At 71.4% G+C, this 57,671-nt stretch carries 49 protein-coding genes, 1 tRNA gene and 1 pseudogene (1 of these 51 only partly in view); 7 read left to right on the forward strand and 44 right to left on the reverse strand.

The features are described from left to right. The 17 genes and pseudogenes from FHS13_RS16425 to polA form a co-directional block, all read right to left on the reverse strand. Positions 1-611, reverse strand: a pseudogene (locus tag FHS13_RS16425) (pseudouridine synthase); the annotation flags it as partial. Then, complete coding sequence (scpB, locus tag FHS13_RS16430) at positions 598-1,182, reverse strand: SMC-Scp complex subunit ScpB (protein WP_184292814.1); 585 nt, start codon at positions 1,180-1,182, stop codon at positions 598-600. The gene scpB and the pseudogene FHS13_RS16425, both read right to left, overlap by 14 nt. Further along, the gene (locus FHS13_RS16435) at positions 1,179-2,027 is read right to left on the reverse strand and encodes a segregation and condensation protein A (protein WP_184292815.1); all 849 of its coding nucleotides are present in this window, start codon (positions 2,025-2,027) and stop codon (positions 1,179-1,181) included. The genes scpB and FHS13_RS16435 overlap by 4 nt, the downstream gene beginning before the upstream one ends. A gap of 86 nt (positions 2,028-2,113) precedes the next feature. Then, entirely contained in the window at positions 2,114-2,497 is a 384-nt protein-coding gene (locus tag FHS13_RS16440; protein ID WP_343065059.1) for a hypothetical protein, read from the reverse strand. Further along, a complete protein-coding gene (locus tag FHS13_RS16445; RefSeq protein WP_184292816.1) occupies positions 2,470-3,426 on the reverse strand; it encodes an AAA family ATPase in 957 nt (318 codons plus the stop codon). The genes FHS13_RS16440 and FHS13_RS16445 overlap by 28 nt, the downstream gene beginning before the upstream one ends. 244 nt (positions 3,427-3,670) lie before the next feature. After that, the gene (locus FHS13_RS16450; RefSeq protein WP_184292998.1) at positions 3,671-4,630 is read right to left on the reverse strand and encodes a site-specific tyrosine recombinase XerD; all 960 of its coding nucleotides are present in this window, start codon (positions 4,628-4,630) and stop codon (positions 3,671-3,673) included. A 48-nt stretch (positions 4,631-4,678) separates the two neighbouring features. Beyond that, positions 4,679-5,338 carry an NUDIX domain-containing protein gene (locus FHS13_RS16455; RefSeq protein ID WP_184292817.1) on the reverse strand — a complete coding sequence of 220 codons (660 nt, stop codon included), beginning with the start codon at positions 5,336-5,338 and terminating at the stop codon, positions 4,679-4,681. A 40-nt stretch (positions 5,339-5,378) separates the two neighbouring features. Then, the gene (gene pyrG, locus FHS13_RS16460) at positions 5,379-7,016 is read right to left on the reverse strand and encodes a CTP synthase (protein WP_184292818.1); all 1,638 of its coding nucleotides are present in this window, start codon (positions 7,014-7,016) and stop codon (positions 5,379-5,381) included. A gap of 211 nt (positions 7,017-7,227) precedes the next feature. Then, on the reverse strand, positions 7,228-8,151 hold the full coding sequence (locus tag FHS13_RS16465) for a hydroxymethylglutaryl-CoA lyase (RefSeq protein ID WP_184292819.1): 924 nt from the start codon (positions 8,149-8,151) through the stop codon (positions 7,228-7,230). A 213-nt stretch (positions 8,152-8,364) separates the two neighbouring features. Then, the gene (locus FHS13_RS16470) at positions 8,365-9,360 is read right to left on the reverse strand and encodes a GNAT family N-acetyltransferase (RefSeq protein ID WP_184292820.1); all 996 of its coding nucleotides are present in this window, start codon (positions 9,358-9,360) and stop codon (positions 8,365-8,367) included. 293 nt (positions 9,361-9,653) lie between these two features. Then, positions 9,654-10,088, reverse strand: a complete 435-nt coding sequence (locus tag FHS13_RS16475) for a DUF3060 domain-containing protein (protein WP_184292821.1) — start codon at positions 10,086-10,088, stop codon at positions 9,654-9,656. Positions 10,089-10,230: 142 nt separating this feature from the next. Continuing rightward, positions 10,231-12,321 carry an excinuclease ABC subunit UvrB gene (uvrB, locus tag FHS13_RS16480; protein WP_184292822.1) on the reverse strand — a complete coding sequence of 697 codons (2,091 nt, stop codon included), beginning with the start codon at positions 12,319-12,321 and terminating at the stop codon, positions 10,231-10,233. Between the two features lie 94 nt (positions 12,322-12,415). Beyond that, complete coding sequence (coaE, locus tag FHS13_RS16485) at positions 12,416-13,018, reverse strand: dephospho-CoA kinase (protein ID WP_184292823.1); 603 nt, start codon at positions 13,016-13,018, stop codon at positions 12,416-12,418. 87 nt (positions 13,019-13,105) lie between these two features. Next, positions 13,106-13,597, reverse strand: coding sequence for a GNAT family N-acetyltransferase (locus FHS13_RS16490; protein ID WP_184292824.1), 492 nt, complete (start codon positions 13,595-13,597; stop codon positions 13,106-13,108). Between the two features lie 159 nt (positions 13,598-13,756). Then, entirely contained in the window at positions 13,757-15,238 is a 1,482-nt protein-coding gene (gene rpsA / locus FHS13_RS16495; RefSeq protein WP_184292825.1) for a 30S ribosomal protein S1, read from the reverse strand. Between the two features lie 389 nt (positions 15,239-15,627). Beyond that, positions 15,628-16,065: an alternative ribosome rescue aminoacyl-tRNA hydrolase ArfB gene (arfB, locus tag FHS13_RS16500; protein WP_184292826.1), complete on the reverse strand. Its 438-nt coding sequence runs from the start codon at positions 16,063-16,065 to the stop codon at positions 15,628-15,630. Positions 16,066-16,109: 44 nt separating this feature from the next. Further along, the gene (polA, locus tag FHS13_RS16505) at positions 16,110-18,845 is read right to left on the reverse strand and encodes a DNA polymerase I (RefSeq protein WP_184292827.1); all 2,736 of its coding nucleotides are present in this window, start codon (positions 18,843-18,845) and stop codon (positions 16,110-16,112) included. A 52-nt stretch (positions 18,846-18,897) separates the two neighbouring features. Between polA and FHS13_RS16510 the strand changes: the two genes are divergently transcribed. Together FHS13_RS16510 and FHS13_RS16515 are read left to right on the forward strand one after the other, a co-directional pair. Further along, positions 18,898-19,311, forward strand: a complete 414-nt coding sequence (locus FHS13_RS16510; RefSeq protein ID WP_184292828.1) for a PaaI family thioesterase — start codon at positions 18,898-18,900, stop codon at positions 19,309-19,311. A gap of 331 nt (positions 19,312-19,642) precedes the next feature. Continuing rightward, complete coding sequence (locus FHS13_RS16515; RefSeq protein ID WP_184292829.1) at positions 19,643-20,890, forward strand: ABC transporter substrate-binding protein; 1,248 nt, start codon at positions 19,643-19,645, stop codon at positions 20,888-20,890. A gap of 295 nt (positions 20,891-21,185) precedes the next feature. On the opposite strand, the gene FHS13_RS16520 is transcribed toward FHS13_RS16515, so the two are convergent. From FHS13_RS16520 to FHS13_RS16540, 5 genes are all read right to left on the reverse strand, one after another. Continuing rightward, entirely contained in the window at positions 21,186-22,016 is an 831-nt protein-coding gene (locus FHS13_RS16520) for an ABC transporter ATP-binding protein (protein ID WP_184292830.1), read from the reverse strand. Beyond that, positions 22,009-22,851 carry an ABC transporter ATP-binding protein gene (locus FHS13_RS16525; protein WP_184292831.1) on the reverse strand — a complete coding sequence of 281 codons (843 nt, stop codon included), beginning with the start codon at positions 22,849-22,851 and terminating at the stop codon, positions 22,009-22,011. The genes FHS13_RS16520 and FHS13_RS16525 overlap by 8 nt, the downstream gene beginning before the upstream one ends. Next, the gene (locus tag FHS13_RS16530) at positions 22,841-23,827 is read right to left on the reverse strand and encodes a branched-chain amino acid ABC transporter permease (RefSeq protein ID WP_184292832.1); all 987 of its coding nucleotides are present in this window, start codon (positions 23,825-23,827) and stop codon (positions 22,841-22,843) included. Before FHS13_RS16530 ends, FHS13_RS16525 begins: the two co-directional genes overlap by 11 nt. Positions 23,828-23,839: 12 nt before the next feature. Continuing rightward, positions 23,840-25,408 carry an ABC transporter permease subunit gene (locus FHS13_RS16535; protein ID WP_184292833.1) on the reverse strand — a complete coding sequence of 523 codons (1,569 nt, stop codon included), beginning with the start codon at positions 25,406-25,408 and terminating at the stop codon, positions 23,840-23,842. A 427-nt stretch (positions 25,409-25,835) separates the two neighbouring features. Beyond that, positions 25,836-26,405, reverse strand: coding sequence for a response regulator (locus tag FHS13_RS16540; RefSeq protein WP_184292999.1), 570 nt, complete (start codon positions 26,403-26,405; stop codon positions 25,836-25,838). Positions 26,406-26,575: 170 nt separating this feature from the next. Between FHS13_RS16540 and FHS13_RS16545 the strand changes: the two genes are divergently transcribed. Beyond that, positions 26,576-26,648 (forward strand) — tRNA-Leu (locus FHS13_RS16545). Between the two features lie 543 nt (positions 26,649-27,191). Beyond that, positions 27,192-28,166, forward strand: a complete 975-nt coding sequence (locus FHS13_RS16550) for a DUF1266 domain-containing protein (protein ID WP_184293000.1) — start codon at positions 27,192-27,194, stop codon at positions 28,164-28,166. A gap of 172 nt (positions 28,167-28,338) precedes the next feature. Here FHS13_RS16550 and pyk read toward each other — a convergent pair whose 3' ends face one another. Next, positions 28,339-29,772 (reverse strand): pyruvate kinase, encoded by a 1,434-nt coding sequence (gene pyk, locus FHS13_RS16555; protein WP_184292834.1) that lies wholly within the window; start codon positions 29,770-29,772, stop codon positions 28,339-28,341. A 168-nt stretch (positions 29,773-29,940) separates the two neighbouring features. Between pyk and FHS13_RS16560 the strand changes: the two genes are divergently transcribed. Further along, complete coding sequence (locus FHS13_RS16560; protein ID WP_184293001.1) at positions 29,941-30,672, forward strand: maleylpyruvate isomerase N-terminal domain-containing protein; 732 nt, start codon at positions 29,941-29,943, stop codon at positions 30,670-30,672. Between the two features lie 79 nt (positions 30,673-30,751). On the opposite strand, the gene FHS13_RS16565 is transcribed toward FHS13_RS16560, so the two are convergent. From FHS13_RS16565 to gltB, 4 genes are all read right to left on the reverse strand, one after another. Continuing rightward, on the reverse strand, positions 30,752-31,660 hold the full coding sequence (locus FHS13_RS16565) for a prenyltransferase (protein ID WP_184292835.1): 909 nt from the start codon (positions 31,658-31,660) through the stop codon (positions 30,752-30,754). A gap of 42 nt (positions 31,661-31,702) precedes the next feature. Further along, entirely contained in the window at positions 31,703-32,092 is a 390-nt protein-coding gene (locus tag FHS13_RS16570) for a DUF2784 domain-containing protein (RefSeq protein ID WP_184292836.1), read from the reverse strand. 218 nt (positions 32,093-32,310) lie between these two features. Further along, entirely contained in the window at positions 32,311-33,765 is a 1,455-nt protein-coding gene (locus FHS13_RS16575) for a glutamate synthase subunit beta (protein ID WP_184292837.1), read from the reverse strand. Between the two features lie 29 nt (positions 33,766-33,794). Continuing rightward, the gene (gltB, locus tag FHS13_RS16580) at positions 33,795-38,399 is read right to left on the reverse strand and encodes a glutamate synthase large subunit (protein WP_184292838.1); all 4,605 of its coding nucleotides are present in this window, start codon (positions 38,397-38,399) and stop codon (positions 33,795-33,797) included. 545 nt (positions 38,400-38,944) lie between these two features. On the opposite strand from gltB, the gene FHS13_RS16585 reads away from it, so the two are divergent. Further along, positions 38,945-40,642, forward strand: a complete 1,698-nt coding sequence (locus FHS13_RS16585; RefSeq protein WP_184292839.1) for a bis-aminopropyl spermidine synthase family protein — start codon at positions 38,945-38,947, stop codon at positions 40,640-40,642. 51 nt (positions 40,643-40,693) lie between these two features. Here the strand turns inward: FHS13_RS16585 and FHS13_RS16590 are convergent, their stop codons facing one another. From FHS13_RS16590 to hisI, 14 genes are all read right to left on the reverse strand, one after another. Then, a complete protein-coding gene (locus FHS13_RS16590) occupies positions 40,694-41,659 on the reverse strand; it encodes a hypothetical protein (protein WP_343065061.1) in 966 nt (321 codons plus the stop codon). 270 nt (positions 41,660-41,929) lie between these two features. Continuing rightward, positions 41,930-43,021, reverse strand: coding sequence for a hypothetical protein (locus FHS13_RS16595; RefSeq protein ID WP_184292840.1), 1,092 nt, complete (start codon positions 43,019-43,021; stop codon positions 41,930-41,932). 128 nt (positions 43,022-43,149) lie between these two features. Beyond that, complete coding sequence (lgt, locus tag FHS13_RS16600; protein ID WP_184292841.1) at positions 43,150-44,274, reverse strand: prolipoprotein diacylglyceryl transferase; 1,125 nt, start codon at positions 44,272-44,274, stop codon at positions 43,150-43,152. 40 nt (positions 44,275-44,314) lie between these two features. Further along, positions 44,315-45,301, reverse strand: a complete 987-nt coding sequence (locus tag FHS13_RS16605) for a DsbA family protein (protein WP_184292842.1) — start codon at positions 45,299-45,301, stop codon at positions 44,315-44,317. Positions 45,302-45,363: 62 nt separating this feature from the next. After that, entirely contained in the window at positions 45,364-45,909 is a 546-nt protein-coding gene (locus FHS13_RS16610) for a MauE/DoxX family redox-associated membrane protein (RefSeq protein WP_184292843.1), read from the reverse strand. 322 nt (positions 45,910-46,231) lie between these two features. Beyond that, on the reverse strand, positions 46,232-47,044 hold the full coding sequence (gene trpA, locus FHS13_RS16615; RefSeq protein ID WP_184292844.1) for a tryptophan synthase subunit alpha: 813 nt from the start codon (positions 47,042-47,044) through the stop codon (positions 46,232-46,234). Beyond that, positions 47,041-48,258, reverse strand: a complete 1,218-nt coding sequence (gene trpB, locus FHS13_RS16620; protein ID WP_184292845.1) for a tryptophan synthase subunit beta — start codon at positions 48,256-48,258, stop codon at positions 47,041-47,043. Before trpB ends, trpA begins: the two co-directional genes overlap by 4 nt. 236 nt (positions 48,259-48,494) lie before the next feature. Next, entirely contained in the window at positions 48,495-49,301 is an 807-nt protein-coding gene (trpC, locus tag FHS13_RS16625; protein WP_184292846.1) for an indole-3-glycerol phosphate synthase TrpC, read from the reverse strand. Between the two features lie 163 nt (positions 49,302-49,464). Continuing rightward, entirely contained in the window at positions 49,465-49,815 is a 351-nt protein-coding gene (locus FHS13_RS16630; RefSeq protein ID WP_184292847.1) for a CD225/dispanin family protein, read from the reverse strand. Between the two features lie 33 nt (positions 49,816-49,848). Continuing rightward, the gene (locus FHS13_RS16635; protein ID WP_343065062.1) at positions 49,849-50,349 is read right to left on the reverse strand and encodes a DUF2752 domain-containing protein; all 501 of its coding nucleotides are present in this window, start codon (positions 50,347-50,349) and stop codon (positions 49,849-49,851) included. Positions 50,350-50,435: 86 nt separating this feature from the next. Beyond that, a complete protein-coding gene (locus FHS13_RS16640) occupies positions 50,436-50,795 on the reverse strand; it encodes a CD225/dispanin family protein (protein ID WP_184292848.1) in 360 nt (119 codons plus the stop codon). A gap of 294 nt (positions 50,796-51,089) precedes the next feature. Then, a complete protein-coding gene (locus FHS13_RS16645; protein ID WP_184292849.1) occupies positions 51,090-51,365 on the reverse strand; it encodes an HGxxPAAW family protein in 276 nt (91 codons plus the stop codon). After that, positions 51,365-52,060 carry a Trp biosynthesis-associated membrane protein gene (locus FHS13_RS16650; RefSeq protein ID WP_420221257.1) on the reverse strand — a complete coding sequence of 232 codons (696 nt, stop codon included), beginning with the start codon at positions 52,058-52,060 and terminating at the stop codon, positions 51,365-51,367. Before FHS13_RS16650 ends, FHS13_RS16645 begins: the two co-directional genes overlap by 1 nt. Continuing rightward, the gene (gene hisI / locus FHS13_RS16655; protein ID WP_184292850.1) at positions 52,057-52,401 is read right to left on the reverse strand and encodes a phosphoribosyl-AMP cyclohydrolase; all 345 of its coding nucleotides are present in this window, start codon (positions 52,399-52,401) and stop codon (positions 52,057-52,059) included. Before hisI ends, FHS13_RS16650 begins: the two co-directional genes overlap by 4 nt. A 127-nt stretch (positions 52,402-52,528) precedes the next feature. Here hisI and FHS13_RS16660 point away from each other — a divergent pair, with 127 nt between their 5' ends. Then, positions 52,529-53,530, forward strand: a complete 1,002-nt coding sequence (locus FHS13_RS16660) for a sugar isomerase (RefSeq protein WP_184292851.1) — start codon at positions 52,529-52,531, stop codon at positions 53,528-53,530. A gap of 22 nt (positions 53,531-53,552) precedes the next feature. Here FHS13_RS16660 and FHS13_RS16665 read toward each other — a convergent pair whose 3' ends face one another. The 3 genes from FHS13_RS16665 to hisF form a co-directional block, all read right to left on the reverse strand. After that, positions 53,553-55,385: an ABC transporter ATP-binding protein gene (locus tag FHS13_RS16665; RefSeq protein WP_184292852.1), complete on the reverse strand. Its 1,833-nt coding sequence runs from the start codon at positions 55,383-55,385 to the stop codon at positions 53,553-53,555. Further along, complete coding sequence (locus FHS13_RS16670) at positions 55,382-57,340, reverse strand: ABC transporter ATP-binding protein (RefSeq protein WP_184292853.1); 1,959 nt, start codon at positions 57,338-57,340, stop codon at positions 55,382-55,384. Before FHS13_RS16670 ends, FHS13_RS16665 begins: the two co-directional genes overlap by 4 nt. A gap of 328 nt (positions 57,341-57,668) precedes the next feature. Then, on the reverse strand, positions 57,669-57,671 hold the end of the coding sequence (hisF, locus tag FHS13_RS16675; RefSeq protein WP_184292854.1) for an imidazole glycerol phosphate synthase subunit HisF. 771 nt of this gene lie beyond the right edge of the window; only the last 3 of its 774 coding nucleotides appear in the window; the start codon falls outside the window, past its right edge; it ends in the stop codon at positions 57,669-57,671.

Genomic DNA, 57,671 nt, shown 5'->3' on the forward strand with positions numbered 1-57,671 from the left:
CCGCGACGGTCACCGCCGCGCTCGTCACGCCGGAAGGAACCGCGGTCCTCGCGGTATCCACCGCGACGGTCACCGCCCTCACGGAAGTCCCGACCGCCGCGGTCGTCGCGGGAACGGAAGTCCCGACCGCCACGGTCGTCACGGCCCCGCTCGTCACGGTCGCGGAACCCACCGCGACGGTCACCGCCGCGCTCGTCACGCCGGAAGGAACCGCGGTCCTCGCGGTATCCACCGCGACGGTCACCGCCCTCACGGAAGTCCCGACCACCGCGGTCGTCACGGGAACGGAAGTCCCGACCGCCGCGGTCGTCACGGGAACGGAAGTCCCGACCGCCGCGGTCGTCGCGGGAACGGAAGTCCCGACCGCCGCGGTCGTCGCGGGAACGGTCGTCACGGCCCCGCTCGTCGCGGTCACGGAAGCCGCCGCGGCGGTCACCGCCGCGCTCGTCGCGTCCACCGCGGAAGTCGCGGCCCGCCGGGCCGCGGTCGCCCCGCTGCCGGGGGGCCCGGTCGTCGCGGCGGCCTCTGCCGCCTCGGAAGTCGCTGTCGCCGCGCCCACCGCGCGGGGCGTCGTCCCGCGCACCGCGGGAACTGTCATTAGGTGTGCTCACCGGTGTCGTCTAGACCTTCGATGTCGTCGGGGAGGAACGGTGCCAGATCGGGCAACTCGTCAAGGCTGCGCAGGCCGAGCCGTTCCAGGAAATAGGAGGTGGTCCGATACAGCAGGGCGCCGGACTCCGGGTCGTGTCCGGCCTCCTCGATCAGCCCCCTCAGTACGAGGGTACGCATAACTCCGTCACAGTTGACACCGCGTACGGCGGAGACCCTGCCACGGGAGACCGGCTGCCGGTAGGCCACCACCGCCATCGTCTCCAGCGCGGCCTGCGTCAGCCGCACCTCGTGCCCCTCCTTGAGGAAGTGCTCAACGACGCCGGCGCACTCGGGCCGCGTGTACACACGCCACCCGTCGGCCACCGCCCGAAGGTCGAAACCACGGCCCTGCTCGGTGTATTCCCGCGACAGCGACTCCAGGGTGTCCTCGACCACGCCGACCGGCACGTCCAGCGCCCTGGCCAGGTCGTACTCCGACACCGGCTGGTCGACGACCATCAGCACCGCCTCCAGGTCGCGGCGCAGGGTCGGCGGTGCCTCCCCGCCCGCGCCGGCGCTCTCCACGGTCACTTCTGCTCCCCCGCGTCCTCGGGGCCGCCCCCGGCCCCGTCGTACTCGCTGTCCACCTCGACCTCTTCCGCGCCGCCGGTCCACGTGACCGTCAGCTCGCCCAGCGGCTCGGGCTGGTCGAAGCCCACGTTGGCCGCCCGGTACAGCTCCAGCAGGGCCAGGAACCGGGCGATGACCTCGAAGGTACCGGTGCAGCCGGCCGTGAGCTCGGCGAAGGTCAGGCGGCCGTGCTCGTGCAGCTTCCGCACCACGATCTCGCCCTGCTCCTTCACCGAGGTCTTCGCCTGGTGGATGTGGGTGACTGGGACGCTCGGCGGTTCCTTGGGGGTGAAGACCCTTCCGGCCAGTGCCGCGAACTCCTGGGGGCCCAGCGGGAACAGCACGTCCGGGCGCAGCGCCGCGAACCGCTCCTCCAGCGGGACCGCGCGCGCGTAGCGCCGCCCCTGCGAGGCCAGCCGCCCGCGCAGGAACTCGGCGGCCTGCTTGTAGGCGCGGTACTGCAGCAGCCGGGCGAACAGCAGGTCGCGGGCCTCCAGCAGTGCCAGGTCCGCCTCGTCCTCCACGTCGCCGCGCGGCAGCAGCCGGGCCGCCTTCAGGTCCAGCAGGGTCGCCGCCACCAGCAGGAAGTTGCTGGCCTGGTCGAGGTCCCACTCGTCCCCGTGCGCGCGGATGTGCGCGATGAACTCGTCGGTGACCTTGGACAGCGACACCTCGGTGATGTCCAGCTTGTGCTTGGAGATCAGCGCCAGCAGCAGGTCGAAGGGCCCCTCGAAGTTGTCCAGGCGCACCTGGAAGGAGCCCTCGCCGGCCTCTGTGTCCCCGTCCCGCACCTTCTCAGCCGCCATGGCAGTGGTTTCGCCTCGTCGTGCTCACGACACAAGGGTGTCACCGGCAGGGACCTGCCGGTGACACCCCTGTCCTCCGTCCGGACTCAGTCCTCGCCCAGCCTCCGCACCAGCGTGCTGGCGGGCCCGTGCTCCTCGAAGTCGGCGAGCAGCACCGCGACGGCCTCGCGCACCAGGCGTCCCCGGTCGGCCGTGATCCCGTACTCGGCGCGCAGCGTCAGCCGGGTCTGCTCCAGGGCCAGCAGTTCGGGGCCCGAGATGTAGACGGTGATCTTCTCGTCGTGCCGCTGCCGGCCGCTCGGCTTGGGCGCGCGCCGCGTCCCGGATCCGCCGAGGTCCCTCCTCTTCTGCTCGGGCGCCCTGGGCGAGGGCTCGGCCTTCGATGCCTGCTCGTCCTCGGTACCGCTGGGGCGGAAGAACAGCTCGTCCGCTCCGGGCAGGGTCACGCGCCGCGACCGCTGAGAGGCCACCTCGCCAGCACCTCCTTGGCCAGCTCCCGATAGGCGCTCGCGCCCGCAGAGGAGGAATCGAACCTGGTGATGGGCTCCCCCGCCACGGTGGCGTCGGGGAAGCGCACGGTGCGGTTGATCACCGTGTTGTAGACCTTGTCGCCGAACCCGTCGATGATCGTGGACAGCACCTCGCGCGCGTGGAGCGTACGGGGGTCGTACATGGTGCCCAGGAAGCCGTCGATGACCAGGCGCTCGTTGAGGCGCTCCTGCACCTTCTGGATGGTGTCCATCAGCAGGGCCACACCGCGCAGCGCGAAGAACTCGCACTCCAGCGGGACGATGACGCCGTCGGCGGCGGTGAGCGCGTTGACGGTGAGCAGGCCCAGCGAGGGCTGGCAGTCGATGAGGACGACGTCGTAGTCGTCGATGACCGGGCGCAGGGCGCGGGCGAGCATCTGCTCGCGCGCCACCTCGCCGACCAGCTGCACCTCGGCGGCCGACAGGTCGATGTTGCTCGGAATGAGGTCGAGGCCCTCGATGTCGGTCTTGAGCAGTACGTCCTCGACCGTCACGTCGCGCTGCATGAGCAGGTTGTAGACGGTCAGGTCCAGCTCGCGCGGGTCGAGCCTGCCCAGACCGACGGAGAGCGCCCCTTGGGGGTCGAAGTCGACCAGGAGCACCCGTCTGCCGCACTCCGCGATGGCGGCTCCGAGGTTGATGGTGGTGGTGGTCTTGCCGACCCCGCCCTTCTGATTACACAGTGCTACAATCCGTGCCGGACCGTGTTCGTCCACGGGCTCGGGTACCGGATAGGTCCGCTCGGGTCTCGTGGTGTGCAGATCGGCCCCCGTGTTGCGTGTCTTGCCCCAGGGATTGGCCGCCGGGCCGGCGATCTCCTCGCCGACGGGTGCGGTGTGCGCATCCGCGCCGCGTTCCGACCAGTTCACAACCCAGGACCTCCCCTACGGACCGGCCACCGCCCGAAGGATCGTTCGCCCTTGGCTCCTGGCCGCCCGTCGGAAACTCAATATGTCGACAGCAACGTACATCTGTCGGGCGTCTCCGGAGCACCGACACGTCGCACTTCCATGAAACCGTACGGGTAGCGTCCCATGCCCGCGCCACCCGGGTGAACCGGACGGGCGAGGCCCTTTCCCCCGACGGGAGCGCGTATCGGCCCCTTCCCGGAGGTCAGGGCCCCTCCCGGCCGCGCGCCCGGGGATGGCTCGCCGCGTAGACCTCGCGCAGACGGTCAACGGTCACAAGTGTGTAGACCTGTGTCGTGGTGACCGAACTGTGCCCCAGGAGTTCCTGCACGACCCGGATGTCCGCCCCTCCGTCGAGCAGGTGCGTGGCGAAGGAGTGGCGCAGCGTGTGCGGTGACACCCCCTCCAGCCCCGCCCGGGCGGCGACGGCGGTCAGCACGGCCCACCCGCCCTGGCGGGTCAGCCGCCCCCCGCGCGCGTTGAGGAACAGCGCCGGACCGCCCCGCCCGCGCCGGGCCAGCACGGGCCGTACGCGCACCAGGTAGGCCTCCAGGGCCCTGCGGGCGTAGGAACCCAGCGGCACCAGCCGCTCCCGGTCGCCCTTGCCCCGGAAACGCACCAGGTCGGCCCCCTCCCCGCCGGCCGCCACCGCGCCGGCGACGTCGTCCACGTCCAGGCCCACCGCCTCGGAGATCCGGGCGCCCGTGCCGTAGAGCAGCTCCAGCAGCGCCCGGTCGCGCAGTGCCACCGCCGCGGCCCGGTCCACCGCCGCCGGCGCCTCCACCGGTCCCGCCGCCTCCAGCAGCCGTTCGACCTCCTCCAGCGGAACGGCCTTGGGCAGGCGCAGAGGCGGGGCGGGCGGCGACACATCGGACGCCGGGTCGGTCGCGGTCCACCCCTCGCGCACCGCGAACCTGTGCAGGCCGCGCACCGCGGCCAGGGCCCGCCCCGCCGACGCCGCACTCAGCGGAGGGCGGCCCTCCCCTCCCTCCCGCAGCGCCCGCAGGTATCCGCCCACGTGGGAGGGCGTGACCCCGGCCGGGTCGGAGACCCCCGCCTCGGCCAGGTATCCGGTGTAGCGGCGCAGGTCGCGCCGGTAGGCCAGCAGGGTGTTGTCGGCCAGCGCCCGCTCGGCGCCCAGATGGTCCAGGAACGCCGCGCACATCCTCTCCAGCGCCTCGGGGGTGCTTCCGTCCGGCCCCGCGCCCACGGCTCAGCCGCCGCCCGGCTCGCGCAGGCCCGCGAACCCGTTTCGGGACAGGGCGTGGGCGGCCAGGACTCCGATCACCGTCGCGCCGTTGTGCAGCCTTCCGGCCCCCACGAGGCGCACCGCCTCCTCCAGCGGGACCCACTCGGCGATCAGGTGGGCCTCCTCGTGCTCGCGCACGAAGTCGATCTCCTCCGCGGGCACGTACGACAGCTCCCGTGCGAGGAAGACGTGGATGCGCTCGTCGGAGAACCCCGGGCTGGGAAAGAAGTCGGCGAGTTCGTGCCAGACCTCGGCGCGCATCCCCGCCTCCTCGACCAGCTCGCGCCGGGCCGTGGCCAGGGGTCCCTCGCCCTCGACGTCGAGTATGCCCGCCGGCAGCTCCCACAGGGCGTGCCGCACCGCGTGGCGGTACTGGCGCTGCAGCAGCACCCGCCCGCGATCGTCCAGGGCCAGGACCGCGGCGGCGCCCGGGTGCACCATGTAGTCGCGCGCGGCCACGGTGCCGTCCCCGTCCGTCTCCACCCAGTCGGTGCGCATCCCGACTCCGACCTTGGCACTGCTGTAGCGCTCCTCGGAGCGCTCCACGGGCCACGACTCGGGGGCGTCCGCGATCTTCGCGTCCGCCCCCGGTGCGCCTTCTGCGGCCGGGCGGGTCCCACTCATCCGATTCGCCTCTCAGATCGTGCCCCGCCCGACCGCGCCCTCAGGAGCTCTTCCTGTCCAGGGCCGCGGCGATCAGCCCCCGGAAGAGCGGGTTGGCCTTGGTCGGACGGGAGCGCAGCTCCGGGTGCGCCTGCGTCGAGATGAAGAACGGGTGCGCGTCCCGGGGCAGTTCGACGTACTCCACCAGCTTGCCATCCGGGGACAGGCCCGAGAACACCAGACCCGCCTCCTCCAGCCGCGACCGGTAGGCGTTGTTGACCTCGAAGCGGTGGCGGTGGCGCTCGGAGACCTGCTCCGCCCCGTAGAGCTCGCGGGCCAGCGTGCCCTCGCCCAGGTCCGCCGGGTACAGGCCCAGGCGCATGGTGCCGCCCATGCCGCGCTCGCCCGAGACCACGTCCTCCTGGTCGGCCATGGTGGAGATGACCGGCTCGGCGGCCTTGTCGTCGAACTCGGTGCTGTTGGCGCCCTCCAGGCCCAGCACGTTGCGCGCGTACTCGATCACGACGGCCTGCAGGCCCAGGCAGATGCCCAGCAGCGGGATCCTGTTCTCGCGGGCGTAGCGGATGGCGCCGAGCTTGCCCTCGATGCCGCGCACCCCGAAGCCGCCGGGGATGACGACGCCGTCCACCCCGTCCAGCTCGGCGGCCGCCCCCGAGGGGCTGGCGCAGTTGTCGCTGGCCACCCAGCGGATGTTGACGTGGGTGTCGGCGGCGAACCCGCCGGCGCGCACCGCCTCGGTGACCGACAGGTAGGCGTCGGGCAGGTCGATGTACTTGCCCACCAGGGCGATGGTGACCTCGTGGTCGGGCTGGTGCACCCTGCGCAGCAGCCCGTCCCACTCGGTCCAGTCCACGTCGCGGAACGGCATGCCCAGGCGGCGCACGACGTAGGCGTCCAGCCCTTCGCGGTGCAGCACCTTGGGGATGTCGTAGATCGAGGGCGCGTCGGGGGTGGAGACCACGCCGGCCTCGTCCACGTCGCACATGAGGCTGATCTTGGACTTCAGGCTCTGGGTGATGGGCCGGTCCGAGCGGCACACGATGGCATCGGGCTGGATGCCGATGCTGCGCAGCGCGGCCACCGAGTGCTGGGTCGGCTTGGTCTTCATCTCACCGGCCGGTCCCAGGAACGGGATCAGCGAGACGTGCAGGAAGAAGCAGTTGTCCCGGCCGATCTCGTGGCGGATCTGGCGGACCGCCTCCAGGAACGGCTGCGACTCTATGTCGCCGACCGTGCCGCCGATCTCGGTGATGACGATGTCGACGTCGGGGCCGTCCATCGCGTAGATGCGGGACTTGATCTCGTTGGTGATGTGCGGGATGACCTGCACGGTGTCGCCCAGGTAGGCGCCCTGGCGCTCCTTGGCGATGACGCTGGAGTAGATCTGGCCGGTGGTGACGTTGGCGATCCCCGACAGCTCGGTGTCCAGGAAGCGCTCGTAGTGGCCCACGTCCAGGTCGGTCTCGGCCCCGTCGTCCGTGACGAAGACCTCACCGTGCTGGAAGGGGTTCATCGTCCCCGGGTCCACGTTCAGGTACGGGTCCAGCTTCTGCATGGTCACCCGCAGACCGCGCGATTTCAGAAGCCGACCCAGGCTGGACGCGGTGAGGCCTTTGCCGAGACTGGAGGCGACGCCGCCAGTAACGAAGAGGTGCTTGGTACTCGCGGCGGATGCCAAAGTGTTGCTCCCGTGGGTTGAGTGGCTACGGCGGGCTCAAACGAGCAAGAGCGGCCGTGCGGCGGTCCGGTTCCGGGCGGTCTGAGATCAGCGCTCGGTCCGCCGGACATCCACGGGGCACCAGGATAACAGGCCGACCGTGGGTCCTCGTCCGCAGAACGTGCGGTCGGCCCGAACTGTTCCCTGCCCCGACCAGGCCGAACCGGCCCGCTCAGGAGGGGAACGCCCCCGCGCGGCCCAGGTAGGCGGGCGGCTGCTTGTCCAGCCTCTGCCCCATCCACTCGCCCAGGGCCGCCGCGCCGGACAGGCTCACACCGGTGTGCCATCCGCTGCGGTGCAGCATGTAGAGGAGGTCCTCGGTGGCGATGTTCCCGGTCGCCGCGGGTGCGAACGGGCAGCCGCCGAACCCGCCCAGGCTGGAGTCGAGCACCCGGACCCCGGCCACCACCGCGGCCAGCGCGTTGGCGTAACCGGTGTTGCGGGTGTTGTGGAAATGGCAGCGCAGCGCCCGCTCCCCCGCGACCTCCCCGACCGCGGCCAGCAGCTCCGAGACCTGGTGCGGCACCCCCACGCCGATCGTGTCGGCCAGGGCGACCTCCACCGCCGAGGTGTCGGCGATGCGGCGCACCACGTCCACGACCCGCTCGGCGGGCACCTCGCCGTCGAAGGGGCAGCCGAACGCCGTGGACACCGTGACGCTCAGCGGGATCCCCGTGCCCTCCAGGTCGCGGTCGATGTCCGCGAGCGTCTCCAGCATCTCCTCGACCGTGCAGCCCTGGTTGCGCACGCAGAAGCCGTCGGTGGCCGGAACCGCGACGTTGACCTCCGACACCCCGGCCGCCACCGCCCGCTCCAGGCCGCGCCGGTTGAGCACCAGGCCGATGTGGGACACCCCGGGAGCGCGCCCGACGCCCGCCATGATCTCCTCGGCCCCGGCCATCTGGGGAACCCTCTTGGGGTTGACGAAGCTGACCGCCTCGATACGGCGCACCCCTGCGGCCACCGCACGGTCGATCAGCTCGATGCGGTCCTCCACCGAGAGCACGCGCGCCTCGTTCTGCAGACCGTCGCGCGGCCCCACCTCGACGACCTCGACATGCTCCCCGCCCTCGGGCCCGCGGTCGTACGCCGCCATCGCCCCGCCTCTCTTCCGCTCCGTCACGTCCGCACAGAATAGGACGTGGGGGGTTCGAGCCGAGAGCCAGGGCCGCCCCGGGCACGCCCCCGCGAGGACGGCCGCGGACCGGCCGGAACCGCCGCGGGCGCGCCGGCGGGGCGGGAGGGCATGCCGCACGCTGTACCGGCGGCCACGGCGCAGGCTTCTCGGGGAACGGCGGGCGCGCTGCGGTCAGCGCAGGGCGAGGGCGGGGCGGATCTCCCAGGTCGTCCAGACCGGGCGGTAGCCCATGCGGTGCCAGAAGGGGCCCGACAGCGGGTTCATCGCGGCGTAGTTGAGCACGGAGACACCCACGCCGTGACTGTCCAGGGCCTGGTGCGCCTGGCTCACGAGCGCCGTCCCGATGCCGTTGCCGCGCTCGTCGGCGGTCACCACCCCGTAACCGATGTGCGCGATGGGCCGGGCGTTGACCAGGGACTTGGCCCAGCGGGAACGCTCGGGCGGAGACACCCACAGCAGTCCCACCGCACGTCCGCGCCGCTCGGCCAGCCAGATCCACGAGCGCGAGCGGCTCAGGGCGCGGGCCGCCACGTTGCGGGTCTGCTCGGCGGTGTCCGGCTGCAGGAACACACCGCCGAAGTTCTGCTCGTAGCGGTGCTCCTCCATCAGGAGCCCCACCACCTGGGTCAGGTCGGCCGCGTCGGCGAGGCGGATGGTCACGTCGCGCGGCGGGAGCGAGGGCGGAACACCGCGGCGGCGCTGACGGGCCGCCAGCACCGTGTAGGGCTGCATTCCGTGGCGCTGCAGCGGAATGATCCCGCACACGTCGCGGGCGGGCCAGCTCACCAGGGCGGCGGACTCCGAGCCGGTGCCGGTGGGCAGCTCCTCCAGCTGGTCGCGCCAGGTGGTGAGCAGGGAGTCGAGGGCGCGCGCGGGGTCGGGCCCGCCGACGATCGGCGTCAGCCAGTGCTGGTCGGGGACGCCCCAGATGCGGCCGACCTCGCCGGGCTGGTACCAGGTGTAGTGCATGGCCCCGGCTGCGACCGTGAGACCGTCCTCGTCGCTGACGGTCAGGAGGGGGTAGGAGTCCGCGGCGAAACCGACGGGTTGCGGCAGCAGGGGGTCGGCGGCGGCCCATCGCTGGGCGACCGACCGCACCAGCGGATCAAGCCCGGCATCGCCTCCGGGCGACTCGTCACGCCGCACGCGGGCGACATAACCGCTCATCCACCCCTCCCCCAGCGATTCCTCACCTCGGTCGCGTCCTCCCCTCGCACCGCGCCGCCTCGAGCGAAGGCAGGACTTCACGACCGTACCGCCTCAGAGCCGGACAGGGGAACGAAATCGTCGACCGACACCGATAATTCACTCGGGGTGGCCACGCCCGTCCGGCTCAGTGTCCGCGCCCCGCGCGGGTGCGAGCGGACCCGCACCACGGTAGCCGATCCGAGGTCGCTCCCCGGTGCCGGGGGTCCGTGCGACGGCAGGGCCTCCTCGGTGACCGGCGGCAGAGCCGCGCCTCAGGACACCGCCGCGGCGCCGCCCTCGACCACGGTGGTGTTGCGGCCCTGGTTGATCACCTCGGGGTCACCGGAGGCGAAGGACACCGTGTTGTCCACCCCCACCAGCACGATCTTGTCGGCCGAGCCGACCTCGACGGTGGTTCCGCGGCCGGTGGCACGCACCAGCGAGCACGCGCCGTCCAGGACCACGACGGCGTCGTCGGCTGCGACCACGACCTCCCGGTCCCGGCACTCCTCGTGGATCCGGGCCCCGTCGTCGACCACCAGCAGCAGGTCGTCGGTGTCGACGTTCTCGCGGGGGGCCGCCGCGGTGCCGGTGCCGGAGGAGGGTGCGGGGCCGACGACCTCCTCACCGCCGCCGTGGGCGGGACCGCAGCCGGCGAGGAGGGTGCCGAGCAGCACGGTGCTGCCGGCTGCGAGACGGACCTTCATGCACTCCCCCACCCGGACACCCGGCAATTGCGACATACGTCTTGCGCAAGGCCAAGGCTATGTCACGCGGAGGTAACTACGCGACTCTATCGTTGTAAAAAAGTTCCCTCCGCGAGATCGGTCGGCGGAGAATTCCCACGGATCACTGCATTCCGGCCGCGTCCATGCCGCGAAGCTCACGCTTGAGCTCCTTGATCTCGTCGCGCAGCCGCGCGGCCACCTCGAACTGCAGATCCGCCGCGGCCTGGTGCATCTGCTCGCTCAGCTGCTCGACGAGGGCCGCCAGCTCCGCACGCGGCATCGCCGAGAGGTCGGCCGACCGCTCGCCCAGGGCCGGGACCGGGGCCTTCTTCCCCGCCTGGCGGTACCCGGTCGCCATGAGCTGCTCGGTGTCGACGTCCTCGCGGGTGAGCGAGTCCAGGATGTCCGCGATCTGCTTGCGCAGCGGCTGGGGGTCGATCCCGTGCTCGGCGTTGTAGGCCAGCTGCTTCTGCCTGCGCCTGCTGGTCTCCTCGATCGCCGCCCGCATCGAGTCGGTGACGTTGTCGGCGTACATGTGCACCTGCCCCGCGACGTTGCGGGCCGCACGGCCGATCGTCTGGATCAGCGACGTCTCCGACCGCAGGAAGCCCTCCTTGTCCGCGTCCAGGATCGCCACCAGCGACACCTCGGGCAGGTCCAGGCCCTCCCGCAGCAGGTTGATGCCCACCAGCACGTCGTACTCGCCCATGCGCAGCTCGCGCAGGAGCTCCACCCGGCGCAGCGTGTCCACCTCGCTGTGCAGGTACCGCACCCGGATGTCCAGCTCGGCGAAGTAGTCGGTGAGCTCCTCGGCCATCCTCTTGGTCAGGGTGGTCACCAGCACCCGCTCGTCGCGCTCGGCCCGCACCCGGATCTCGTGCACCAGGTCGTCGATCTGCCCCTCGGTGGGCTTGACCAGCACCTCCGGGTCGACCAGTCCGGTCGGGCGGATCACCTGCTCCACCACGTCGCCGCCGCTCTGCTCCAACTCGTAGCGGCCCGGCGTCGCCGACAGGTACACCGACTGCCCGATCCGCTCCTTGAACTCCTCCCACCTCAGCGGCCGGTTGTCCAGCGCCGACGGGAGGCGGAAGCCGTGGTCGACCAGGGTGCGCTTGCGCGAGGCGTCGCCCTCGTACATCGCCCCGATCTGCGGCACCGTCACGTGGGACTCGTCCAGGACCAGCAGGAAGTCGTCGGGGAAGTAGTCCAGCAGGGTGTGGGGCGGGCTGCCCGGCTCGCGCTCGTCGAAGTGCCGCGAGTAGTTCTCGATGCCCGAGCAGCTGCCCAGCTGCTGGATCATCTCCAGGTCGTGGGTGGTGCGCATCCGCAGCCGCTGCGCCTCCAGCAGCTTGCCCTGGCCCTCCAGCTCCGCCAGGCGCTCGGCCAGCTCCGCCTCGATCGAGGCCACCGCGCGCGCGGTGCGCTCCTCGCCGGCCACGTAGTGGGAGGCCGGGAAGATGAACATCTTCTCGCTCTCGCCCAGCACCTCGCCCGTCAGCGGGTGCAGCGTCAGCAGGCGCTCCACCTCGTCGCCGAACATCTCGATGCGGATCGCCAGCTCCTCGTACACCGGGATGATCTCGACGGTGTCCCCGCGCACCCGGAACGTGCCGCGCGAGAAGTCCACGTCGTTGCGGGTGTACTGCATGTCCACCAGGCGGCGCAGCAGCTCGTCCCGGTCGATCTCCATGCCGACCTCGAGCTCGGCCATCCGGTCCACGTACTCCTGCGGCGTGCCCAGGCCGTAGATGCACGACACCGACGCCACCACGATCGTGTCCCGGCGGGTGAGCAGCGAGTTGGTCGCCGAGTGCCGCAGCCGCTCCACCTCGTCGTTGATCGAGGAGTCCTTCTCGATGAAGGTGTCGCTCTGGGGAACGTAGGCCTCGGGCTGGTAGTAGTCGTAGTACGACACGAAGTACTCGACGGCGTTGTCGGGCAGCATCTGGCGCAGCTCGTTGGCGAACTGCGCCGCCAGCGTCTTGTTGGGCTGCATCACCAGGGTCGGCCGCTGGAGCTGCTCCACCGTCCATGCCACGGTCGCCGTCTTGCCGGTACCGGTCGCCCCCAGCAGCACCGTGTGCCGGTCCCCCGCGCGCACCCTTCTGGTGATCTCGGCGATCGCGGCCGGCTGATCGCCCGCCGGGACCATGTCCGAGACCACCTTGAACGGGGCCTCGCTGCGCTTGATCCCGCTGACCGGTCGCACGTCGCCCTCTCCCCTCGTCGAAGCCGCGGACCACCGCGGGCCCGCCACCCTCCAACGCTACCCACCGCTGCCGACAAACCGGCCGGACACGGCCTCAGGCCGCGCGGGCCGCCAGTTCCTCCCACAGGCGCGCCACGCGCTCCCTGAGCTGCTCGGGCGTGCCGGAGTTGTCCACCACCAGATCGGCCGCCGCCAGGCGCTCCTCGCGGCCCGCCTGGGCCCGGATCCGCGCCCGGACCTGCTCGGGGTCCATGCCGCGGCCGCGCGACACCCGCTCCACCCGCGCCTCGTCGGGGGCGTCGACCACGACGACCACGTCGTAGAGCGACTGCAGCCCGTTCTCCACCAGCAGGGGGACGTCGTAGACCACCACCCGGGCGCCGTCGGCCCGGGCCCGGGCCATCAGCTCCGCGCTGCGCTCGCCCACCAGGGGGTGCACCACGGCGTTGAGGCGGGCCAGCTTCTCCTCGTCGGCGAAGACGATCTCGCCGAGGCGGGGCCGGTCCAGCCCTCCGTCGGGGGCGAGGACGCCCTCCCCGAACTCGGCGACGACCGCCGCCAGGCCGGGTGTGCCTGGCTCCACCACCTCGCGGGCGAGGGCGTCGGCGTCGATGACGACCGCGCCGTAGGAGGCCAGTTCCGCCGAGACCGCGCTCTTGCCCGAGCCGATCCCTCCTGTGAGTCCCACTTTCAGCATGGAAACGACACTAGAGCGTCTTTCGCGGACATTCGCCCCGAACCCGCCGTCCCCCCGCAGACGGTCCGCCCCGCCCGGACGGTCCGGTCACTCCTGTGCGGGGACCGCCAGCTCCTTGCGCATGTGGACCATGACCAGGTGCTCGGCGATGCGCTCGCGGTGGGTCACCGCATAGCCCAGCTGCCGGTACAGGCGCTGGTTGTCGGCGCTCTGCGCCCCTGTGAAGAGGGTCAGCGCCGCCAACTGCGGGTGGCGCTCCCGCAGGTCCTCCTCCACCCTCTCCAGCAGGGCGCGGGCGATTCCGCGGCGGCGCATGTCCGGCGCCACCGCCAGCCGGCCCACCACGGCGTTGGCACCGGTGACACCGGCCCGCACCGCGCCGACGGTACGGGAGCCGCACACGGCCTTGAGCACGAGCGAGCCCGGGTCCGCCAGGAGCCGCTCCAGGCGCTCCAGGGACTCCGTGAGCGGCAGGATGAACGGATCGCCGCAGGCCTGCGCCTCGTCGACGAACGCCGCCCTCTGCAGGGTGAACAGCTCACCCGCGTCCGCGGGGAGGGCCCGGTGGATCTCGAACACGTCATCTCCTTCGCGCGCCCCGCCCCGAGGCGCGGTCCGACCTTGCGGAATCCTTCCGGGCGGTTCCGCACCCGGACACGGCGGAGGGCCGCACCCGTGTGCACGGATGCGGCCCTCCACTGCTGCTCAGAGGGTCCCGGAGGACCGCTCAGACCTGGATCAGGCGTCGCCGCCGGCCAGCTTCTCGCGAAGCGCGGCCAGGGCCTCGTCGGAGGCCAGGGCACCGCTGGAGCTCTCGGAGCCGGAGCTCTGAGTACCACCGGTGTAGTCCTCTTCCTCGTCGACCACCGGGGCGTTGGCCGCCTCGGCCTCGGCCGCCTGGGCCTCCTCGACCTGCTTGCGGTGAGCCTCGAAGCGGGCCTGCGCCTCGGCGTAGCTGCGCTCCCACTCGTCGCGCTGGGCCTCGTAGCCCTCGAGCCACTCGCCGCTCTCCGGGTCGAAGCCCTCGGGGTACTTGTAGTTGCCCTGCTCGTCGTAGTCGGCGGCCATGCCGTACAGGGTGGGGTCGAAGTCCACCTGGTCGGGCGAGACGCTCTCGTTGGCCTGCTTGAGCGACAGGCTGATACGACGGCGGTCGAGGTCGATGTCGATGATCTTGACGAAGATCTCGGTGCCGACCTGGACGACCTGCTCGGGCACCTCGACGTGGCGCTCGGCCAGCTCGGAGATGTGGACCAGGCCCTCGATGCCCTCCTCGACGCGCACGAACGCACCGAACGGGACGAGCTTGGTGACCTTGCCGGGGACGACCTGCCCGATCTGGTGGGTCCGGGCGAACTGCTGCCACGGGTCTTCCTGGGTCGCCTTCAGCGACAGGGAGACGCGCTCGCGCTCCATGTCGACGTCCAGGACCTCGACCGTGACCTCCTGGCCGACCTCGACGACCTCGCTCGGGTGGTCGATGTGCTTCCAGGACAGCTCGGAGACGTGCACCAGGCCGTCGACGCCGCCCAGGTCCACGAACGCACCGAAGTTGACGATCGAGGAGACGACGCCCTTGCGGATCTGGCCCTTCTGCAGGGTGTTGAGGAAGGTCTGGCGGACCTCGGACTGGGTCTGCTCGAGCCAGGCGCGGCGGGACAGGACCACGTTGTTGCGGTTCTTGTCCAGCTCGATGATCTTCGCCTCGAGCTCGCGGCCGACGTAGGGCTGCAGGTCGCGGACGCGACGCATCTCGACCAGCGAGGCGGGGAGGAAGCCGCGAAGACCGATGTCGAGGATGAGGCCGCCCTTGACGACCTCGATGACGGTGCCGGTGACGACGCCGTCCTCCTCCTTGATCTTCTCGATCGTGCCCCAGGCGCGCTCGTACTGGGCGCGCTTCTTGGACAGGATCAGGCGGCCTTCCTTGTCCTCCTTCTGGAGAACGAGAGCCTCGACCTGGTCGCCCACGGCGACGACCTCGCCCGGGTCGACGTCGTGCTTGATCGACAGTTCCCGGGAGGGAATCACACCCTCGGTCTTGTAGCCGATGTCGAGCAAGACCTCGTCTCGATCGACCTTCACGATGGTGCCCTCGACAATGTCACCGTCGTTGAAGTACTTGATGGTCTCGTCGATCGCCGCGAGGAAGGCTTCCTCGGACCCGATGTCGTTGACCGCTACCTGGGGTGTCGAGGTGGCCTCGGTGCTGCTCGTCATTTGTGGGTGGACTCCGGATACGGACAGATTCAGGGAATGGGCACGCCGCGGATTCGAGCTTGTCGATCCGTCATCCAGAGGTGAGGAGCAGGCCTGCCACGGAAAGGAGCCTTCCGTGGCCACCAGCCGCCGGGTCCGGAGTGTTGACCGAGGTGGTGCCGCACTTCCGCCTCCCAGCGGAGACAGCAGGCAGCGCACGAACCCACAACGCTCCTGCCAGCATATGAGACAAGGGCGCTCTGGTCAATCGAAATTCCCGAGGCGGCACGGCGAAGGCCGCGATGGCGGCAATGTACCCGAGTGCGGCGGCCAAGATCAACTGCACGGCACCACCGCGTCCCACCTGGTCACACCACGGAGAAAAGGGAACACGGACACGTACCGGAAAGCTACTTTCCGTCATCGACGGGGCGGGAGCGCAGCCGCTTGAGCTCCCCCCGCCGCTTCTTGGCGTCCGTGCGCCGCTGCTTGGCCCGCCGGCTCGGCCGCGTCGCCCGGCGCGACGGCCCGGCCGGGGCCGTCGCCTCCGACAGCAGGGCGGTCATCCGCTCCAGCGCCTCCGCCCGGTTGCGCACCTGGGAGCGGTGCGTCTGCACCGTCACCGTCAGCACCCCGTCGACCAGGCGCCCGGACAGCCGCTCCAGGGCCCGCTCCCGCCGCGCCGCCCCCAGGGCGCCGCAGCGGGCCACGTCCAGCGACAGCGACACCCGCGTGTCCGACGTGTTGACGTGCTGGCCGCCGGGCCCCGACGAGCGCGAGAACCGCCACACCAGCTCGCGGGCGGGAACGGTCACCGGACCCACGGACAACCCCTCGTCCCCGGTCACCGCTCCCCCTTCCGCTCCTGCCGCCCCGGTCCGCGTGACAGGACCTAGTGGGCGGCGTCGTGCCAGCTCTGCCCGCTGCCGACCGACACCCCCAGCGGGACACGCAGATCATAGGCGGAACTCATCTCGTGGCGCACCAGCTTTTCCACCGCCTCCCGCTCGCCCGGCGCGACCTCCACCACCAGTTCGTCGTGCACCTGCAGCAGCACCCGCGAGGCGAACCCGCCCTCCGCCAGCGCCGCGTCCACCTGGAGCATGGCCACCTTGATGATGTCGGCCGCCGAGCCCTGGATCGGCGCGTTGAGCGCCATCCGCTCCGCCATCTCGCGGCGCTGGCGGTTGTCGCTGGTCAGGTCGGGCAGATAGCGGCGCCGCCCCAGCATCGTCTCGGTGTAGCCGGCCCGGCGGGCATCCTCCACCACGGAGTTCAGGTAGTCGCGCACCCCGCCGAACTCCGCGAAGTAGTCCTCCATCAGCTTCTTGGCCTCGTCCGGGGCGATCCCCAGCTGCTGCGACAGCCCGTAGGCGCTCAGGCCGTAGGCCAGCCCGTAGCTCATCGCCTTGATCCGCGACCTGGCCTCGCCGTCGACGTCCTCGACCGCCACGCCGAACACCTGGGCGGCCATCTGCGCGTGGAAGTCGTAGCCGCTGTTGAACGCGTCGATCAGCGCCTGCTCCTGGGACAGGTGCGCCATGATCCGCAGCTCGATCTGGCTGTAGTCGGCCGTCAGCAGCTCCTCGAAGCCCTCGCCGACCACGAAGGCCCGCCGGATCCTGCGTCCCACCTCCGTGCGCACGGGGATGTTCTGCAGGTTGGGCTCGGTGGAACTGAGCCGCCCCGTCGCCGCCACCGTCTGGTTGAACGTCGTGTGGATGCGGCCGTCGTCGGCGATCGTCTTGATCAGGCCCTCGACCGTGGTGCGCAGCTTGGTCTGGTCGCGGTGGTGCAGCAGCACCGCCAGCAGCTCGTTGTCGGTCTGCGCGGCCAGCCACGCCAGCGCGTCGGCATCCGTGGTGTAGCCCGTCTTGATCTTCTTGGTCCGGGGCAGCCCCAGGTCCTCGAACAGGACCTGCTGCAGCTGCTTGGGCGAACCCAGGTTGAACTCCCGGCCCACGATCTCGTGCGCCCGCTCCACCGCGCCGCGCGCCGCCGAAGCGAACTCCCCCTGCAGGTCCTCCAGATAAGGGCGGTCGGCCGCGATACCCGCGCGCTCCATCCTCGCCAGCACGCCCACCAGCGGCAGCTCCACCTCCCGCAGCAGGTGCGAGCCGCCCCGCTTGTCCAGTTCCGCCGCCAGCACGGCGGCCAGGTCGCGGGTCGCCGCCGCCCGCACCGCCAGCAGCTGCTGGTGGCCGGAGGGCCCCCCGTCCTTCTCCGAATCCAGGTCCAGGGTCAGCTGGTCGCCGGAGGTGCCCTCCTCCAGCTCGCGCCCCAGGTACTTCAGGCACAGGTCCGCCAGGTCGAAGCGGCGCTGCCCCGGCTGCACCAGGTAGGCCGCCAGGGCCGTGTCGCTGACCACCCCGCCCAGCGTCCAGCCGTGCCCGTCCAGGGCCAGCAGCGCACCCTTGTACTCGTGCACCGCCTTGGGCCGCTCCGCGTCGGCCAGGAACGCCGCCAGCGCCTCGGAGTCGCGCTCGTCCAGCACGGTGGGGTCGACGAACACCGACGCGCCGCCGGGCACGCTCACCGCGAGCGCGTCCACACGCCCCCTGGTGCCCTCCACCGCGACGCCCGCCGGCGCCTCCTCGGTGATGCCGTCGGCGGACGCGTGCCGGACCAGCCAGTCGGCCAGCTCCCCGGTCCCCGCCACCGTCAGGTCCACGGAGAACTCCTCGGCCGGGGCCGCCGGGGTCGCCGCGCCGCCGTCGGTGCGCACCACGGAGTAGAGGCGCTCGCGCAGGTTCGAGGCGAACTCCAGGTTGTCGAACAGGGCGTCGATCCCCGGACGGTCGGCCCGGCCCAGCTCCAGCTCCTCCAGCGCGACCCCCAGCTCCATCCCGGTCTCCAGCCGGTTGAGGCGGTAGTTGCGCAGCACGTCGTCCAGGTGGTCGCGGAAACTCTGGCCCGCCTTGCCGGTGAGCTCGTCGGCGCGGGCCACCAGCTCCTCCAGGGACCCGTACTTGCCGATCCACTTGGCCGCGGTCTTGGGGCCCACGCCCGGAACGCCCGGCAGGTTGTCGGCCTTCTCCCCCACCAGGGCGGCCAGGTCCCGGTAGCGCTCCGGCGGGACCCCGTACTTGTCCTCCACCGCGGCCGGGTCCATCCGCCGCAGGTCCGACAGGCTCTTGCCCGGGTAGAGCACGGTGCAGGAGTCGGTGACCAGCTGGAAGGCGTCGCGGTCGCCCGAGGCGATCAGCACCTCCATCCCGGCGTCCTCGCCCCACCGCGCCAGCGTGGCGATGACGTCGTCGGCCTCGTACCCCGGCGACGACAGGTTGGCCACGCCCACCAGCCGCATCAGGTCCTGGGTGAGCGGCACCTGCGAGGGGAACTCCGGCGGGGTCTCCGACCGGCCCCCCTTGTACTCGGAGTACTCCTCGTGCCGGAAGGTCGGCCCCGACAGGTCCCAGGCCACCGCGACGTGCGTGGGCTCCTCGTCTCTGAGCAGCTTGACGAGCATCGACGTGAAGCCGTAGACGGCATTGGTCGACTGGCCCGTGCTCGTGCCGAACTTGTCCGCCGGGAGCGCGAAGAACGCGCGGAAGGCCATCGAGTGGCCGTCCAGGAGGAGAAGCCTGGATCTGGATGTCTGGTCGGGGGTCTCTCGCTTGGTCACCACAGGCAAATCCTAGGATGCTGGGCAGACATCTCGCGGCGGGAAGGGACACACCATGGCGACGGACTCCGAGGCCGTGCACGCATTCCTCGGCAAGGGCCTGGACGCCCGGATGGGCATCGAGGTCACGGAGGCCTCCGCGGAGCGCGTGGTGGGCCGCATGCCGGTGGAGGGCAACCAGCAGCCCTTCGGCCTCCTGCACGGGGGCGCCTCCTGCGTGCTCGCCGAGTCCCTGGGCTCCATCGGCTCCACCCTCCACGCGCAGCAGTACGGCAAGGTCGCCGTCGGCATCGAGATCAACGCGACCCACCACCGCTCCGCGACCGAGGGGCACGTCACCGGTGTCGCCGAACCCGTCCACCTCGGCCGCACCCTGGCCACCTGGGAGATCACGGTCACCGACGACGGCGGGCGCAAGGTGTGCACCGCCCGCCTCACCTGCATGCTGCGCGAGGTCCCCCGGAGCTGAAGCACCGCTGCGACCGCCCCATAAGCCCGGCTGAACTTTACGGCCGGGCTTTTTCCTGCCCTCTGACGCGACACATTGCAGCGCAACGCGCACACAAATCCCTCGGGCGTTCAGTCGGAGCTCTCGCAGACTACAGAGACATAACGGCCTGAACGCGAGTCGGCACCAACGCACCCCCGCTGCTTCTCCAAAGAGAACATCCGTGATTAAGCTCCGCTAACGCCCCTGATTAAGGCATGCCACACATCGCGAACATCAGGTGGCAGAGCACCCTCCAGCGCAGCTGCACCCCGCAGCCTGTGCTCGCCGGTTGAACGGAGTGACCACGATCATGGCAAGCAAGAAGGTCCTAGGCCTCACTGCCGCAACCGCGGCCCTGGTTCTCGGGCTCACCGCGTGTGGCAGCGAGGGCGGCGAAGGGGGCGGCGGCGAAGCCTCCGGCGACGCCTTCACCTTCGGCATCCTCTACCCGCAGACCGGCTCCCTCTCCTTCCTCGGCCCGCCCCAGATCACCGCCGCCGAGTACGCCATCTCCGAGATCAACGCCGCGGGCGGCATCCTCGGCACCGAGGTCCCCGCGATCGTCCAGGGCGACGAGGCCGGCGACGCCGCCCAGGCCAACGAGGCCGCCAACAGCCTGGTCGGCGACGGCGTCAACGCCGTCATCGGCGCCGCGGCCTCGGGCATGACCCAGGCGACCTACGACACCATCACCGGCGCGGGTGTCGTCCAGTGCTCCGGTTCCAACACCGCCCCCGACCTCACCAACATCGAGGACAACGGCCTCTACTTCCGCACCGCCCCCAGCGACCTGCTCTCCGGCCCCGTCATGGCCCGCAAGATCGTCGAGGACGGCCACCAGAGCGTCGCCATCGTCGCGCGCGCCGACGACTACGGCTCCGGCTACGCCGGCGGGCTCCAGGGCGAGCTCGAGGCCCTCGGCGCCGAGGTCGTCCTCAGCGAGACCTACGACCCCGAGGCCACGACCTTCAACTCGATCGTCACCGGCGTCAACAACGAGGAGCCCGACGCGATCGCCCTCATCTCCTTCGAGGAGGGCGCCCAGGTCATCTCCCAGCTCCTGGAGAGCGGCGCCGAGGGCAACCAGCTGTACATCACCGACGGTCTCAACAACCCCGAGCTCGGCAACAGCGTCAACAGCGAGGAGCCCGAGATCGTCACCGGTATCACCGGTGTCGCCCCCGGCGCCGACAACGCCGCCTTCAACGAGGCCCTGACGGAGTTCGACCCGGAGCTGGAGGCCTTCCAGTTCGGCCCGCAGGTCTTCGACTGCGTCACCACGATCGCCCTGGCCGCCGAGGCCGCGGGGAGCACCGACCCGGCCGACTACGCCGCCGAGATGTCCAACGTGAGCAGCCCCGAGGGCACGGAGTGCAGCACCTTCTCCGAGTGCCGCGACCTGCTCGCGGAGGGCGAGGAGATCGACTACCAGGGCCAGAGCGGCAACATCGACTTCGACGAGAACGGCGACCCGACCTCGGCGACGTTCCAGGTGTTCCACTTCGGCGAGGACGGCTACGAGACCCTCGGCTTCGAGGAGTACTCGGTCAACGAGTAGCGGACAGCACCACCGCACCACCACGAGCGCCCCGGTCCTCCGGGGCGCTCCCCTTTGTGCCCGGAACCGCACCGCGGGGGCCTCCGGGCGCGGGGGAAAGGCGCGTGCCGGGGCCGGGGACCGAGGCCGCAGGGAAATCCGGGCCCCGCCGCGGGAACCGCACCGGATCCCCGCGGCCCGCACCGGGGCCGGAGCGCCCTCCGGGACCCGCCGCCGCCCGCACACACGGGGCCGCGGGAAGGAACGCACACGAAAGGGGGAGGGACGCTCCCGCGTCCCTCCCCCTCGCGGGTGCTCAGGCCTTGGCCAGGGTTCCCAGGTACAGCTCGATCACGTTCGGGTCGTTCAGGAGTTCCGCGCCCGTACCCGTGTACGCGTTGCGGCCCTGGTCCAGCACGTAGCCCCGGTCGCAGATCTGCAGGCAGCGGCGGGCGTTCTGCTCCACCATGATCACCGAGACACCCGCCTCGTTGACCTGCTTCACCCGCTGGAAGACCTCTTCCTGGTAGATCGGGGAGAGACCCGCCGTCGGCTCGTCCAGCAGCAGCACGGACGGGTCCATCATCAGGGCCCGCCCCATCGCCACCATCTGGCGCTCACCGCCCGACAGCGAGCCCGCCTTGGCCTTGCGGCGCCCGCCCAGCAGCGGGAACAGCTCCGCCACCACCGCGAACCGCTCCGCGAACGCCTTCGGCCGCAGGTACGCCCCCATCTGGAGGTTCTCCTCGATGGTCAGCGAGGGGAACACGTTCCGCGTCTGCGGCACGTACCCCACCCCTCGCTCCACCAGGCCGTGCGCCGGCAGGCCCTTGATGCTCGCCCCCCGCAGCGTCAGCTCGCCCTCGCGCACCGGGATCAGGCCGAAGACCGTCTTGATCAGCGTCGACTTGCCCGCGCCGTTGGGGCCGATGATCGCCACGACCTCGCCCTCGGTGAGCGTCAGCGTGCACCCGTTGAGGATGTTCACCCCGGGCACGTACCCCGCCACCAGCTCCTTGGCCAGCAGCAGGTGGTCGCCGGGGGAACCCGCCTCAGCGGGCTCGGCCACCGCCTGCTCTAGAAGCTCCTCGCGGTGCTCCTGGATCTCCTCCGCGGACTCCGCCCTCAGGCCCCCGTCCTCACTCATCGCCGTCCTCCTCACGGGCACCCAGGTAGGCGTCGATCACCTGCTGGTTCGAACGAATGTCGGACGGACGCCCCTCGGCGATCACCTGACCCTGGGCCAGCACCACGATCCAGTCGCTGATGCCCATGATCACGTCCATGTCGTGCTCGACGAACAGCACCGTCTTGCCCTCGTCGCGCAACGACGTGATGTGCCCCAGCAGCGACTGCACCAGCGCCGGGTTCACACCCGCCATCGGCTCATCCAGCATGATCGTGCTCGGGTCCGTCATCAGGGCGCGGGCCATCTCCAGCAGCTTGCGCTGGCCGCCCGAGAGCGCACCCGCGATCTCGTCGCGCTTGTCGATCAGCTTGAACCGCTCCAGCAGCTCCAGTGCCCTCGCGGTGTTCTCCTTCTCCTGCGACTTCCACATCGGACGCAGGAACGCACCCGCCAGCCGCTCCCCCAGCTGCCCCTGGGCACCCAGCAGCATGTTGTCCAGCACCGACATCCGCGTCAGCGCCTTCGTCAGCTGGAACGTGCGCACCATGCCGGCACGCGCCACCTGGTGCCCGCTCCTGCCGCCGATCTGCCGGCCGTCGAACGACCACCGGCCCCTGTCCGCCCGGTCGAAGCCCGTCAGCAGGTTGAACAGCGTCGACTTTCCCGCGCCGTTCGGGCCGATCAGCGCCGTGATCGTCCCCCGCTGCACCTCCAGGTGCTCCACGTCCACAGCCGTCAGACCGCCGAAGGAGCGCCGCACGCCGTCGACCACCAGGATGGGGTCGGGCTTGGCACTGCCCGGCACCGCGTCCGCGGCCCCCATGCGGTCGACCACGGTCTCGTCACTTGACATTGATCAGCATCTCCTTGCGGTCGCCGATGATTCCCTGCGGCCTGAAGACGATGAGCAGCACCAGCATCAGGCCCGCGAAGGCCAGCTGGATCGCTCCGTAGTCCGGACCGTCCAGGAAGGGCAGCAGACCCAGGTTCCCCAGCCCCCGGAGCACACCGTCGGTGAAGCTCATCAGGAACCAGAAGATCATCGAGCCCAGCACCGGCCCGAACACCCGTCCCGCACCGCCCAGCAGCAGGATCACCCACAGGAAGAACGTCACCTGCGGCTTGAACTGGTCCGCCTGGATCGCCGCCTGGTAGACCGCCATCATGCAGCCCGCCAGCGCGCCGATCAGGCCGCCCAGCACCAGCGCCTGCATCTTGTAGGCGAACACGTTCTTGCCCAGGCTGCGGGCCGCGTCCTCGTCCTCCCGGATGCCCTTGATCACACGCCCCCACGGGCTGTGGGTCAACATCCAGGTCAGGCCCGCCATCAGCAGCACCAGGCCCCACGTCGTCACCATCACCCACAGGTGGCTGGCGTTGTAGGACAGCATCCCCACCCCGTAGGTCCCGGGCGGGATCGGGTTCAGGGCCCGGAAGTCGCCGGCCAGGTTCTGCAGGCCGTAGACGCCGCCGGTCAGCGGTTCGGCGAAACCCGACCGGTACACGAGCCGGATCACCTCCGCCGCCGCGATCGTCGTGATCGCCAGGTAGTCCTCGCGCAGGCGCAGCGTCGGAATACCCAGCAGCAGCGCCAGGACCAGCGCGCACAGCAGCCCCACACCGAAGCCCACCGCCAGCGGAAGGTCGAACACCGCCACGCTGATACCCACGCCGTAGGCGCCCACCAGCATGAACCCGACCTGGCCGAAGTTCAGCAGGCCCGTGTAGCCGAAGTGGAGGTTGAGGCCGATGGCGGCGAGGGCGTAGATCGCGGCGACCGGGCCCAGGGCCGACCGCATGGACTCGGCAAGGATCGAAAGTATGTCCATCGTCAGTTGCTCCTAGCCCACCCGCTCGCGCTGACCGAGCAGGCCCTGGGGCCTGACCAGCAGCATGAGAATCATCAGGATCAGGGCCCACGCCTGCATGAACTGCGACGGGAACCAGAGAGTGGACAGCATCGCCACCAGGCCGACCGCAATGCCGCCGGCCATCGCTCCGTAGGCCGTCCCCAGACCGCCCAGGATGACCGCCGCGAACATCATCAGCAGCAGACGGAAGCCCATCTCGTACTCGACCACCTGGTTGAGGCCGTAGAGCACACCGCCCAGCGCCGCCAGACCGCCGCCCAGGCCCCACACGTAGAGCGTCACCCGGTCCACGTCGATACCCGACGACTCCGCCAGGTCGCGGTTGTCCGACACCGCGCGCATCGCCTTGCCGATGCGGGTGAACTGCAGCAGGCAGGCCACCCCCACCAGCACCACGACCGCCACCGCCATGACCACCAGGTCGCGCGGCGGCATCGAGATCGGCCCGAAGTTCACCATCTCCTGGATCTGGAAGCCCGGGTAGCGGCTGCGGCCCGAACCGAAGACCACCAGGATCACGTGCCGCAGGACCAGGGCCAGGCCGATCGAGACGATGAACATCTGGATCAGCGCCACGTTGCGGCCGCGCAGCGGTCGCCAGATGTAGCGCTCCATGCACCCGCCCAGGACCGCGCCCATCAGGACCGCGAGCACCGCGGCCATCCAGAGCGGGACCTGCCAGCCGACCGAGTCGCCCAGTACGCCCAGGACGGTCGCCAGCACGATGCCGGCGAGGATCGCCGACCACTGGATCGCGATCAGCGCGCCCCGGCCCAGCCTCGTCTCGAGGAGGGCGCCGGCGAGTACCGCCGCGCCCAGGCCCGCGAAGATCGCCAGCAGGGAGTTGCCCAGGCCCGCGGCACCGCTGCTGAACACCAGGGCCGCCATCGCACCGAAGGTCACCATGTCGCCGTGGGCGAAGTTGATCAGCTTCGTCGTACCGAAGATCAGGGACAGACCGATGGCCGACACCGCGATCACCAGGCCGAACAGGAGACCTGCCGCGACCAGCTGGAGGACGCGCTCACCGAAGGAGGCGCTGCTGTCCACCCCGACCGCGATCTCCCCCTCCTCGGCGGGAGCTGCCCCGTCGGAGCCGGACTCCTCCGTCGCATCCTCCGACGGCGAGGCGGAGCTGTCGTCTCCGGTGGCCCCTGGGGCTTCCAGAGCGATGATGAGGGGACGGCGGTCTCCCGCCTCGACCTCCACCTCGCTCTCCCCACCCGCCACGATGGCGGTCTCTCTCACGACGAATTCGCTGGGGACGGACTCCTGGTCCACCACGACGCGGTAGGTGCCCGGTCCGGGCAGCTCCACTTCCCAATTTCCATCAGGGTCGGTCTCGGCAGCACCGATCTCGTCCTCATCCTCGAACACGGTGATCGTGATGCCTTCGACACCCTGATCCCGGTCGCCCGGATGGCGGATCTGACCGTGCAGCGCCTCACCGCCCTGTTCGTCCGCCGTCGCCGCCGGCCCAGGGATCACCAGGATGGCGGTGATCAGGGCGAGCAGCACGGTCACGAGGCGTGTGCGCACGCGCGCTCCTTGCGCATCTGAGGGGTAGCGGCACCGTATGCGCGCATTCGGCACCACTGTCCATTGCTGTTCGGTGCGGCGAGTTTAGCCCGGTTTAGGCAGGTCGTTCAGCTTCGCTTAAGTCACGTGACCCAACTGTCATCGCGGCGTGCGGAAATGAGATCCAACCGTCACTCCAGGTGGGTTGACCCTGGACGGTTGTCTCATTTCCGTCCCGGCGGCTGCACGATGTGCACCCTCTCGACACCTCTTCCGTGGCAGAACGCAGGAAGTCCGCGCGCGGCGGAGCGGCCGCGGCAAGGCGTCGGACGGAGAAGGGTGCGGGCGGGGCGGAGGCGGACATGGAAAAGGGACCGCATCCGGAGGGTGCGGCCCCGTGGAGTTCAGTTCCGCCGGAACAGCTGCGTCAGTCCTGCCGGCGATCGCCCTAGAACTGTTTCCCGCCGAGCGTCTCCACAACGGTCTCGGCCACTTTGCGCATGGTCAGGCGGCGGTCCATGGAGTTCTTCTGGATCCAGCGGAACGCCTCGGGCTCGCTCATCCCGTGGCGGCTCTGCAGCAGCCCTTTGGCCTGCTCGACCAGCTTGCGCGTCTCCAGGCGGTCCTGGAGGTTGCCGACCTCGGCCTCCAGTGCGGCGAGTTCGGCGTAGCGGGAGGTGGCCATCTCGATGGCGGGCACCAGGTCCGACTTGCTGAAGGGCTTGACCAGGTAGGCCATGGCACCGGCCTCGCGCGCCCGCTCGACCAGCTCGCGCTGGGAGAAGGCGGTCAGGATCACGACGGGGGCGATCCGCTCGGCGGCGATCCGCTCGGCGGCGGACAGGCCGTCGAGTACGGGCATCTTGATGTCGGTGATCACCAGGTCGGGTCTGAGCTCCTGGGCGAGCCGGATGACCGTCTCCCCGTCCCCGGCCTCTCCCACGACGGCATAGCCGTCCTCCTCAAGCATCTCCTTGAGGTCCAGGCGGATCAGGGCCTCGTCTTCCGCGATCACCACGCGGCTCTGCGTCCTCGTCGTCACGTAGATGAGGTTACCGAGATCCGCTAGGATGGCGGGCGTCGGGACCTGCTCTGCGCGCCAATCGTGACATCACTGTTGGCCGCTCGCAGCCACTCCGGACAGCCAGGGGCACCCCTGAGCGAAAAAATCGGACATATGCACTAAATGCCCCGATAGCCCAACGGAAGAGGCAATGGTTTCAAAGTCCATAAAGTGTGGGTTCGAGTCCCACTCGGGGTACTGAAGACGAAAAGCCGCCCGATGAGGCGGCTTTCGTCATTCCCGGCATGTGCTCATGTGGCACGGAGTGCCCGTGGCTGCAGCCCGGGCTCGGCGCCACCGCGCGGTTCTGCCGAGCCGTGCCGAGGAAAGGGTCCGGGGCGCTCCCGTCCGACCCTCCCGGACTCCTGGCGGCCCGGGAGGCCGGCGAGCGCATCTCGGCCCTCGACCGGTTCGGGCCCCCTCGCGAGAGCCGTGCCGCGTCCCGCTCCCCTGCCGCGGCATCGCTGCCGCCTCCGCCGCGGCGGGGATGCTGCGGCACGGAGGGCAGGGCTTCCCCGGCCCGGCCACCGGGGGATCGGGCAGACAGGCCGAAACCTCCGGGGCCCCTTGGACCACCCGGCTGGATATAGCCCTTTTGTCGCTTTCTCCCGGCGGCGAGCGGGCTGAACCGATCACATCCCGGCCACAACCTGAGTACAACCCGACGGTTCGGGCGCTCCCGCCGCCGGGTGTCCCCGATCCTTGAAGATCAAAGACGAGTTCTCAGGAGAGGAGCGGCAGGTGCTGACCGCTGTGGCCGGGATCTTCGGCGCGCTGGTGATCGGCGCCTGGGTCGTCGTGGCCTGGGGGTCGGGACGTCGCCAGCCGTGGCTGCTGGCGCCCCTCGCGCTGCTCGTCGTCCTCCTCGTCGTCATGGACATGCCCGGCTGGTCGTTCCTGCCGGCGGTGGCACTGGTGGCGGGGACGTTCACCGAACTGGTGCTCGGGGTCCGGGAGTCGCCCGCGGTACGCACCAAGGACCCCGACGCGCCGCTCAGCACCGAGCGGTGGGCCGCCGCGGTGGCGGCGCCGTTCCGGGTGGCGCTGGCCGAACCCTGGGACGTGGTGGCGCAGCGGACGCTGCGGCGCCGCTATCGGCGCATGCTCGAACACCAGTGGCAGGTGACCGACCGCGAATCCCTGGTGGCGGCGTTCGAGGCGCACGTCGAGGAGCTGCGTACGGGCTCGACGCTGGACCTGGTGGTGGACCTGGGCGCGGGGATCGCCCGGTCGCGCCTGCCCCGCGAGGAGGGCGGGATGGACACCGGCGAGCAGGTCCGGCTGACGCCCGAGCAGGTCGAGCGGCTGCGTGAGGTCACCGGGGCGGTCGAGGGCGACGAGACGGTGATCATCGGGGCGTACCAGTGGTGGCGCTCGGTCCACGCGATCCGGTTGGTGTGCGCGGGGGCGTCCCTGGACTGGCTGAGTCCGGTGGAGACGCAGACGATGCTGCGGCGGGTGGCCTCGGACCTGCAGCGGCGGTACGCCTCGTGGCAGCAGCTGTCGACGGCGTTCCACGCGGGGTACCTGCTGTGGCCGAACCGGGCCGCGGGGGACGAGGACGGCGGCACGGACCGGGTGTGGACGGCGCTGGGGCTGCTGACGGAGGATCCGCGCAGCCCGTGGAACCTGCTGCCCTGGGACATGCCGTTGGAGCGGGTGCTCCCCGAGGGCGGGACGCCCGGCGGCCAGGAGCAGCAGGAGAGCCGCAGCTGATTCCTCCGGCGGCGTTCGCGGCCGGAGCGCGGGGCGGGGCGTCCGACCGGCCCGGAGAAGACATCGGCCGCATCCGGTACCGATCCGGGGGCGGCGCGGCTCATACGCCGGTTCCTCTCCGGATCGGACCTGATGCGGCACGTCTGGTGGCGCCTGCGAGGCGCCGGGTTCCTCAGTTGTTGTTCAGGGCGACGGCGTCGCCGAGGCGGTGGACCCGCAGGAAGTTGGTGGAACCGGTGGTTCCGGGCGGGCTGCCCGCGACGATGACGACCTTGTCGCCCTTGGCGTAGTCGCCGAGCTGGAGTAGCTCGCTCTCGACCTGGCGGACCATGTCGTCGGTGTTGTCGACCCAGGGGACGAGGTTGGTCTCGACGCCCCAGGTGAGGGAGAGCCGGCCGCGGGTGGCGTGCTCGGTGGTGAAGGCCATCAGCGGAATGGGCGAGCGGTAGCGGGCCAGGCGGCGGGCGGTCTCGCCGGACATGGTGAAGGCGACGAGGGCCTTGGCGCCGACGGTGGCGCCGATCTCGGCCGCCGCCCGGGCGATGGCTCCACCGGTGGTCTCGGGCACCCGGTTGAGGATGTGCGAGGCGCGCAGGGACTCCTGCTCGGCGGCACCGATGATGCGGGCCATGGTCTCGACGGTCTCGACCGGATACTTTCCGACACTGGTCTCGCCGGAGAGCATGACGGCGTCGGCTCCGTCGAGGACGGCGTTGGCGACGTCGGAGGCCTCGGCCCGCGTGGGTCGGGGCGCGCCGATCATGGATTCGAGCATCTGGGTGGCGACGATGACCGGCTTGGCCTTGTCGCGGCAGCGCTCGACGGCGCGCTTCTGGACCATGGGGACGTTCTCCAGGGGGAGTTCGACACCGAGGTCGCCGCGGGCGACCATGACCGCGTCGAAGACCTCGATGATGTCCTGGAGGCGCTCCACCGCCTGGGGCTTCTCGATCTTGGCGATGAGGGGGACGGTGACGCCCTCCTCGTCCATGATGCGGTGGCACTCCTCGGCGTCCGCGGGGCTGCGGACGAAGGAGAGGGCGACCATGTCGACGCCGTTGCGCAGGGCCCAGCGGAGGTCTTCCTCGTCCTTGTCCGTGAGCGCGGGAACGCTGACGGCGACGCCGGGAAGGTTGAGTCCCTTGTGGTTGGAGACGGTCCCGCCGAAGATGACGCGGGTGTGGACGTCCGTACTGGTGGTCTTGGTGCACTCCAGTGCGAGGCGGCCGTCGTCGATGAGGACGCGGTCACCGGGGCGGACGTCGCCGGGAAGTCCCTTGTAGGTGGTGGAGACCCGCGTGGCGTCGCCGGGGACGTCGTCGACGGTGATGGTGAATTCGTCGCCGACGTTGAGTTCGACGGGGCCTTCGGCGAAGGTGCCGACCCGGATCTTGGGTCCTTGGAGGTCGGCGAGGACACCTACGGCGCGTCCGGACTCCTCGGCGGCGGCTCGCAGGGCGGCGAGGTTCGCGCTGTGGTCGTCGTGGGTTCCGTGGCTGAGGTTGAGTCTGGCGACATCCAGTCCGGCGTCGACGAGCTTGCGGAGGATCTCCGGGCTCGAGGTTGCGGGACCGAGGGTCGCGACGATCTTTGCTCGACGTGTCACGCGTAACACTCTAGAGCTTCTGCGGGATGCATTGGTCTAAACCAGGTTGCGAACGGACGTATCTCAGGCTGCGGGAAGCCGAACGGGAACTGTGCACGGATGTGTGGCGCGGGAGCGGGTCCCGGGACGGCGGAACCGGCGTGTCGGACTGTTGTGTTCCTTTTCGGTATGGAGGTGTCGGTGGTGGTTTCCGGGAGTGTCCTGTCCGCTCTGGCGGCGGAGGTCGCGGCACTGGAGGGTGTGCTGTCGGGGTTGTCGGAGGAGGAGGCGGTGCTGCCGACGCGGTGTGCGCCGTGGGATGTGGCTGCGCTGGCGATGCACACGGTGGGCGCGGTGCTGCGGGTGGGCCCGATGCTGGACGGCGGTGCCAGGGCGCCGGGGCCGCTGGTGTCGGCGGCGGGGTACTACCGGCCGGACGTGCGGTTCTCCGCCGAGGTGGATGCCGATCGTGTGGGGTCGGCGGTGGAGGCGGCGGCGCGGCGGTCGGACGCGGGCGAACCGGGTCGGGTGCTGCGGGAGCGGTGGACACCGCTGCGGGAGCGCCTGGCGGCGGAGGCGGAGGGCCGGGTCGTGGTGACGCGCCACGGCGATCCGATGCTGCTGTCGGAGTTCCTGGTGACACGTGTGGTGGAGGCGGTGCTGCACGGTTGGGACATGGCGGATGCGCTGGGCCGTGCGCCGTGGACGGCGCCGGAGGCGCTGGATGCGGTCCGGTCGCTGGTGTTCGGGGGTGCGGACAGGGATGTGGTGGAGTCCGTGGTTCCGGGCGTGTGGTCGGACGTGTCGGCGGGAGTGTCGGCGGTGCGCGCGGTGACGGGCCGTGCCCTCCCGGGCGGTGGTGTGGACCGGGGTGATCTGGAGCGCGCGGGGGTGCGTCTCCTGGCGCTGGGCGGGTCCTGAGCCCCCGGGGCCCTCTCCTCCGGGCGGGGCGCGGTGCCCGCCCTGCCCGGGTGCTCGCGGAAGCACTGCGGTCGTCGGATCAGGCGTCCCTGCGAGGGTTGGGCAGGCGGAGGCCGATGCGGCCGTAGGCGCGGAGTACGAGCAGGCTCTGGACCGTGCGCATGCCCTCGTGCTCGGTGGTGGCCGTGGGGTGCCAGTGGTGCTCAAGGGCCTCCCAGGCGCCGTCGGAGCGCTGCAGGGCTTCGAGGTTGTCGAGGCTGCGGGCGATCTCGGTGTCGGTGAAGGCGTTGCGGGCGATGTGGCCCGGCTCGGGTGCCAGGTCCAGCGGTGTGTGGGTGTGGCGGGGCCCGAAGGTGGTGGGCTCGGTGTCGATGGCGGCGCGGATCATCGGTGTGAGCCGGGCGAGGGCGCGCCGGGCCCGTTCGCGGTCGGGGACGTGGTCGAGGAAGGTGCACACGCCGATGGCCTCGCGCGGATCGGTCCAGTGGAGTGCGTCGATGTGTCTCCAGCAGTAGGCCGTGGCGGTGTCCCGCCAGGGATGGGAGACCGTGTGCTTGTGGAGGTAGCCGGCGATGCGTGCGGTGGTGGCGAGGTCGCTGGTGAAGTCGGTGCGGTTGCGCCACCACGGGGCGGCTGGGGTGTGGCGGACGGCGGGTGTGACGGCGGGGACACCGCCGTCGGGTGTGGTGACCCCGGTGAGGTAGCGGCAGATGCCTGTGGTGGTGTCGCCGGGGATGGGGCCGAGTTCGTCGAGGTAGAGCAGGGCGGTCGCCGTGCTGACGGGTTGGCTGGCGTGTCCGCGCAGGTCGGGATGGAGTCCGTTGCCGTAGCCGCCGTCGAGGTTGCGGTAGGCGCTGACGGCGGAGCGGACGCGGTCGGCGGTCCCGTTCTGGAAGATGTGGGCGAAGCGGCAGCGGTCGACGAGACGGGCGGAGCTCATGGTGAAGTGCTCTGCCGCCCGGAAGGATTCCCAGGTCGCGACGGTCATACTTCGACGGTACGTCGGGGTCGGCGGGAAGAGGAGGCCCCGCTACCCGATCCGTCCGGAGTCTTTACGTGCGCTGCGGTGCCTGCTCAGGCGCAGGGCGAGGCCGAGCCAGGAGAGGGCGATGACGGCGCCCACGGCGACCTGGATGGCGACGAGGTGTTCGGCCGGGTAGACGACGCCGGTGAGGTAGTGGTCGATGAAGCCGCCGGGGGGCAGGCCGGCCTGCCCGGCGTTGACGCGGGCCCAGTTCTCGACGGTGGTGAGGGGGCAGGTCCAGCCGATGACGGTGATGCCCAGCCCGTAGAGGGCGCAGGCCAGGTGGGGCCAGAAGGCCGCGGGGCGGTACCAGGCGAGGAAGCCGCCCAGGGCGACGTAGGCGAGAAAGGCCAGATGGAGGACCAGGGCGGTGTCGCCGATGAGCCGGTAGACCATGGGTCTGTCCTCGGTGTCGGGGAGTGTTCCCATCCTCTCAGGGACAGGAGCGGTGTACCAGGGGGTGTGGACGGAGGAGGGGCGCGGGATGTCCCGCGCCCCTCGGTGGTCCGGCCTCCGCTCCCCCGGTCGTGCCCTGCGCGGCCGACCGGGCCGCCCCGCGCCTGACCGGGCGCGAGGCGGCCCTCCCGGGTTGCCAACCTCTCAGGTCACCACACCTAGACGAGCGGGCGTGCCGTGGGCGGGACGGCCACCGGCAGGGCGGTGTCCTGGGTGAGGTAGCGGTCGACGCCGGCGGCGGCGGAGCGGCCCTCGGCGATGGCCCAGACGATGAGGGACTGGCCGCGGCCCATGTCCCCCGCGCAGAAGACGCCCTCGACGCTGGTCCGGTAGTCGTCGTCGCGGGCGACGTTGCCGCGGGCGTCGAGCCGGACGCCGAGCTGTTCGAGCATGCCTTCCCTCTGGGGGCCGACGAAGCCCATGGCGAGGGTGACGAGGTCGGCGGGGATCTCGCGTTCGGTGCCCTCGACGGGTGCGAAACCCTTGTCGGTGCGCCTGACCTGGACGAGCCGGAGGGCGCGGACGCTGCCGTTGCCGTCGTCGAGGAACTCGAGGGTGTTGACGGAGTAGATGCGCTTGCCGCCCTCCTCGTGTGCGCTGGTGACCTTGTAGAGCATGGGCATGGTCGGCCAGGGCTGGTCGTCGGGCCGGGTCGCGGGGGGCTTGGGCATGATCTCGAGCTGGGTGACGCTCGCGGCGCCCTGGCGGTGGGCGGTACCGACGCAGTCGGCACCGGTGTCACCACCGCCGATGACGACGACATGCTTGCCCCGGGCGTCGATGGGCGCCCGGTCGAGGTCCCCGAGCTGGACGCGGTTGGCCTGGGGCAGGTACTCCATGGCCTGGTGGACGCCGCGGAGGTGGCGGCCGGGGACGGGCAGGTCGCGCCAGGCGGTGGCTCCGCCGGCGAGGACGACGGCGTCGTGTCCGGCGCGCAGCTGTTCGACGGTGATGTCGGTGCCGATGTCGGTGCCGGGCCTGAACTCGGTGCCCTCGGCGGTCATCTGGGCGATGCGGCGGTCGATGTGCCGCTTCTCCATCTTGAACTCGGGGATGCCGTAGCGCAGGAGGCCGCCGATGCGGTCGGCGCGCTCGTAGACGGTGACGTCGTGCCCGGCGCGGGTGAGCTGCTGGGCGGCGGCCAGGCCGGCGGGGCCGGAACCGACGACGGCGACCTTCTTCCCGGTGCGGACGGCAGGGGGCAGGGGCTTGACCCAGCCCTCCTCCCATGCGCGGTCGATGATGGAGACCTCGACGTTCTTGATGGTGACGGCGGGCTGGTTGATGCCGAGCACGCACGCCGATTCGCAGGGGGCGGGGCAGAGCCGCCCGGTGAACTCGGGGAAGTTGTTGGTGGCGTGGAGCCGTTCGATCGCCTCGGCCCAGTCGTGGGTGTACACGAGGTGGTTCCACTCGGGAACGAGGTTGCCGAGCGGGCAGCCGTTGTGGCAGAAGGGGATGCCGCAGTCCATGCAGCGGGACGCCTGCCGGGTGACGGTTCCTCGGTCGAGGTCCTCGTGGACCTCGCGCCAGTCCTGGATGCGGACGTCGACGGGGCGGTGGCGGGGCAGTTCGCGTTCGGTGATCTTCAGGAAACCCTTGGGGTCGGCCATGTCCGTCCTCCTTTCGTGTGCCGGTGTCTTCAGGACTGCGCGGAGGCCATGACGGCCTCGTCGACGTCGCGGCCTTCCCGTTCCGCTTCCGCTTGGGCGGCCAGGACGCGCTTGTAGTCGCGCGGCATGACCTTGGCGATGCGGTCGAGTCCGGCGTCCCCTGCGGCCAGGAGGCGCTGGGCGACGGCGGATCCGGTTTCGGTGTGGTGGCGGGTGAGGACGTCGGTGAGGAAGCCGCGGTCCTCCTCGGTGAGGTCCTCGATCTCGACCATCTCGGTGTTGACGCGGTTCCGGTCGAGGTCGAGGACGTAGGCGATGCCGCCGGACATTCCGGCCGCGAAGTTGCGTCCGACCGGGCCGAGGACGACGGCGCGGCCGCCGGTCATGTACTCGCAGCCGTGGTCGCCGATGCCCTCGACGACGGCGAGGGCGCCGGAGTTGCGGACGCAGAAGCGCTCGCCCGCGATGCCGCGGAGGAGGATCTCGCCGGAGGTGGCGCCGTAGCCGATGACGTTGCCGGCGATGATGTGGTCCTCAGCGACGAGCCGGGACGCGGTGTCGGGGCGGACGACGATGCGGCCGCCCGAGAGGCCCTTGCCGACGTAGTCGTTGGCGTCGCCGTGAAGGCGCAGGGTGATGCCCTTGGGGACGAAGGCGCCGAAGGACTGACCGGCGGATCCGGTGAAGGTGATGTCGATGGTGTCGTCGGGCAGCCCCTGCGCTCCGTGGCGCTTGGTGAGCTCGTGGCCGAGCATGGTGCCGACGGTGCGGTTGACGTTGCGGACGGGCAGTTCGAGCTTGACGGGTCGGCCGAGTTCGAGGGCGCCCTCGGAGAGCTGGACGAGTGTGTTGTCGAGGGCCTTGTCGAGGCCGTGGTCCTGGGAGCGCCGCCGGATGGGGTGGTCGCCGTTCCGGGGCCGGACCTTGTGGAGGACGGGTGAGAGGTCCAGGCCCTTGGCCTTCCAGTGGTCGACGGCTTCGGCGGTGTCGAGGAGTTCGACGGCGCCGACGGCCTCGTCGAGGCTGCGGAACCCGAGCCGTGCGAGGTACTCGCGGACCTCCTGGGCGATGAACTCGAAGAAGTTGACGACGTACTCGGCCTTGCCGGAGAAGCGTTCGCGCAGGACGGGGTTCTGGGTGGCGACACCGACGGGGCAGGTGTCGAGGTGGCAGACGCGCATCATGACGCAGCCGGAGACGACGAGGGGTGCGGTGGCGAAGCCGTACTCCTCGGCACCCAGGAGGGCGGCGACGACGACGTCGCGGCCGGTCTTCAGCTGGCCGTCGGTCTGGACGGTGATGCGGTCGCGCAGGCCGTTGAGCAGGAGGGTCTGCTGGGTCTCGGCAAGGCCCAGCTCCCAGGGCGTTCCGGCGTGCTTGAGGGAGGTGAGCGGCGAGGCGCCGGTGCCTCCGTCGTGGCCGGAGACGAGGACGACGTCGGCGTGGGCCTTGGAGACGCCGGCGGCGACGGTGCCCACGCCGGCCTCGGAGACCAGCTTGACGTGGATCCTCGCGGAGGGGTTGGCGTTCTTGAGGTCGTGGATGAGCTGGGCGAGGTCCTCGATGGAGTAGATGTCGTGGTGGGGCGGCGGGGAGATGAGTCCGACGCCGGGGGTGGAGTGGCGGGTCTGCGCGACCCAGGGGTAGACCTTGTGGCCGGGCAGCTGGCCGCCTTCGCCGGGCTTGGCGCCCTGGGCCATCTTGATCTGGATGTCGTCGGCGTTGGTGAGGTAGTGCGAGGTGACGCCGAAGCGGCCGGAGGCGACCTGCTTGACGGCGCTGCGGCGCAGGTCTCCGTCGGCGTCGGGGGTGAAGCGGTCGGGGTCCTCACCGCCTTCGCCGGTGTTGGACTTGCCGCCGAGGCGGTTCATGGCGATGGCGAGGGTCTCGTGGGCCTCGGCGGAGATGGAGCCGTAGGACATGGCTCCGGTGGAGAAGCGCCTGACGATGGCGGAGACGGGTTCGACCTCGTCGAGGGGGACGGGCTCGCGGACACCTTCCCTGAGGCGGAAGAGGCCGCGCAGGGTCATGAGCCTCTCGGACTGGTCGTCGATCCTGGAGGTGTACTCCTTGAAGATTTCGTACCGGCGGGTGCGGGTGGAGTGCTGGAGCTTGAAGACGGTCTCGGGGTCGAACAGGTGCGGTTCGCCCTCGCGGCGCCACTGGTACTCGCCGCCGGTGTCGAGGCGCCGGTGGGCGGCGCCGGCGGTGTGGGCGCGGCGGTGGCGGACGGCGACCTCTTCGGCGAGGACGTCGAAGCCGACGCCGCCCAGGCGGGAGGTGGTGCCGGTGAAGCAGCGGTCGACGACCTCGCTGCCGAGGCCGAGGGCCTCGAAGATCTGGGCGCCGGTGTAGGAGCTGACGGTGGAGACACCGATCTTGGACATGATCTTGAGGACGCCCTTGCCGAGCGCCTTGACGGTGTTGCGGGCCGCGTGGTCGGCGTCGATGCCGCCGATGGTGCCGCGTTCGACCATGTCGCGGACGGTGGCCAGGGCGAGGTAGGGGTTGACCGCGGAGGCGCCGTAGCCGAGGAGGAGGGCGACGTGGTGGCATTCGCGCGCGTCGGCGGCCTCGACGACGATTCCGACCTCGGTGCGGGTCTTCTCGCGCACCAGGTGGTGGTGGACGGAGCCGGTGAGCAGCAGCGACGGGATCGGAGCGCGGTCGGCGTCGGCGGCGCGGTCGCTGAGGACCAGGATCCGGGCGCCGTCGGCGATGGCGTCGGACACCTCGGCGTTGATCCGGGAGAGGCGGTCGGAGAGGGCCGCGCCGCCGCCGTCGACGGGGTAGGTGCCGTCGACGGTGAAGGTCCTCAGGGCCGGGTCGGTACGGCCGGCTGCGACGACGGCGGCGAGTTCGGCCTGGTCGAGGACGGGGGTGGGCAGGGCGAGGCGCCGTGCACCGCCCGGGTCGGCGCCCCGGTCTTCAGGCCGGCCGTTGAGGGTGGTGGCGGCGGGCGACGGGTGGGAGAGGAGGTTGCCCTCCGCTCCCAGCAGCGTGGAGAGGCTGGTGACCATCTCCTCGCGAATGGCGTCGAGGGGCGGGTTGGTGACCTGCGCGAAGTTCTGCGAGAAGTAGTCGAAGAGCTGGCGGGAGCGGTCGGAGAGCGCGGCCACGGGGGTGTCGGTGCCCATCGAGCCGATGGGTTCGGCACCGGTGCGGGCCATGGGGGTGAGGATGAGGCGGAGCTCCTCCTCGGTGTAGCCGAAGACCCGTTGGGCCGTGTTCAGCCGGGTGACGGGGACGGGCTCGGCCTCGGGGAGGTCGGCCAGGCGCACGATCCCGCTGTCGACCCACTCCTGGTAGGGGTGCTGGGCGGCGAGCTCGGCCTTGATCTCCTCGTCCTCGACGATGCGCCCCTGGGCGGTGTCGACGACGAAGATGCGGCCGGGCTGGAGCCGGCCCTTGCGGACGACTGCGGCGGGGTCGATGTCGAGGACCCCCGCCTCGGAGGCCAGGACGACGAGGCCGTCCTCGGTGACCCAGTAGCGGCCGGGGCGCAGTCCGTTGCGGTCGAGGACCGCGCCGACGAGGGTGCCGTCGGAGAAGGTGACGGAGGCGGGGCCGTCCCAGGGCTCCATGAGGGTGGAGTGGTACTCGTAGAAGGCCCGGACGGCCGGGTCCATCTCGGTGGAGTTCTCCCAGGGCTCGGGGATCATCATGAGCACGGCGTGGGGCAGGGAGCGTCCGCCGAGGTGGAGCAGTTCGAGGACGTCGTCGAAGGACGCGGTGTCGGAGTCGTCGGGGTCGACGACGGGGAAGATGCGTTCGAGGTCGCCGGGGAGGAGATCGGTGGCGAGCTTGGCCTCACGGGCGCGCATCATGTTCCGGTTGCCCTTGACGGTGTTGATCTCACCGTTGTGTGCGACGTAGCGGAACGGGTGGGCTAGGGGCCAGGACGGGAACGTGTTGGTGGAGAAGCGGGAGTGGACCAGTGCCAGACCGGAGCGGTAGCGCCGGTCGGACAGGTCGGGGAAGAAGGGCTCCAGCTGGGGCGTGGTGAGCATGCCCTTGTAGACGACGGTGCGCGGGGACAGGCTCGGGAAGTAGACGTCGGCCTCGTGCTGGGCGCGCTTGCGGACGCAGTAGGCATGGCGTTCGAGGTCGATGCCGGTGAGGCCCTCGGTGCGGGTCCCGGTGCGCCCGGCGACGAACAGCTGCGCGAAGTGGGGCATGGCCGCGCGGGCGGCGGGGCCGCTGTGGCGGGGCTCCACGGGCAGTTCACGCCAGCCGAGGAGGGCGAGGCCTTCGTCCTCGACGATGGCGTCGATCGTGTCGACGGCAGCGGCGCGCCGTTCGGGGTCGGTGGGCAGGAACGCGATACCGGTGGCGTAGGCGCCGGCTCCGGGCAGGTCGAAGTCGCAGACCTGGCTGTAGAGCTCATGGGGGATCTGGGTGAGGATCCCGGCGCCGTCGCCGTCGTCGGGGTCGGCTCCGGAGGCGCCGCGGTGGTCGAGGTTGCGCAGTACGGTGAGCGCCTTGTCGATGATGTCGTGGCTGCGGTGTCCGGTGAGGTCGGCGACGAAGCCCACTCCGCAGGCGTCGTGCTCGAAGGTGGGGTCGTACAGGCCCTGGGGAGCGGTCTCTGCGTTCGTGCGGACGGTCGAACGCTGCACCTGGCCAGCAGGCATGTGCCCTCCTGTCGTCTGTGGTCGGCTTCGAAAAGCGCATCCGGGACGACATTGGCCCTGCTGCGTGAAGTTGTGTGCCCGTGTCGGGTGCCTTCATCTGCACCGTGGCATGGCCACGTCCTCGTGGACCGGTGTCAGGCGGGCCTCCCGTCGGGCGGGTTCCCTTTGTACACGCCGGTGTGCCCTGTGCGGAACGCGGGGTGCGGACCGGGCGGCGCTGCGGCGCGCCGCCGTCCATGTGCCGCGCTGTCCCTCGCGGGACCGCATGTCCTCTCGGTGTGGTTCCCGAGGAGATCCGGCCTAGCGGGTTTTTCCACCGAAGAAACCGACTAAACCCCTCAAAGAGGATAAAAAGCCGGTGTTTTTCCGGCGTTCCCACCTCGGTGAGTGCGACCACTGTACGCGGCCTGGACACATTACTCCGGTGCCGACGCGCGCCCAAGGGGGAGGTGTCGCAACACGGAAGTGATATCCGCCTCACCGCCGCGGGCAGGGGCATGACCTGCTCGGATCCGGCCGCCGCCGGGGCGTGGGACGATCGGGGCATGGCAGACCCGACTTCTTCCGGCGTGCCCGGAAGCACTCCCGCCCCGCCCGCGTCCGCGAGCGGCCCTCCGCCCCTGCCCGAGCCGGCCCGCGCCCTGCTGCGTGAGCACGGGGTGGACGCTCCGCGGCCCGCGCGGGTCCTGGCGGCGCTGTCGGACGGGCGCGCCTGGAGCGCCGACGCGCTCGTGCGCGACAGTGCCGTGGCCTACACACTGGTGTCGTCCCTGCTGGAGCGGCTCGTGGCGGCGGGCGAGGCGGTCCGGGACGGGGACGGGGTGCGCCTGGTGCGGCCCGGCGACTACGCGCAGGCCGCCGCGGAGGGCCTCGCCGACCCGGTCGCCCATCTGGCGGCCCGCCACGGGCGTGCCGCCGCCGAGATCGCCCGTGCCGTGGCGGAGGGGCCGGCCTCCGACACGGACCTGGACCACGTCGCCGCGACGGCGCACACGGCACTGCGCCGGGCCCTGTTCCTGGACGCCCGCTTCGACCTGCACGACCGCACCCTGCTGTGTGTGGGCGACCACGACCTGACCTCGGTCGCGCTGGCCCTGGTGAGGCCGCAGGCACGTGTGGAGGTCGTGGACATCGACGAGCGGGTCCTGGCGCACATCGACGCGGTGGCGGCCCGGCTGGGCCTGGCGGTACGCACCCGTTTCGCCGATCTGCGCCTGGGGCTGCCTCCCGCACTGCGCGGGGCGGCCGACGTGGTCTTCACCGATCCGCCCTACACGCCCGACGGGGTGGAGCTGTTCGTGCGGCGGGGCCTGGAGGGGATGGCCGACCCCCGGCGGGGGCGGGTCCTGGTCGCCTACGGGGCGAGCGAGACCACACCGAGGCTGGCCGCGGCCACGCAGGCGCGCCTGGTGCGGATGGACCTGCTCATGGAGGCCGTGTGGCCGGACTTCAACCGCTACGACGGCGCCGAGTCGATCGGGGCCGCCTCGGACCTGTACGTGCTGCGTCCGCTCTCGCGTACGCCGCCGGCTCCGGCCGAGTCGGGGTCGAGGGTCTACAGTCAGGGGGTCAACGCCAAGGAGGCCCGGGGACGGCTGGATCCGGAGGCGGCGCGCGGGGTCCTGGAGCGGGTGGCGCGCGAGGAGGGTACCGCCGTGCTGCCCGTGGGCGACTGGCCGAAGGAGGCGCTGCCCGAGGCGGGCCGGGTGCGGCTGTCCACCTGGTGGGAGTCCCCTGTCCCTGTTCCGGGGTGCGCGGTGGTCGACCTCACCGGCGGCTGGGACCGCCTGGCGGCCCGTGCGGCTCTGGCCGCTCCGGCGGGTGCCTCCGTGTACGTGCTGGTTCCCTCCTCGGCTGCGTGCGTGCGCGACGAGAGGGGGCAGTCGGCTCTGCGCGCGGCGGTGGAGCCGCGTTTCGAGGTGCGCTTCCTGCGCGGCTTCGGCGCTCCCGGACTGACCGCGGTGCGGCTGTCCGAGCGCCCGGCCCCCGACTCCCCCGCCGAGCGGATCCTGGCCGGTGTGCAGGGCCGTGCCCACGGAACGCTGACGTCGGTGCTGCGCGGTGCGCTGGCCGACGCGGCTGCGCACCGGGGGCGCCCGGTCAACAAGCGCACGGCACGGCTGGCCGCGGCCGGCGCCCCGGAGTGGGTCGGCGGGCAGCGCCTGCTCGACCTGCCCGGACACCGCTTCGGACAGCTGCGCGAGGTGGCCGCCGATCTGTGGGAGCGGCTCGGCGGCTCCTGAGAACGCCGCGGGCCCCGGCGGAAGGTTCCGCCGGGGCCCGGAGGGCTCGTCTCAGCCGCCGGCGCCGGGAACGGCGGCATCGGACTCGGGGGCGGTACCGACAGGGTCGGTCTCGGTCCCGGTGTCCTCGCCCGTGCCGCCCAGCTCCGCCTCCAGCTGCACCATGCGCCGGTAGAGCGGGTCGCGGAAGTTGGACAGGGCCACGAGGGGGCTGGAGAGGCTGACGCGGTCGTCAACCGACTCCGACTCGGTCGGCTGGACCCACACCACCACCAGGTAGTGGCCGCTGATGATGGCGTCGCTGGAGCTGTAGCCGCTGCCCATGCGGTCGAAGGGCTCGGCACCGGAAGGGGCGAGCACGAAGCCGGGGAGATCCTCGGGCGCGGGCGACTCCTCCCCCGGGGCGGGCTCGGGCTCGGCCATGGCGGTGGCGACGTCGCGGCTGGAGCCGACATCGGCGAGGTTGAACACGGCGACCACGCCGAAGTAGTCGTCGGCCACGTAGGTGGCGCGCGCGGCCTGGGTGCAGTCGGCGGCGGCAAGGGCCTGCTCGATGTCCTGGCCCCACACCGCCGCGGCGCAGTCCTCGGTCAGCTCCGAGTCGCGCAGGGTGAAGTCGATGTCCTGGCTGGAGATCTCGGCGCTGCGCTCCCCGAAGAGCTCCCCCTCGTTGAGGGGGCGGCTGTCCGCCTCCCGGGTGGCCAGCACGTCGTTCATGCCGCCGGCGTCGATCACCCGGTAGGTGGCCGGACGGGTCTGCGGGGCCGCACCGGCGCTGTCCCCGGTGTCTTCGCCCTGCATGTACAGAACGGCACCGAGGGCGGCCAGGGCGACGACGAGGAGGGCGACGACGACGGCGATCAGGCCCTTGAAGCGCTTGGGCTGCTGCTTCCTGCGTCCTCCCGCCGCTCTGCGGCGGCCGCCGGTGCGGCCGGCGGTCGCCGGCGCCTCGTCGGATTCGCTGCTCTTCCTCCGACGCCCCGCGGAGCCGGACGCCGACGCTTCAGAAGGGGACACCCCAGTGGACCTTTCCTCAAAGATCGGGAGGCCGGGAGCGCACTGCGCTTCCGGCTGCTTCGGTGGGGCGGGGCTGTACCGGGCCACTCGCTTTCCGGCAGCGGTACGGAGGCCGGTAGGGGGCCGCTCCGCCTCGCCACGACCCTGGTGGGCGGGTCGATATGTCCGCGATCCTATCTGTCGCCGCGACGAACACGAACGGCCGTGCTTCCCGAGGATCTCGGGGAGCACGGCCGCTGCGGTGCGGTGCTGCGCGCGGGCCGGAGGGGGTCAGCCCTCCTTGGCCGCGACGACCTCCTGGTAGACGTAGTTCGACGCCTTCATGGCGGCCACGCTGAGGGTGGCCAGGTCGGCGTCGTCGCCGGGCGGCGTGCCGTCGGTGCGCGCGACCCAGAACACGGCCAGGTAGTGGCCCATGACCTGGGCGTTGGCCTGGCTGTAACCCTCCTGGAGGCCGTCGATCCCGTCGCCGGTCTGCGCGAGGAGGAAGCCCATGCCGGTGTCGGGGTCGGTCGGGTTCAGGGCGGCCTCGGCCTCGGTCGCCCCGTCGGCGTTGGCGAGGTCGAACAGGGTGACCTGGGCGACGTACTCCTGGCCGGGGTCGCTGTAGATCCCGGTGGCGGCGTTGACGCAGTTGGCGTCGATCAGGGACTGGCCGAGCTCGTCACCCCACACCAGGGAGGTGCAGGAGTCCGTGACATCGCTGTCCTGGAGCTGGAGCCGGATACCGTCCAGCTCCAGTTCCTCGACGGACCCGAAGACGGTCTCGGCGGTCATCGGCTCCAGGCCCTCGGGCCGCTCGTTGATGGGGCCGAAGACGTCGTCGCGGTTGGGCTCGGACAGGTACAGCTCCGGGGTGAGGGTGCTGTGGCCGGCGGGCGGGGCGACGATGCTGTCGTCACCCCCGGCCACGGTTCCCGCTCCGTTGAAGAGCTGGTATCCCAGCAGTCCGAGAAGGGCGATCAGGGCGACGGCGAAGGCGCCGCTGACGGCGGCCAGGACGGCGGTACCGCGCTTGCGCTTGCTCTGCTCGGCGAGCGTGTACACGATCTGGTTGGGCCGGTCGCCCAGGACCGAGACCTTCTTGATCGCGGACGCGGAGAAGGCCGAGACGCGTTCGACGCCGCGCGGGCTCTCGGTGCCCTTGTCCTGGGCGCTGTCGCCGCGCCTCCTCCTGCTCGCGCCGCCCTTGGCCCGGCGGCTGCCGCCCTTGCGGCGGCGCGGGGCGGGCCCGGTGTCGGTGGGGTGTTCGTCCTCGGTGACGAGGTCCTGCTCGAGGTCGTGGTCGGTGTAGGCCTGTCCGGGCGCTTCGGCGACGGCTCGTCGGCTACGTCGGCCGTAACCGGAATCGACTCTGCTCACGGTCTTTCTCAATCGTCAACCCGTGCTCTGCTCGAAAGGTACGGGGGCACGCGGGGGCCTCGGAAGGGCCTGAGGGCGGTGCTGGTGCGTGTACGGTCCACGCTTCGATCGCGTGGAGCACCCCGTGTCTACTCGGGCTTCGCCCCGGAATCGGTCCCCGTGTCACCGGCTTCGTTCTCGGTCGAGCCCTCGCCAGTAGATCGCTCAGGGCTCGGGTGGTATTCCGTGCCGACGTCCTCAGCTGCGTTTTTGTCCGTTTCGCTGCCGGTGGGGAGAGAGGAATCCTCGCTGTCCAGGGCACTGTAGACGGTGCTGTCGTTGCCCTCACTGTCGGGTGTGGTGCCGAACACCTGGGTTCCGGCGTCGGCGCCGTGGGGCAGCACCGCGCTGGAGAAGGAGTCGATGCGGCGGCCGGCCCAGACGAAGTAGGCGAGGGCGCCGAGGAAGACCAGGACGGAGGTCCAGTTGTTCAGGCGCAGGCCGAGGAAGTCGTTGGCCGGGTCGACGCGCAGGTACTCGATCCAGAAACGGCCGACGCAGTAGCCCATGACGTAGAGGGCGAAGAGGCGGCCGCCCTGGAGGGCGCCCTCGAAGCGGCGGCCGGCCCAGGCCAGGAGGACGGCCAGGCCCAGGCACCACAGGGACTCGTAGAGGAAGGTGGGGTGGTAGGTGGTGACACCGAACTCCATGCCCGGGCGCAGGGCGCCGTTGGGGAAGGGGCTGATCTCCACGGCCCAGGGCAGGTCGGTGGGGCGGCCGAAGAGTTCCTGGTTGAAGTAGTTGCCCCAGCGGCCGATGGCCTGGGCCAGGGGAAGGGTGGGGGCGATGGCGAAGGACAGCTTGGACATGGACAGGCCGCGCTTGCGCGCCACCAGCCACACACCGAGGGCGCCCATGGGAATGGCTCCCCAGATACCGAGGCCGCCTTCCCACACGTACAGGGCCCGGATGGGTTCGCGTCCCTCGGCGAAGTACAGCTGGGCGTCGCTGATGACGTGGTAGAGGCGGCCGCCGATCAGGCCCAGGACCACGGCCCACACGGCCATGTCCATGATGGTGCCCTGTTCGCCGCCCATGGCGGCCCATCGGCGTTCGCTCCAGAAGACGGCGACGACGACACCCGCGAGGATGCACAGGGCGTAGAAGTGGATCTCCAGCGGACCGAGGGGGATCGAGTTGACCTGCGGACTGGGGATGGCCGCGAGGGCGCGGCCGTACGCGGCCGCGCCCTCGATAGCTGTCGACGGTGTCACTGCTCTGCTCTCGGGTTCGCCCCGCGTGCGGGGGGTGGCTTCAGGAGTTCTGCTCGGCGTCGCCCCCGTCGCCCATCGGTTCGGTCCCGACCTCGCCGGGCTCGGCGGAGGAGATCGCCTCGGAGAGGCCCCGGACCGTCATGGCGGTGTCGTTGTCGAGCAACTCGCCGTTGATGTAGACGGAAGGCGTGCCGCGGAGCGCGTTGTCTCCGCTGAAGCGAGTGTAGGCGTTCCCCGTGGCCTCGATGATCTCGCCCGTGTAGGTACCGTCCAGGAACGAGGGGTCGTGGCCGTTGTCGGCTCCCCAGGCCAGCAGATCGCTCAGGACCATGGTGCCGAGGGTCTCCTGCCCGATCTGCTCCTGGGCGTCCTGGGCCAGCGGGGGAAGGAAGTCCTCGGTGAAGCGGGAGACGACCTCGGCCTCCTCGTCGACGCGGGCGTCGAACTCCTCCTGCTGCTCGGGGGTGGGCCCGAGCTGGGCGAACCATTCCTTGAGCTGCTCGGGGGTGTAGCCCTCCCGGCCCTCGGTGGGCTGGTGCTCGAAGAGCAGGTCGTTGTACTGGACGAAGAGCCCGGCGTCGGCTGCGGCGCGTGCGGCGGCCGCCGAGCGCAGCGAGTTGCTGCTGATGGGCACCTGCTGCTCGGCGAAGATGCTGATGGGCCGGTAGTGGACGACGGCCTCGCCCTGGGCGGCGCTCTCCTTGAGGAGGTCACCGGTGGTGAGCTCGAACTGGCGGCAGGCGGGGCACTGGTAGTCGGCGTAGACCTCGACGACGGGTGCCTCGGCGCCCTCGGCCGCCATGACGACGCTGCCGTCCTCCTGGAGGGTCTGGGGGGCGAGGTCGCCCGCGAAGTCCTCCTGGCGGTCGGCGTTGAGGACGGCATAGCCGATGCCGACGATGGCGAGGACGACGACCACGGCGATGCCGACGACGATGAGGTTCTTGCGGCGCTGGGCGGCCTTGCGCTCCTTGGCCCGCTGTTCCTTGAGTTTCTCGCGGGAGCGCCTGCGCGCTTCACTGCCCATGTTCTTTCCCGGTTCTCTGCTGTGTGGGGTGGTGTGCTGCGTTCCGACCGCCGAGGGACGGGTCACCGGAACAGTCCGAGCGCCCGGTCGACGGCCAGGGGCGAGCGGGGCCAGAGGGCGATGACGGCGCCCATGGCGGCGAAGCCGATGTCACGTGCGATGGAGAGCCCGTAGGTGGTCTCCTCCGGGTCGACCTGCCCGCCGCCTCCGAAGCAGCCGCAGTCGATGCTCAGTCCGCGGGCCATGGCCGAGATGATTCCGGCGATGAAGACGAGCATGAGGAGCGTGGAGACCGCTCCTGTGAAGCGGGTGGCCAGGCCGAGCAGCAGCAGGACGGCCAGGGCGAGCTCGAAGAGCGGAAGGGTGTACCCGATGAGGCGGGCGATGTCGGGAGGGAAGAGGTCGTAGGCCTCGACCGCCTGCACGGACAGGGCCGGCGGGTACTTGGAGACCGCGGAGTAGAGGAGTACCCCGGCCAGGCCGAGCCGGCAGGCGAGGGTGAGCCAGGGCTGGACCGTGTTCCAGCGTGCACCGGTGCCGGGCCGGGAGGAGGTGGGGGACGTGTCCGTCGCAGGGGTCTGGGACGAGGGGGTCTCGGTCTGCCGCATGTTGTGCTCGCATGGTAGCTCTGGGTGATGCCAGCGATCCTACTGGCTGTGGCCGCCCCGGTTCCCGGAGTCAGGGGAACAGGGTGCGCCTGCGGGCGCCCGCCGCTGCCGGGGACAGCGCCATCACACCACCGCTGTGCCCGTGATGACAGCTTTTCCGGGCTCGGGAGGGCGCCCTCTCACCCGATTCTCACCTTGTTAACCCTGTGCTTGACCTGCACGGAAAAGCGGTGGGGCGCCCTTCGGAGAGGGCGTCCCACCGCCAGTGCCCGAGGCCCCGGACCCCCTGCCCGGACGTCCCCCGGGAAGGGGGCGTACGGCCTCAGCGGGCGCGGACGCCGGTGGCGAGCTCCCGGGCGAAGGACTCGACCGCGATCAGACCGGTCTCAAGGTCGGGGGCGTCCAGGACCCTCTGGCAGAAGCCGGTGCCGACGATGACGCCGTCGGCATAGGCGGCGACCTCGGCGGCCTGGGCCGCGTTGGAGATGCCCAGGCCCACGCAGACCGGCAGGCCGGAATCCCCGGCGGCCTCGCGGGTGCGCCGCACGAGGCCCTCGGCGGTGTCGGAGACCTGCTCGCGGGTACCGGTGATGCCCATCAGCGACGCGGCGTAGACGAATCCTCGGCAGGCCCGGACGGTCAGGGCCAGGCGCCGGTCGGTGGAGGAGGGGGCGACGAGGAAGATCCGGTCCAGGCCCTCCCGGTCACCGGCGGCGATCCACTCCTCGGCCTCCTCGGGGAGGAGGTCGGGGGTGATCACGCCTGCTCCGCCCGCCTTGGCCAGGTTCTGGGCGAAACGCTCCACACCGTAGCGCTCGATGGGGTTCCAGTAGGACATGACGAGGGTGGCCGCGCCGGTGGCGGCGCCCGCCTCCACCACCCGGAACACGTCGTCGGTGGTGGTGCCCGCCTCCAGCGCCAGGTCGGCGGCGCGCTGGATGGTGGGGCCGTCCATCATGGGGTCGGAGTAGGGCAGGCCCACCTCGATGACGTCGCAGCCGCCCGCGACCATGGCCTGGACGACGCGGATGGAGGACTCCACATCGGGAAATCCCGCGGGCATGTAGCCGATGAGGGCGGCCCGGCCCTCGCTGCGGGCCTGGGCCAGCTTGGTCTGCAGGGTCGTCCCGGTCATGCCTGGTCCTCCGTGTCGACGAGGCCGAAGTAGGCGGCCGCGGTGTTGACGTCCTTGTCGCCGCGCCCAGAGAGGTTCACCAGCACGACGGCGTCGGGGCCGAGCCTCTCGCCCAGCTTGCGGGCCCCCGCGAGGGCGTGGGCGCTCTCGATGGCGGGGATGATTCCCTCGGTGCGGCACAGCAGCCGGAAGGCCTCCATGGCCTCGGCGTCGGTGATCGGCTCGTAGGAGGCGCGGCCGGTCTCGGCGAGGTAGGCGTGTTCGGGGCCCACCGCCGGATAGTCGAGCCCGGCGGAGATGGAGTGGCTGGGCAGGGTCTGGCCGTACTCGTCCTGGAGGACGAAGGTGCGGGCGCCGTGGAACACGCCGTGGCTGCCGGCGGTGATGGAGGCAGCGGTGCGCGGGGTGTCGGCACCCTCGCCGCCGGCCTCGAAGCCGTACAGGGCGACGGACTCGTCGGGGATGAACGCGGCGAAGATCGCCATGGCGTTGGACCCGCCGCCGACGCAGGCGGCGACGGCGTCGGGGAGGCGGCCGACGCGTTCGAGGACCTGCTCGCGGGCCTCGGCCCCGACGACGAAGTGCAGGTCGCGCACCAGCTTGGGGAAGGGGTGCGGACCGGCGACGGTGCCGAACAGGTAGTGGGTGCGGTCGACGTTGGCCACCCAGTCGCGGAACGCCTCGTTGATGGCGTCCTTGAGGGTGCGGCTGCCGATGGTGACGGGGACGACCTCGGCGCCGAGCATGCGCATGCGGGCGACGTTGAGCGCCTGGCGGCGGGTGTCCTCCTCACCCATGTAGATGACACACTCCAGGCCCAGGAGGGCGCAGGCGGTGGCGGTGGCCACGCCGTGCTGTCCGGCCCCGGTCTCGGCGATGACACGGGTCTTGCCCATGCGCCTGGTGAGCAGGGCCTGGCCGAGCACGTTGTTGATCTTGTGCGAGCCGGTGTGGTTGAGGTCCTCGCGCTTGAGCAGGATGCGGGCGCCGCCGCAGTGCTCGGAGAAGTTGCGGGCCTCACTGAGGGCGCTGGGGCGGCCGGTGTAGTCCTTGAGGAGCTCGGCGAGCTCGGCCTGGAACGCGGGGTCCTGGCGGGCCTTCTCCCACTCGGTCTCGACCTCGTCGAGAGCGGCGACGAGCGCCTCGGGTGCGAAGCGGCCGCCGAAGCGGCCGTAGTGCCCGTGCGCGTCGGGCATCTGTCGGTTGTGGCTCATGGGACGTTCTTTTCTGGAAGGGCCGACGGCTCCCCCGCGGCCGCACGCGGCGGGGTGCGCGCGCCGACCGGTGGACGGCGCCGCGGGCCGTGCCCGGGCGCGCTCTGACATGGGTCAACGCGGCATCGGGAACCCGCGGTGGATGTGCGGGTTCCCTAGAGCCATCGCCGTCTGCGGCCGGATGCGGCCGCGCGGGCGTTCGGTTCCGTCGCCGTTCCCATGGAGCTGTCGGTCTCCTAGTTGCGGTCCCGCAGCGCCGGGTGGGCGCCTGCGGTCACGAGGTCGGCGACCGCCTCACGCGGGTTGCGGCCGCGCACGAGGCTCTCTCCGACGAGGACGGCTCCCGCGCCGGCTCCGGCGTAGGCCAGCAGGTCGTGCGGGCCGCGGATGCCGGACTCGGCGATCTTGACGCGGTCGGAGGGGATGAGCGGGGCGAGCCGGGCGAAGGTGTCCCGGTCGACCTCCAGGGTCTTGAGGTTGCGTGCGTTGACGCCGATGACGGTGGCTCCGGCGTCGACGGCGCGGGCGACCTCCTCCTCGTCGTGGACCTCCACCAGGGGCATGAGTCCCAGCGAGCGGGCGCGCTCGATGAGGGAGACGAGGGCCTCCTGGGGAAGGGCGGCGACGATGAGCAGGACGGCGGAGGCACCGAAGACGCGGGCCTCCCAGAGCTGGTAGGAGCTGACCACGAAGTCCTTGCGCAGCAGGGGGACGTCGACGGCCTTGGCGACGGCCTGGAGGTCGGCCAGGCTGCCGTTGAAGCGGCGCTGCTCGGTGAGGACACTGATGAGGGAGGCGCCGCCGGCCTCGTAGTCGCGGGCGAGGGCCGCCGGGTCGGTGATGGTCGCGAGGGGCCCCTTGGAGGGGCTGGCCCGCTTGACCTCGGCGATGACCTGCACACCGGGGCGGCGCAGAGCGGCTTCGGCGTCCTGGGGAGCGGGCACGGACTCCGCCTGGGCCTTGAGGCTGTCCAGCGGGAGGGCCTCCTGCCGCTCGGCCAGGTCGGCGCGTACCCCGTCGAGGATGTCGTCGAGCACGCTCACCAGTTACTGCCCCCTCGTGTTGTGGCCGGTCGCGGCGGCCGCCGGGGCGGCCCGCCGCGCGGCACGTCCGGCTGTCGGGCCGTCGCGCCGTGTGCTGGTCATCGTACCGACCCCGGTCGCACGGAGTGACGCCACCCCCCGGCACGGGCCGCGTCCGCCCCGCTCAGTAGGTGGTGTAACCGGGATCGGGGGCGTTTGCCGCACCGATGATGCCGATGGCCATGATGCCGAGCACGGCGACGACGTACAGGACGCCGAGGACGAAGGCGACGAGGCCGATGATCCCCATGATCTTGGCGACCTTCGACGCATCCTGGGCGCCCGCGTAGTCGCCGGCCTGCCACTTGCCGCTGATCTGGAGGGAGAAGACGAGCCCGATGATCCCGGCGACGGCCGCGCAGCTGAGGATGCCCAGGATGTTGTGCACCAGATAGGTCTTCGGCATCTCCCCGGGAGGGGGACCGCCGTGTCCGTGGGGGATGCCGTAACCGGAGGGCGGCGGCGGGTAACTCATGTGGTGGGCCTTTCCGAGGAATTCACAGGGGGTTCACCAGCCGGGGAACAGAGGGGTTCCCGGGGCCAGGAAGGAGAACCAGGGGAGATTGCGTGCCACCCAGTACACCGTGATGGTCACCACGAGGGCCCACAGGAACCAGATCGGTGTGGGCCTGGGCGGTGTCGCGGGCGGCCTGACCGCCGTCCAGACCCAGCGCGCGTAGCCCCACAGGAGATAGGGGCCCAGCAGCAGGAGCAAGGGGTTCATGCTGGCGGCACCGAGGATATCGCCGTTGGTCGTCAGCGCGATCGCGCGCATGGTACCGCAGCCCGGGCAGAAGGTGCCGGTCATCATGAGCCACGGGCAGGTGGGGTAGTGGCCCGGCTCGTTGGGGTCGACGAAGTGCAGAAGTGTCGCACCGGCGAGGACGAGGCCTCCGAAACCCAGAGGCCAGAGCACGGGGGGCACCCGGTGCAGCCTGCGCAGGACGCGTTGTCCCAGCGGCAGGGTTCCTGACGGCTGGGTGGGGGTTTCGCTGTGGTGGGGCTGCACGTGAACCAGCCTAGGGTCGGGGAGGTGCGGAAGCGGGCTCTGCCCCCGGGCGCCCGGTGCGCACGGGGGCAGGAGAACGCCGGCTGCTAGTACGTCGAGTACGTGGTGGTGGTGGCGGCACCGCCGACGATGACGCTGCACGCCATGGCGGCGGTCCACAGCACGATCCCGATGATGCCGAGGATGAAGGCGATCTTGGTCCACTTCTTCGCCTGGGCCTGGGCCGCCAGGGCGCCCGCCTGGTCGCCGCGGTTCCAGAGGTCGTTGACCTTGGTCGCGTTGACGATCGCGGGGATCGCGAAGGGCCAGCAGCAGAAGATGGCGACGATGGCCCAGGTCAGGCCGTTGTCGGGAGGAGTGGAACCGGGGGGCGGACCGTAGCCTCCTCCGGGCGGGCCGTAGCCGCCGCCGGGAGGACCTGCGGGGGGAGGGGGACCGTAGCTCATGAGACCACTTTCCTGTGACAAGGGTTGGATGCGGCGCACACGCGGCACACCGGTTCCCACTGGGGCAGGGGCGAGGGCACCGGAGCGTGTCCGCCGCAGGCAGTTGCTTGCGCGGCCGGTTCGGCGGAGTGCTCCGCCGGACGGCCGCTGCGGCTGTTCAGTGCCGGTGGGGTGAATCTACCCGCCTTGCGGGACCTTCGTCCATTTCCCCGTGCTCAGCGGCTTTTCAGCTGCTCTGGGCTACGGGCCCCGGACCCGGGGTGTGTTCCGCGGAACACGCCCCGGGTCCGTCGGTCACTTGGCCGCGAGGCGGGAGGACTCCCACTCCTCGCGGGTCGGGGGGACCGGGCGCGGGGCCTTGCGGCCCAGGCCGGCCTTCTTCATCGCGCCGGCGACGATCGCGAACACGATGCTCGCGCCGAGGCCGACGGAGACCCACAGCATCAGGTCGCCACCGGCGACGATGGCGACGGCCGACACGGTCCAGGCCACGATCCAGGTTCCGGTGAGGAACCAGGCGGAAACGGTGTTGCCGTGGTCGTCGTGGTCGTCGTGGTGTTCGGCAGCCATCAGGGCTTCTCCTTCGGTTCGGCCGACCGTCCGGTCGGCTGTGCGGGTGGGATCCCGTCCCCGGAGGCGGGGCGCGCGGGCACACCGGCGCCAGGGGCGTCGAGTGTGGGGTCGTCACCGGCGTCCAGCGATTTCCACAGGTCGGCAGGTGTCCCGGCCCGGTTCGCACGCGGTGCGGCAACTCGATCGTACCTGCTGCCCATGCCCGGCCAGGAGGGGGAGCGCAAGATCACAGCGGCCCCCGCCAGGAGCAGGAGCGCGGCTCCGGCCGCGGACATGACCGGCCCGGCCGCGGACAGCGCGGGCGCCTGGGCGGCCGAGGCGTTCCCGGCCGCTCCGGCGGCGTTCACCGCGGCCAGGAGCGCCTCGGGGCGGGTGGCGTTCCACACCGCGGCCAGGGCCAGGGCGGCTCCCGCGGCGACGAGGAGGCCGACGAGGCGGCGCAGCGTTCCCTTGGAGGCGTACAGGCCGGCGACCGCGGCCAGGCCTGCCCAGCCGATGCCGCTCAGGGTCCCGGTGAGGTCGGCACCGGTGATCTCGACCCGGGTCGCGGTGACGGGCCCCGGGGCGGCGAGCTCGCCGGTGGCCCAGACGCGGCCCGCGGAGAACAGCAGCAGGCCCGCTCCCGCGACCAGGGCGAGCATCGCGGCGGCGTACTCGCCGCGTACCCGCCCGCCGGCGGCCGCGCCGCTCACAGGAGCCGTCCGGCGTCGAAGCAGGTGCGGTCGCCGGTGTGGCAGGCACCGCCCTTCTGGTCGACGCGGACCAGGAGGGTGTCGCCGTCGCAGTCGAGGGCGACCGAGACCACGCGCTGGGTGTTGCCGGAGGTGGCGCCCTTGACCCAGTACTCGCGGCGGCTGCGCGACCAGTAGGTGGCGGCGCCGGTGGTGAGGGTGCGGTGCAGCGCCTCGTCGTCCATCCAGGCGAGCATGAGCACCTCTCCCGTGTCGTGCTGCTGCACGACGGCGGGCACGAGGCCGTCCTCGTTGCGTGTGAGGCGGGCGGCGATGTCCGGGGAGAGGCTGGTGACGCTCATGTCCCCAAGGTTAGGGGGGTCCGCCGACCGCCCTTCACCGGGGCGCGGTGAGCGCGGGTTAGAGTGCCTCGGCGAGGGCTGCCCGCCGGGGGCGGCCCGCCGACCGAGAGGACCCGTGAGGAGTGCCGTGACCGCCGAGGCCCTGTCCGCCGACCTGGCGGGGATGCCCGCCGCGCTGAACGCGCTCGCCGACCGCTTTCCCCGCTGGGACCCCTACGCCGCGCTGCCCGCGCTGCTCGACGACGAGCCGGCCTCGGTGCGCTTCCTGGGGATCGGGGCGGCCCGGCGGGTGTGCGAGACCGCGGCGGCCCGGCTGCGGCGGGCGGGGATCGGGGCCTACGCCGAGTCCTCCTCCTCCGCCGAGGACCCTCCGGCGGGGACGGAGACGCTGGTGGTGGGGGTGAGTCTGGGCGGCGGCCAGCGGGAGCTGTGCACGGTACTGGACCGCTACGTGGGCCGCTCCCCCGTGGTCGTGCTGGCCGCGGACCCCGACGCCGTGGTGGCGCGCTACGCCGACCTGCTGGTGCCGCTGCACGCCGGGGAGGAGGCCTCCGGCCTGGGCTGCCGGGCCTACCAGCACGCGACGGCGCTGCTCCTGCTGCTGGGGCACCGCCTGGGCGCGCCGGCGGCGGGGGCCAGCCGCAACCTGCCGAGCCTGCTGCGCCGGGCGGCGAACGCGGCGCGTGCGCTGCTGGAGGGGGCGCCGGAGTGGCTGCCCCGGGCCGATGAGGTCCTGCGCTCCCCGGACGGGATCCACCTGGTGGCCCCGGCCGAGCGGACGGCGTCGGCGTTCCAGGGCGTCCAGGTGCTGCGCAAGGGGCCGGTGGTGGTGGCGCACTCCTGCGAGACGGGCGAGTGGTCGCACTCGGACCGCTATCTGGCCGCGGTGACCGACTACCGGGCGCTGCTGTTCGCGGGTTCGTCCTACGACGAGCGCTTCGCCGAGCACCTGCTGCAACTGCGGGGCCGGTTCGTGGCGGTGGGCCCCACCCCCGGCCGCGAGCGGCTGCCGGGGGCGGAGCTGGTGGTGCGCTACCCGGGTGACGGCGACCCGGACGTGAGCCTGCTGGCGGAGCCTCTGGTCGCCGAGCTGCTGGCGGCGCACTGGTGGCGGCTGTCGGGGCGCTGAGGCGCCCCGGGCGCTCCGGCGGTCACGCCGAGGAGCGCACCCAGGAGGCGTAGAGGTCGGCGTACACGCCGGGGCGCGCGACGAGCTCGGCGTGGGTTCCGCTCTGGACGATGCGCCCGCCGTCGAAGACCAGGACGCGGTCGGCCGCCTCGGCCGTGGACAGGCGGTGGGCGATGGCCACGGAGGTGCGGCCGCGGGTGAGCCGGTCCAGGGCACGCTGGATGCGCACCTCGGTGTGCGGGTCGACGGCGGAGGTCGCCTCGTCGAGGACGAGCAGGTCGGGGTCGGCGATGTAGGCGCGGACCAGGGCCACGAGCTGGCGCTCTCCGGCGGAGAGGGACTCGCCGCGCTGGCCCACGGGCGTGTCGAGGCCGTGGGCGAGGCTGTCGAGCCATTCGGACAGGCCCAGTTCGCGGATCGCGGCGTCCAGTTCGGCGTCGGTGCTCTCGGGGCGCGCGAAGCGGATGTTGTCGCCCAGGGAGCTGTCGAAGAGGAAGCCCTCCTGGGGGACCATGACGACGCGGCTGCGCAGGGAGGTGAAGGCGACCTCGCGCAGATCGGTGCCGTCCAGGAGGACGGCGCCCTCGTCGGGGTCCATCAGGCGGGTCAGGAGCTTGACGAAGGTGGTCTTGCCCGACCCGGTCTCGCCGACGACGGCCACCCGCGTGCCGGGGGCGATGCGCACGTCGATGCCGTCGAGGACGACGGGGCCGTCGGGATAGGAGTAGGTGACCTTGTCGAAGGCGACGTCGACGGGACCGCGGGGCAGGACCTTGCCGGCCTCGCCGGGGTCGGCGATGTCGGGGGTGGTGTCGAGCACGCCCAGGACGCGGCGCCAGCCCGCGATGGCGTTCTGCGCCTCGTTGAAGATCTCGGTGGCCATGATCATCGGCTGGATGAACAGGTTCATGAGGAAGAGGAAGGCGATGAGCCGGCCGGCGGTGAGGTCGCCGCCGACGCCGAGCCAGACGCCGACCAGGACGACCGCGGTGTTGCCGACGGCGGCCACGAGTTCGGCGAAGGGCGAGACGGCGACCGAGAGGCGCTGGGCGCGGACCTGGGCGCGGCGGGTGGCCAGGACCGTGGTGTCGATGCGTTCGGCGGTGCGCTTCTCGATGCCGTGGGCGCGGATGACGGAGGCGCCCATGACGGTCTCGCCGATGACGCCGAGCATGTCCCCGGTGCGCTCGCGGACACGCAGGTAGGCCTTGGACAGGAGCTTCTGGAGCTGGCGCACACCGAAGAGCAGCGGCAGGAAGCAGACCCACACCACGAGGGTGAGCTGCCAGGAGTAGATCGCCATGAGGGTGGTGGCGATGAGGAGCTGGCCGGTGCTGACGATGAGGAGGATGCCGCCCCATTGCATGAAGGTGCTGATCTGGTCGACGTCGCTGGTGACGCGGGAGACCAGGGCGCCCTTGCGCTCGCTGTTCTGGGTGAGCACGGACAGGTCGTGCACGTGCCGGAAGGCCTTGCGGCGCAGGGTGGCCAGCCCCGACTCGGTGGCGCGGTACAGCCGCAGGTTCATCAGGTAGGAGCAGACCATGGTGACGGCCAGCAGAAGGGCGCACAGGGCGACGACGCGCACCACGAAGGCAAGGTCGGGACCGCCCTCGCCGGAGATGCCGTTGTCGATGATCTGCTGGACGGCGATGGGGACGACGACCTTGCCGACGGTGGCCGCGACGGCGAAGGCGATGGTCAGCCACAGGCCCTGGGCGAACTCGGGCGACAGCCGGAGGCCGCGTCGAATCGTCTCCAGGGCCGTGTCGGTGGACAGGCCCATCGGGGCGGAGCTGCCGGTGTCCTGCTGCGGGGCGGTGTCCTCGCCCCGGGTGCGGGCGGGTGCGCTCATCGGCCGGCCTCCTCGGTGCTGCCGGGGCGGGCGGGTTCGACCGGTCCGGGGTGTTCGGGCACAGGTGCTCCTGCTGCTTCTGCTGAGGCGAGTTCGTAGGCGGTGACGAGCTTGGCGTAGCCGGGCGAGCTCGCCAGCAGCTCGGTGTGGGTGCCGCGGGCCAGGACGCGGCCGCGCTCCATGTAGACGACCTCGTCGGCCAGTTCGATGGTGGCGCGGCGGTAGGCGACCACGACGACGGTGGCGGAGTTGTCGCGTTCGCGCAGCCCGGAGAGGATCTGGGCCTCGATCTGCGGGTCGACGGCGGAGGTGGCGTCGTCGAGGATCAGGAGGCGGGGCCGCCGGACGAGGGCGCGGGCCAGGGCCAGGCGCTGGCGCTGGCCTCCGGAGAGGGTGGTGCCCTTCTCCCCCAGCGGGGCGTCGAGGCCGCCGTCGAGTTCGGCGACGAAGCCGTCGGCACGGGCCAGGCGCAGGGCGGCCCAGACCTGGGCGTCGTCGACGTCGGCGCCCAGGGTGATGTTGCCGCGGACGGTGTCCTCGAAGACGAAGGTGCTCTGGGGGACGAGTGCGGCGTGGCGGGGGATCTGGCCGGGGGCCAGTGTGCGCACGTCGGTGCCGTCGTAGGCGACGGTTCCGGTGTCGGGGTCGACCAGCCGCATCAGGACGGTGGTGAGGGTGGACTTGCCCGAGCCGGTGGGACCGACGAGGGCGACGGTGCGGCCGGGGGCGATGTCGAGGTCGACCCCGTTGAGGACGGTGGTGCGCGGCCGTCCGGCGTCGCCGTCCATGAGGTCGCGGGCCCCGCCGTCGGCGGTGTAGGCGTCGGCGTAGGAGAAGGTGACGTCGCGGGCGGTCAGGGCGATGCCGTCGGTGCTGTCCTCGAGGGTGCGCTCGCCGTGCTCCATGGTGCCCTCGGAGTCGAGGACGTGCTGGACGCGGTCCCAGCCGACGACGCTGCGGGGGAGGTCGCCGAGGAGCCACCCGAAGGAGCGCACGGGCAGGGCCATGAGCGTGAACAGGTAGGCGATCTGGACGAGGTCGCCGGGGTCGATGGCGCCGGTGGACAGGCGCCACATGCCCAGGAGCAGGACGGCGAGGACGCCGAAGTTGGGCAGGGCCTCGATGACGGGGTCGAACATGGCGCGCATGCGGCCGACCTGGATGAGGGCGTCGCGCAGGCGGTGGGCCGCGCCGGTGAAGCGTTCGGTCTCGGTGTCCTCGCGGCCCAGGGTCTTGACGACCAGGGCGCCGTCGAAGGACTCGTGGGCGACGCCGCTGACCTCGGCGCGCAGGGCCTGGGCGTGGGAGGCCATGGGCGAGACGCGTCGCTGGAAGACGATGTTGGCGGCGGCCAGGACGGGGAAGACGACGAAGGCGATGAGGGCCAGGACGGGGTCGGTGACCAGCATCGCGACAGAGGCGATGACGAGCATGAGGACGCTGCCGACGGCCATGGGCAGGGGCGCCAGGGGCTGCCAGGCCGCCTCGACGTCGGCGTTGGCGTTGGACAGCAGCTGCCCGGTGGGGTGGCGATGGTGCCAGGCCAGGGGCAGCTGGAGGTACTTGCGGGCGACGGCGCGGCGGTAGCGGGCCTGCATGCGGAACTGCATGAGGGCGGCCAGCAGGCGGCGCATGGCGATGCCGACGGCCTTGCCGATGCCCACGGCCATGAGCAGGGCGGCTGCCGCGACGAGCGCGGCGGTGGTGGTGGCGCCCTGCGCGAAGGCGGGCAGGATGGTGTGGTCGGTGAGGTGTCCGAGGACGTTGGCCGAGCCGACGGTGGTGGCGGCGTGCAGGACGGCGCCGACCACGGCGACGAGGAAGATCCAGGGTTCGGTCCTGGCCGCGGTCCACAGGACGCGCATCCCGCGGCCGAAGACGCCTCTGCCGCTCCTGTCGGGCGGGGAGGCCTCCTCCTCGGTCCGCGACTGCTCTGCGGTCGTACCCTGGGCCATGCGTTCCCCCGTTTCCTCTTCGGCCGGGAGAGGCGTCCTGGGACGTCCCGGCGGTGACCGTCGGCAGCGCCCCGGACTGCGGCGGGGCACACGGGTCCCGTGTCAACTTATCCAGTGGCACCCCGAGGTTCCACCAGATTGTTTCAGCGCCCTTCCGATCCGTGCTATTCCGTCCAGCGCGGCGCAGGACACCTCTGTCCTCTCCGCCGGCGGACGCGCCCCGCCCTGCCCTGCGGGGCGCCGATGCCGTCCGAGCCCGGCCCCGGGGCGGGCGCAGGCACACGCGCGGCCCCGGAACCTTCCCGGTTCCGGGGCCGCGGAGAAGAGGTCA

The sequence above is a fragment of the Nocardiopsis algeriensis genome, assembly GCF_014203695.1.
In the GTDB taxonomy this organism is placed as follows: domain Bacteria; phylum Actinomycetota; class Actinomycetes; order Streptosporangiales; family Streptosporangiaceae; genus Nocardiopsis; species Nocardiopsis algeriensis.

What these genes read in the sequence shown, in the direction of transcription:
- FHS13_RS16435 (WP_184292815.1), bottom strand. Translation starts at nt 2,027, where the DNA reads ATGGCGGCTGAGAAGGTGCGGGACGGGGACACAGAGGCCGGCGAGGGC.
- FHS13_RS16450 (WP_184292998.1), bottom strand. Translation starts at nt 4,630, where the DNA reads ATGTGCGCGGCGTTCCTGGACCATCTGGGCGCCGAGCGGGCGCTGGCC.
- FHS13_RS16455 (WP_184292817.1), bottom strand. Translation starts at nt 5,338, where the DNA reads ATGAGTGGGACCCGCCCGGCCGCAGAAGGCGCACCGGGGGCGGACGCG.
- FHS13_RS16465 (WP_184292819.1), bottom strand. Translation starts at nt 8,151, where the DNA reads ATGGCGGCGTACGACCGCGGGCCCGAGGGCGGGGAGCATGTCGAGGTC.
- FHS13_RS16470 (WP_184292820.1), bottom strand. Translation starts at nt 9,360, where the DNA reads ATGAGCGGTTATGTCGCCCGCGTGCGGCGTGACGAGTCGCCCGGAGGC.
- FHS13_RS16475 (WP_184292821.1), bottom strand. Translation starts at nt 10,088, where the DNA reads ATGAAGGTCCGTCTCGCAGCCGGCAGCACCGTGCTGCTCGGCACCCTC.
- coaE (WP_184292823.1), bottom strand. Translation starts at nt 13,018, where the DNA reads ATGCTGAAAGTGGGACTCACAGGAGGGATCGGCTCGGGCAAGAGCGCG.
- rpsA (WP_184292825.1), bottom strand. Translation starts at nt 15,238, where the DNA reads ATGACGAGCAGCACCGAGGCCACCTCGACACCCCAGGTAGCGGTCAAC.
- FHS13_RS16510 (WP_184292828.1), top strand. Translation starts at nt 18,898, where the DNA reads ATGGCGACGGACTCCGAGGCCGTGCACGCATTCCTCGGCAAGGGCCTG.
- FHS13_RS16515 (WP_184292829.1), top strand. Translation starts at nt 19,643, where the DNA reads ATGGCAAGCAAGAAGGTCCTAGGCCTCACTGCCGCAACCGCGGCCCTG.
- FHS13_RS16520 (WP_184292830.1), bottom strand. Translation starts at nt 22,016, where the DNA reads ATGAGTGAGGACGGGGGCCTGAGGGCGGAGTCCGCGGAGGAGATCCAG.
- FHS13_RS16525 (WP_184292831.1), bottom strand. Translation starts at nt 22,851, where the DNA reads ATGTCAAGTGACGAGACCGTGGTCGACCGCATGGGGGCCGCGGACGCG.
- FHS13_RS16530 (WP_184292832.1), bottom strand. Translation starts at nt 23,827, where the DNA reads ATGGACATACTTTCGATCCTTGCCGAGTCCATGCGGTCGGCCCTGGGC.
- FHS13_RS16560 (WP_184293001.1), top strand. Translation starts at nt 29,941, where the DNA reads ATGGAGGTGTCGGTGGTGGTTTCCGGGAGTGTCCTGTCCGCTCTGGCG.
- FHS13_RS16565 (WP_184292835.1), bottom strand. Translation starts at nt 31,660, where the DNA reads ATGACCGTCGCGACCTGGGAATCCTTCCGGGCGGCAGAGCACTTCACC.
- FHS13_RS16570 (WP_184292836.1), bottom strand. Translation starts at nt 32,092, where the DNA reads ATGGTCTACCGGCTCATCGGCGACACCGCCCTGGTCCTCCATCTGGCC.
- FHS13_RS16575 (WP_184292837.1), bottom strand. Translation starts at nt 33,765, where the DNA reads ATGGCCGACCCCAAGGGTTTCCTGAAGATCACCGAACGCGAACTGCCC.
- gltB (WP_184292838.1), bottom strand. Translation starts at nt 38,399, where the DNA reads ATGCCTGCTGGCCAGGTGCAGCGTTCGACCGTCCGCACGAACGCAGAG.
- FHS13_RS16585 (WP_184292839.1), top strand. Translation starts at nt 38,945, where the DNA reads ATGGCAGACCCGACTTCTTCCGGCGTGCCCGGAAGCACTCCCGCCCCG.
- FHS13_RS16605 (WP_184292842.1), bottom strand. Translation starts at nt 45,301, where the DNA reads ATGGGCAGTGAAGCGCGCAGGCGCTCCCGCGAGAAACTCAAGGAACAG.
- FHS13_RS16610 (WP_184292843.1), bottom strand. Translation starts at nt 45,909, where the DNA reads ATGCGGCAGACCGAGACCCCCTCGTCCCAGACCCCTGCGACGGACACG.
- trpA (WP_184292844.1), bottom strand. Translation starts at nt 47,044, where the DNA reads ATGACCGGGACGACCCTGCAGACCAAGCTGGCCCAGGCCCGCAGCGAG.
- trpB (WP_184292845.1), bottom strand. Translation starts at nt 48,258, where the DNA reads ATGAGCCACAACCGACAGATGCCCGACGCGCACGGGCACTACGGCCGC.
- FHS13_RS16630 (WP_184292847.1), bottom strand. Translation starts at nt 49,815, where the DNA reads ATGAGTTACCCGCCGCCGCCCTCCGGTTACGGCATCCCCCACGGACAC.
- FHS13_RS16640 (WP_184292848.1), bottom strand. Translation starts at nt 50,795, where the DNA reads ATGAGCTACGGTCCCCCTCCCCCCGCAGGTCCTCCCGGCGGCGGCTAC.
- FHS13_RS16645 (WP_184292849.1), bottom strand. Translation starts at nt 51,365, where the DNA reads ATGGCTGCCGAACACCACGACGACCACGACGACCACGGCAACACCGTT.
- hisI (WP_184292850.1), bottom strand. Translation starts at nt 52,401, where the DNA reads ATGAGCGTCACCAGCCTCTCCCCGGACATCGCCGCCCGCCTCACACGC.
- FHS13_RS16665 (WP_184292852.1), bottom strand. Translation starts at nt 55,385, where the DNA reads ATGAGCGCACCCGCCCGCACCCGGGGCGAGGACACCGCCCCGCAGCAG.
- FHS13_RS16670 (WP_184292853.1), bottom strand. Translation starts at nt 57,340, where the DNA reads ATGGCCCAGGGTACGACCGCAGAGCAGTCGCGGACCGAGGAGGAGGCC.